This window comes from Microbacterium sp. C448 (assembly GCF_000582705.2).
GTDB classification, from domain to species: domain Bacteria; phylum Actinomycetota; class Actinomycetes; order Actinomycetales; family Microbacteriaceae; genus Microbacterium; species Microbacterium lacus_A.
In genome coordinates this window covers 1-48,110 of the sequence record NZ_HG779690.1, presented here as the reverse complement: position 1 = coordinate 48,110, position 48,110 = coordinate 1, and the positions used below count along the sequence as shown (strand labels likewise).

The window sequence follows — 48,110 nt, the reverse complement described above, 5'->3', positions numbered from 1 at the left end:
GTCGTGATGTACGACTGGGCCCGCCGCTACGCCTAACCGGCGCGTCTAGTGCGCGCCCACGCGCTGCCAGGCCGTGCCGCGCACGCGCCAGCCGAGCGTCAGCAGGCGGGCGCACAGGTAGACGCCGAAGAACGATGCCGCGAGCCAGGCGAGCCCGCCCGCGCCCGTGACCCCGGTCGCCGAGACGATGACCAGCGCAGGCAGGAAGACGACGAGGTTCACAACACCGGCGAGGGCGAGATACGCGGCGTCGCCGGCGCCGATCAGCACGCCGTCGAGCACGAACACCACGCCGGCGATCGGCTGCGCGATGGCCAGGACGAGCAGGGCGGGCAGGATGAGCGCTGCCAGGACGGGCGATCCGGTGAATACCAGACCGATGGCACCCGAGAACACCGCGATCACCGCCCCCACGATCACGCCGAACCAGACGCCCCATGCCACCGTCCGGCCGAGCACGCGGCGCACACCGGCCGCGTCGCCCGCGCCCAGGCCCTTGCCCACGAGCGCCTGCGCCGCGATCGCAAGGGCGTCGAGGGCGAAGGCTGCTGCAGAGAAGATCGTGAACACCACCTGGTATCCGGCGAGCTCTTCGGGGCCCATGGCGGTCGCGACAACAACGGTCGAGAGCAGGGCGACCCGCAGGCTCACGGTGCGCAGGAACAGCCACCAGCCCGAGCGCGCCGAACCCCCGATGCCCTCGCGCTGCGGACGGAGGCGCGCGGAGTGCCGGGACGCGAGCCGTCCGATCACGACGATGTAGGCCGCGACCATCGCCCACTGCGCGATCACGGTGCCGATCGCCGAGCCCGCGATGCCCCAGCCGAATCCGTAGATCAGCAAAAAGTTGAGCCCTGCGTTCGCGGCGAACCCGAGGCCGGCGATCCAGAGCGGCGTGACGGTGTCCTGCATTCCGCGCAGCAGTCCCGTCGCGGCGAACACGATCAACATGGCGGGCAACCCGCCCATCGAGAGCCCCAGGTAGATGCGCGCCTGCTCGGCCACCTCGGGTGTCGGGCCGAAGACGCCCACGAGCGCAGGTGTGGCGAGCCATCCGCCAAGAGCCAGCACGGCGCCGACGCCCAGCGCCAACCACATGCCGTCGATCCCGACCGACACGGCGCGGGACGGATCGCCCGCGCCGAATCGACGGGCCACGGCCGGGGTCGTGGAGTAGGCGAGGAAGATCATCAGCCCGACGATCGTCTGCAGCACGGCCGAGGCGATGCCCAGGCCCGCGAGGGGGTCGACTCCCAGATGCCCGATCATCGCCGCATCGACGATGAGGAACGCGGGTTCGGCGACCAGCGCCCCCAACGCCGGAACCGCGAGGCGCAGGATGTCGCGGTTCAGCCCGGCGGATGACGGCCGTTCGTCGCTGCGCTCGGGATCAGTCACTCCTTGAGCCTAGGAGGCCTACCCCGGCGCGGCGCGCCCGGTCAAGGGGATCGCGCGGGTGTCGTCGCGGCCTATTCTGGTGGTATGGACGACGCGCTCCGGTCCGGTCTCGCGCTCGATGAACTGAGCTCCGAGATCCGCCCCCAGGACGACCTTTTCCGCCACGTCAACGGCGGGTGGCTCGAAAGAACCGAGATCCCCGAAGACAAAGCGCGCTGGGGGTCCTTCCACGCGCTTGCCGAGCAGGCCGAAGAGCACGTGCGCGAGATCATCGAGCAGTCGCAGCTCGCCGAGCCCGGTACCGAGACCCGCAAGATCGGCGACCTCTTCACGAGCTTCATGGACACCGAGCGGATCGCCGAGCTGGGCGCGAGCCCGATCGCCCCGCAGCTCGAGCGCGTCGCCGCGATCGAGGACATGACCGGCCTGCTCACCGTCATCGGCGATCTCGAGCGCGAGGGCGTCGGGGGACTCCTCGGCCTGTATGTCGAGCCCGACCCGGGCTCGCCGGACCGCTACGTCCCGTTCTTCCTGCAGGGCGGCATCACCCTCCCCGACGAGAGCTACTACCGTCTGCCGAACTTCGCCGAACTGCGCCTCGCGTACCGCGCACACATCGAGCGGATGCTGGAGCTCGCCGGTGTTGCGGATGCCTCCGCCACCGCGGACCGCATCTTCGCGCTCGAGACCGAGCTCTCCACACACCACTGGGACAACGTCAAGAGCCGCGATGCGGTCGCGACCTACAACCTGATGTCGTGGGAAGACTTCGCGACACTCGCCGGTGTCGACCTCGCGCCCTGGCTCTCTGCCGTCGCGCCGGGTCACGAAGAGGCCTTCGCCGAGGTCGTCGTGTCGCAGCCGAGCTTCGTGGAGGGTCTCGGACCGCTCCTCACCGAAGAACGGCTCGAGGACTGGCGCGCCTGGCTCGCCTACAAGGTCATCCACGCCGCCGCCGCGTTCCTCTCCGACGAGTTCGTGGCCGAGAACTTCGCCTTCTTCGGGACGCAGATGACCGGTGTTCCCGTGAACCGCGAGCGCTGGAAGCGTGGGGTGAGCCTGACGCAGGCCGCCCTCGGCGAGGCCATCGGCAAGGTCTACGTCGAACGTCACTTCCCGCCGACGGCGAAAGAGGCGATGGACGAACTCGTCGCCAACCTCATCGAGGCCTACCGGCAGAGCATCACGGATCTCGAATGGATGAGTCCCGAGACCCGCGAGCGTGCGCTGGACAAGCTCGACAAGTTCACTCCGAAGATCGGCTACCCCGATGTGTGGCGCGACTACGACGCCCTCGAGATCGACGCCACCGACCTCGTCGGCAACATCCGTCGCGCTCATGTCGCCGAGCATGACCGCCAGCTCGCCAAGGTCGGGGGCCCGATCGACCGCGACGAATGGCACATGACGCCGCAGACGGTCAACGCGTACTACAACCCGCTGATGAACGAGATCGTGTTCCCCGCGGCGATTCTGCAGTACCCGTTCTTCGACGCCGACCGCGACGCCGCCGCGAACTACGGGGGGATCGGCGCGGTCATCGGTCACGAGATCGGGCACGGCTTCGACGACCAGGGCAGCCGCTTCGACGGCGATGGGCGTTTGCACGACTGGTGGACGGACGCCGACCGCGCTGCTTTCGAAGAGCGCACCTCGAGCCTGATCGCCCAGTACGACGCGCTGTCGCCCCTGGGCCTTCCCGAACACCACGTCAACGGGGCGCTGACGATCGGTGAGAACATCGGAGACCTCGGCGGCCTCGGCATCGCGCTGAGGGCGTACGAACTGTCGCTCGGCCCTTCGACAGGCTCAGGGACCGAATCCGCGCCTCGCGCGGAAGCCGGTGGGCCGGTCATCGAGGGTTACACGGGAACCCAGCGCCTGCTCCTGTCGTGGGCGCAGGTCTGGCAGCAGAAGGGACGGGATGCCGAAACCATCCGTCTGCTGACGATCGACCCGCACTCGCCCAATGAGTTCCGCTGTAACCAGATCGTCCGGAACATCGACGCGTTCTACGACGCTTTCGAGGTGACCGCAGACGACGCACTCTGGCTTGAGCCGGCGGAACGTGTCACGATCTGGTGACCCCCTTCTCATAACCCGCATCGGAAGGACGCCCACTCGTGGGTACGCCCCCTGAGCCGCTCCGGGACGCATCGTCCCGGCCTGGGTCGCGCCGTGGCGGACATCGCACGAACCGCCGCGCCGCCGCCGGGCGCCGCTCCTTCGCTTCATCGCTGAAGGCGCTGGACGCGCTCGCCGCCTCGGGTGCCCGGGTTTCGGTGCACGTGGCAGACCTCGATACCGACAAGATCGTGCTGGCGGGGGATGACTTCCTGACGAGCCCGATCGGTGGCCTCGGCATCCTGCCCCTCCTCATCGAGGTTGCCGCTCGCTTCGACGACGGATCGCTCGATCCCCTTGAGATCGTGGAGCGTGCCCGCATCGAGCAGGTGGAGGGTGCCGGGGTGTGGCGGCACCTGCGCGCTCCCGCGCTGCCGCTCTGCGATCTCGCGGTGCTCGCTGCCGCGACGGGCGATTCGCTCGCGGTGAACCTGCTGCTGGACCGGGTGGGTATGGAGAGCGTGCACGCGCGGATCAATTCGCTCGGGTTGGAACGCGTCGCGCTCCTCGACCGCCTGCGCGATCGACGCGGTCCGGATCACGCGCCGCACTTCGCACTGGGTTCGGCACGTGAGCTGGCCGGACTCTTCGCAGCCATGGTCAACACCAGCCTCGTCAACGCGGCCGTGAGTGCGCAGGTCTCGGAGTGGTTGAGCCTGAACGAAGACCTGAGCCTCGTCGCATCCGCTACCGGTCTTGATCCTTTCGCGCACGAGGACGACCACGGGCTGCTCTTCGTGAACAAGACGGGGCGGGACGCCGGGGTGCGCGCCGAGGCGGGAGTGCTGGCCGGCCCCCGTGCGGGCGTTGCCTATGCGCTCATCGTCTGCTTCGACGACCTCTCGATCGCGCACCGCCTGCGCGCGCACGACGCATTCCGGACGCTCGGCGTCGACCTCATGGAGTACGTGTACTGACGGTCAGGCTTCGAGCGCGTCGACCAGGTCGAGGCCGCGACGCGCCCACTCGATCTCGCCCTTGGCGCGCTCGACCAGGCCCTCGTAGGCGAACCGCTTGTACGCCACGGTGCGCTCGCGCTCCGCTTCGGGGGTGACCGCGAGCCGTCGCATCAGCATGGGGTTGTCGCGCGCGTCGATGCGGCGGAGCTCCCCCTCCCACTGCTCGAGCTCGCTCTCCCACTGCACGATATGCGCCCGCAAGAAGGCACGGGCGTCGTCGGGCGCTGCGACCTCGAGGTAGGCGGCGCGCAAGTGCGCGGGATCCCGGACCCGCTGGTAGTCGAGGGGAGCAGCCATCCACGCAACGAACGCCGCGTCGCCCGTGGGAGTCACATGGTAGAGCCGGCGGGTGCCGCGCTCGCCGCGAAGCTGATCTTCGCCCTCGACGAGTCCCTCGGACTCCATCTTTCGCAGCTCGGGGTAGATCTGGGAGTCGGGCGCGTGCCAGACATGGCCGACCGAGAGCGAGAACTGCTTCTGCAGGTCGTAGCCGGATTGCGGGCCCACGCGCAGGAGGGCGAGCAGTGCGTAACGCAGGCTCATCTGTCCTCCTCTTGGACGGTCACCCGAGGTTAGCAATCCCGCAGGGTGGGAATGGTGCGAGGGGGCCCGAGCTGTCGCCCGGACCCCCTCGGGTCAATCAGCTACTCAGTCCGAGTAGCCCGTGCGCCAGCCACCCTGGTAGGTGGCGCGGGCGACGGTGGAGTACGGAATCGGGCTGACCACGGCGCGAACCTCGGTTTGCTCGTGCGGCTCGACGGAGGCCTTCTTGGTGCCACCGTTCGGCTCGCCCCAGACGACCTTGAGTTCGGTACCCTCGGGAACCGACGGGTCGATCGTCGCGAGCGAGAGGCCGCGACGCTCGTTCGAGGAGTACCCGGTGAACATCGAGTAACCGACGACCGTGCCATCCGCGTCCACGACCGAGTCGTAGTTCGCCGAGCCGTAGTTGGCCAGCGGCAGGTCGAAGAACTTGTAGTTCGGGCCGTCGACGTTCAGCAGCGACGTCCAGACCTTGCCGAGGTCCTCGGCGTCCCACGCCAGCGTGACCTTCTTGCGCTGGCCGGCCTGGTCCATCTTCTCGAGCGCGTCGCGACCGATGAAGTCGTGGTCGAACTTCACGAACGAACCGTAACCGAGCTCCCACGGCGTGAGGTAGTAGTCCTCGATGTTGTCCGACACGAACGAACCGGCAAGCGTTCCGGTCGCCTCGTAGCTGTCGGCGGGCAGCCACTCGCGGTAGGCCTGCTCTTCGGCGCCGGTGTAGATGGCGGGGAGCGGCGAGGGGATCCAGCCCGACTCGAGCGTGTTCGAGGGGTAGGCGCGCGATCCGACGGGGAGCAGACCGAACTCCTGGCCGGCCTCGACGATCAGGTCGCGGATCTGGTGGTGCTCGGCGTACGGGCCCCAGATCTCGAGTCCGGGTGCTCCGGCCATACCGTGGCGGAGCGTGCGGACGTTCATGTTGCCGATCTTCATCTCGGACATGTTGAAGAAGCCGAGCTTCTCGAGCGGTCCGCCGTTGAGCTTCTCGATGACGGCCCAGGCGTTCGGGCCCTGGATCTGGAAGCGGTAGTACTTGCGGGCCACCGCGTCGCCGTAGGGACGCGAGGGCGAACGACGGTCGACGACGACCTCGAGGTTCTGATATCCGCCGGTCTCGCCGTGGAACATCAACCAGTTCGACGCGGGCGCGCGGCCGACGTACACGTACTCGTCCTCGGCCTCGCGGAAGAGGATGCCGTCACCGATGACGTGACCCGAGGCCGTGGTCGGAACGTACTGCTTGGCCTTGTTGACCGCGAAGTTCGCGACGGAGTTGATCGCGGTGTCCGAGATCAGCTTGATGGCGTCGGATCCCTTGAGGAACACGTTGTCCATGTGGTGCGACTGGTCGTAGAGCACGGCGGTGTCGCGCCAGGCCTTCTGCTCCTTGATCCAGTTCTGGAAGTCGGCCGGAACGACCGGGTAGATGTACGAGCCGATCTGCGAGTTGCGCAGGAGTTCGACGGGGCTTCCCGCCGCGTCGATGACTTCCTGCAGATTCTTCGGTGCCACGTTGGACCTCTCTCTCGGGATTGCGGACGGATGCCCGCGGGGTGGTTAGTAAACGGTTGGATTAGAAAACGATGGTGTGGTTGCCGTGCCGGATGACGCGGTCGTCGGCGTGCCATTCGACGGCGCGCGAGAGCACGGCGCGCTCGACGTAGGCGCCGCGTGCCTGCAGGTCCGCAGCCGTGTGGGCGTGCGTCACGCGGGCGACATCCTGCTCGATGATCGGGCCCTCATCGAGGTCCTTCGTCACGTAGTGGCTCGTCGCGCCGATCAACTTGACCCCGCGTTCCTTGGCCTTCTTGTAGGGCCCCGCGCCGATGAAGGCGGGCAGGAACGAGTGGTGGATGTTGATCACGGGCACGCCGACGTTCGTGATGAAGTCGTCCGACAGGATCTGCATGTACCGCGCCAGCACCACGAAGTCGACGTTGCCGGCGAGCAGCCGCACGATCTCGGCCTCGGCGGCCGACTTGTCCGGTCCCTGCGAGGGGACGTGGAAGAACGGGATGCCGAACGAGCGCACGTCGTCCGCCGTGTTGGTGTGATTGGAGATCACCATGGGGATCGTCACGTTCAGCTCGCCGCGACGGTGGCGCCACAGCAGCTCCAGCAGGCAGTGATCCGAGGTCGAGGCCAGGATCGCCATCCGCTTCGGGACCGACCGGTCGGTGAGGTTCCACTCGAGCCCGAGCGGCGTGATCGTCTCGGTCAGGTCGGCCGAGATGTCATCGAAGGCCGCGGTCAGGTTGGGGCGGTGGAAGACGACGCGCTGGAAGAACGCACCGCCGTTCGCGTCGTCCGAGTACTGATCCAACGAGACGATGTTTCCCTCGTTGCGGGTGATCAGGGCCGATACGGCCGAGACGATCCCCGGCTGATCCGGCCCGTGAAGGACCAGGCAGGCCTGATCCATCCGTGCTGCGATGTGCGTGCTCACAGTGTCCTCAGCTCATTCCGTCGACGTACTGGTGTGCCCAGTCTGCCGTGGCCTTGAGCCCACCGAAGGTGTAGAAGTGCAGTTTCACCTCGCCCGAGGCGGGGTCGGCAGCGAGCAGCGCCGACAGGTCCGTGACGAACTTGTCGGGCCCGGCCGTGCCCATGAGGTTGGTGAGCGAGAAGCCGTACTTCTTCACGATCATCGCGTTCGCACCCACGCCGAAGCGGCGGGCGAAGTTGATCAGGCGCTTGATGCCGGCGGGGCCGGGCGTGCCGATGCGGATCGTGGATTCGATGCCGCGCCCACGAACTCCCTGGACCCAGTCGATGACCGGGTCGGTGTCGAAAGCGAACTGGGTGAGGATCGTGGCGTCGAGGCCCTGTTCCTTGAGGGCGGCCGACTTGTCTTCGAGGTGACGCCAGAGCACGTCCGTCGCGATGTCGGGGTGGCCCTCGGGGTAGCCGGCGATCGAAACTTCTTTGACGCCGTACTTCTGCAGGAGGCCGGTCTGGATGACCGACAGCGAGTCGGGGTACGGGCCCTCGGGCTCGGCCGGGTCGCCGCCGACGGCGAAGACGCTGTCGGTCGCGCCGACTTCCTGCAGGCGGCCGAGGAACTCCTCCAGCTGGTCCTGCGACGACAGACGGCGGGCCGAGATGTGCGGGACCGGGATGAAGCCCATGTCGCGGACGGCCTTCGAGGCGGTGACCCGCATCTCGAGGTCCTCGTTGCCGAGGAACGTGACGTTGATCTTGGTGCCGGCGGGGATGGAATCCTTCGCCTCGATGAGGCCCGGGACATCCTTGCCGGTCATCTCGAGGGAGTAGTTGCTGACCAATTCCAAAGCTGCGGCCTTATTGACCGGCTGAGTAGAACGTGACACTGATCGAGGTCCTTTCCGCTCTCAGTACGGAACGCGTCTTCGCGCTTCCTGTCTGCGACATTACCTATCTGCATAGGGAATGTCCAGAGGGAAATCGGATGCGTCGGCTCAGGCGCGTTCGTTCCGTGCGGCCGATGCGACGCCGGCCTCACTCTCGAGGGTCATGAGCGCGCGGGTTTCTTTCAGCATCGCGAGCAAGAGATCGTTGAGTTGCGTGATCTGTGCGGGCTCGAGGTGGGAGAGGACGATCTCCTGCCCGCGCAGCGAGACGGGCATCATGAGATCGTGCATCTCGGCACCGGCACGCGTCAGGAACATCGGCCGCGACCCGCGGGGACCGTCCGAGAGTTCGATCAGTCGGCGGTCGGTGAGCACACCGACGCTCTTCGAGACGACCGCCTTGTTCATCGAGGTGAATTCTGCGACGTCCGTAGCCGCCATCCCGGGTCGCAGCCCGAGTGACGAGATGACGCGCCAGTCGTTCGTGCCGAGCCCGAAGCGTCGACGAAGCTCGTGGGACTCCCGCCAGACGAGCGCGTTGGAGAGCAACGCAAGCAAGCGCGGGGTGAAGTGATCGGGGTCGATGGAGTTCGGCAATGGCTCAGTGATCAGTCCGGACTCTCGCCCAGCGCCGGTCTGCGGCACATCCGTCATCGCTGTCCTTTCGTGTCATCGGATGGTGCGGAGAGCAGCACTACTCGGGAGATACGCGTCGGCGCGGCATCCGATTTCCTGAGAATCCGGATGCCGCGCCGAAACGATCGCTCAGTGCGCCATCTGTGCGAGAGCCTCGGGGTCGATGACCCCGATCGACCGGGTGTCCTGGAACGCGCGAATGCCCTCGATGCCCTGTTCGCGGCCGATGCCCGACTGCTTCATGCCGCCGAACGGGGCGCGCAGGTCGAGCCGCGTTGCTCCGTGATCGTTGACAAAGACGTATCCGCAGACCAGCTGGTTGCCGATACGCGTCGCGGTGGCCGGGTCGGCCGTCCAGACGCTGCCGCAGAGTCCGCCCCATGTGTCGTTGGCGACGCGGACGGCCTCTTCTTCGGTGTCGAACGGGATGATCGGGATGACCGGACCGAACTGCTCCTGCGTCACGACCCGCAGTTCCGGGTCGGGGTCGACCACGATCGCGGGGCGCAGGAAGTTGCCGCCGGCGAGGTCACCGCCGGGCAGCTCGCCGAACTCCAGCACGGTCGCACCCGAATCCTTGGCCTCTTCGATGATCTCCTCGACGAACGCCTTCTGCACCGGGGAGTGGAGCGGACCCATCGTGGTGCCCTCGTCGAGCCCGTAGCCGATGACGGCCTTCTCGAGTCGTGCCGAGAGGCCGTCCACCACCTCCTGCATCCGCGAACGATGCACATAGATGCGCTTCGCGTTCATGCAGATCTGGCCCGTGGAGTCGAAGATCGCCGCGAACAGGCGGTCCATGTGCACGTCATCGATGATGGCGTCCTCGGCGAAGATCGCCGCGTCGTTGCCACCGAGCTCGAGGGTCACGCGGGTCAGCGACTTCGCCGCCATCTCCATGATCCGCTTGCCGCCGTTGACCGATCCGGTGAAGCAGACCTTGGCGATGTCCGGGTTCTGGATGAGAGCACCCATGTTCTCGTCCTTGCCCGTGACGACGTTCAGCACGCCGGCGGGAAGCTTCTCGGCAACCCGCTGGACGAGGCGCGTCGTCGCCAGCGGCGCCGAGGGCGGTGGCTTGACGATCACGGTGTTTCCCGCGAGGAGAGCGTGCGGGAGGGATGCCGCGAGGATCGCGATCGGCCAGTTGAACGGCACGATGATGGTCACGACCCCGAGCGACTGGTACGACACCTCGGTCGTGACCGGGATGCCGGGAACGACGGGGAGCGTCTTGCCGGCGTCGACATCGTCGGCGATCATGAGCGCGAGATTCCAGCGGATCTCGAACACCAGGGCGTCGACCCAGGCCTCCATGCGGATCTTGCCGTTCTCCTGCGAGAGGATTGCGGCATCGGTGTCGCGATCGTCCGCGATCCCGACGATGGCCTCGGCCATCTGGCGCGCGCGCTCGGCGGTCGACAGGGCCGACCAGGCCGGGTACGCCGCCTTCGCGGCCGCAACGGCATCGGCGACATCGGCGGCGGAAGCTGCGGCAGCCTCGCCCACGACGACTCCGGGCTTCGCCGGGTCGGCGACCGAGATCGTCTCCGCTGTCTGCCGTTCCTGGCCGCCGATGAACAGTCCTGTACGGACGGGGGCTTCAGTACTCAACGTGTCGGACAAGCCGACCACCCACCTCTCTGTGTGTTTGTCGAACAAAAGCGTGCTGCCTTCACCTGCGCCATGATGGCACGGGTTTCGGGTGTCGGTCTCAGGTTTCATGAAGTCGTCTTCGACCTTCCTGAAGTTTACCTCCATTCTTGTTTACCTGTAAATGAGTTCGTGCTAACGTCTCCCAGGTCAGCCCCCCTCGGGCCCGGCTGACACGGTCGATGGCGACGCAGATGTGCTGCACGCATCGACATCCATGTCATCAAAGAGGAGGCAGAGGATGGTTCGAGAGAGCCTTGTTCCCGTGGGCGAACGCCGCGATGTGGCGCAGCTGGAGGATCTCGCATTCGAGCTTCGCCAGAAGCTGCTGCACCTGTGCGGCACGTACGAGGGTGCGGTGCACATCGGCGGGGACCTGTCGTCAGCGGACATCTTCACCGCGCTGTTCGAGTACGGGTTGACGGTCGATCCGACCGATCTCACCAACCCGTCCCGCGACCGCTTCGTGCTCAGCAAGGGGCACGCGGCCGTGGCGATGTACATCGCGATGGCGATCCGCGGGTTCTTCTCGTACGACGGGATCGTCGACACGTACGGCCAGCTCGACAGCGCGTACGGCATGCACCCCTGCAAGGTTCAGCTTCCGGGAGTGGAGGCGTCGACGGGTTCGCTCGGTCACGGCCTGCCGCTCGCGGTCGGGATGGCGCTCAGCGCCCGCGGCCGTGGTGAGAGCCATCGCGTCGTGACCCTGATGGGTGATGGCGAGACCGGTGAAGGCTCCGTCTGGGAGTCCGCGCTCGCCGCCAGCTCGAACAAGCTCGGCAACCTCGTCGCCTTCATCGACCGCAACCGACAGCTCATGACGAGCTTCGACGAAGAGCGCGTCACGCTCGAGCCTTACCCCGAGAAGTGGGCGGCATTCGGATGGAACGTCATCCACATCGACGGTCACGACATGGGTGCGCTCGTCGGCGCTATCGACAGCCTGCCCGCAACCGATACCGACAAGCCGACCGTCGTCATCTGCGAGACGGTCAAGGGCAAGGGCGTCGATTTCATGGAGCGCAACCTCGCGTGGCACGCGGGATCGCTCGGCGCCGCCGACCTCGAGCGGGCCATGGCCTCGCTCTCCGCCAGCCGCGTTAAGGAGTCCGTCTGATGCCCGTCACCTTTACCTTCGGTGAATTCCTCGGTGCCCGTTCCGTCATCGGCACCACGCTCGCCGAGCTCGGCGACGAATACCCGAACCTCTGGGTCCTGACCCCCGACATCGGGGCCACTCTCGTGGAGTTCCGCGACAAGTTCCCCGAGCGCTTCCTCGACGTCGGCCTCGCCGAGCAGGCGTGCGTCGGCATCAGCGCGGGCCTCGCTTATGACGGCAACATCCCCGTGGTCTCGGGCATGCTCCCGTTCCTCTCCATGCGCGCGCTCGAGCAGATCCGCACGGACGTCTGCTACCCGAACCTGCCCGTGAAGATCATCGGCACGCACGGCGGACTGGTCGGCAACGGCGGCTCGACGCACTACGCCGTGGAGGACCTCACGCTCATGGGTGCGCTCACCAACATGACGGTCACGTCCATCGGTGACCCGCTGATGGTGGGCGAGGTGCTGCGTCAGTCCATGACGATGACGGGACCGCTCTACATCCGCCTCGCCGTCGGCAAGAAAGACAAGGTCCTCTACGAACCCGGCACGCAGGACATCCGCATCGGCAAGGGCATCATCGCCCGCGAAGGCACCGACGCGACGATCTTCACGCACGGCACAACCGTCGCCCAGGCTCTGGACGCCGCGGACGAACTGGCCAAGGACGGCCGCTCCATCCGCGTCGTCGACATGTGGACGCTGAAGCCGATCGATGAAGAGCTCATCATCCGGTCGGCCGCCGAGACCGACGGCCGGTTCATCGTGCTCGAGGACCACCTCGCGTACGGTGGGCTCGCCACCCGCATCGCCGACGTCGTCACCGACAACGGCGTTCACCTGACGGCCTTCGAACGCCTGGGCATCCCCCAGGTCTACGCCGGCTTCGGCGAGGACGAGCAGCTGCGCGATAAGCACGGGTATGGCCTCGAGGCGACGATCGCAGCGATCCGACGCGTCATCGCCGCGAAGCGCTGACGGACATCCTCGAATCCACTCAACGGAGAGTCATGAGAACAGTAGCCGTCACCAAGATCGGCAGCCTTCGGGATCCTGACGCGGATGCCCGCGGCCGCATCGGCGTCGTGGATTTTCCCGAGCAGCCGCTCGGACCCGAGGACGTCCGCATCCGCGTCGCGTACGCCGCCATCTGCGGGTCTGACCCGCACCTCGCCGAGGGATTCTTCGGCACCGATGTTCCGATCGGCCTCGGCCATGAGATCTCGGGCGTCATTGAAGAACTGGGCGAGCGCGCGCATCGCAACGGGCTGCGCGTGGGCGACCGGGTCGCGGGAAACTTCCTGCGGTTCTGCGGCACCTGCCGGCCGTGCCAGGAGGGGCGCCAGCAGTTCTGCGAGAACATCCAGGAGTACAACCGACCCGGCATGGCCGAGAGCGTGACGTGGCACGAGTCGCAGGTGTACCGGCTGCCCGACGATGTGTCGCTGCTGCAGGGGTGCATTCTCGAGCCGACCTCGGTCGCCGTGCGGATTGCGGACAAGACGCGGATCCGCGTCGGTGATCGCGTGGCGATCTGCGGCGGCGGACCGATCGGTCAGCTCACGCTCCAGGTCATGAAGATGTACGGTGCCACGTCGCTCACGATGATCGAGCCGATCGAAGGTCGTCGCGACATGGCCCTCCGCCACGGCGCCGAGCACGTCATCGACCCGGTCGGTGAGAACCAGTTCGAGCGCGCCGACGCCATCACCTCCGGCCGAGGATACGACATCGTGATCGATGCTTCGGGGTCGCCGCGCGCTGTGCAGGGTTTGCTCGACATTGCGGCCAAGGGCGGCACGGTGATCTACGGCGCGATGTATCCGGCCGAGTTCGCGATGCCACTCAACCTGTCGGACTACCTGTACCTGAAAGAACTGACGCTCACGGGTATCTTCGTGTCGCCGTACGCGTTCCCACGGGCGCTGCAGGTCCTGCCGCACCTCGATGTCGACGAGCTCACCGCCGCGGTTTTCGACCTCGATGATGCACCCGCCGCGTTCGAGGCGCACATGAGCGGCGCACATCCCAAGGTCGTCATCCGCTGCAACGATCTCGACACCGCCGGGAGTGCGTCATGACGTCGGTCGGGGACGCGGCGGTCGTGACCGACGTGCTGCCCGCTCTCGAGGCGATCGACATCGCCAAGAGCTTCGACGGCGTGCATGCCCTGAAGGGTGTGAGCTTCTCGGTCCAGCCGGGCGAGATCCACGCGCTCCTCGGTGAGAACGGCGCCGGTAAGTCCACGCTCATCAAGGTGGTCACGGGTCTGTACGCGCCGGACTCCGGTCAGATCAGACGAGAAGGTGAAGATGTCGTCTTCGCCAACGTGCGGGCCGCCCACAAGGCCGGCATCGTCGCGCTCTATCAGGAGCTTTCGATCGTTCCGACGACCTCGGTCGCGGAGAACGTCCTTCTGGGGGAGCAGCTGCCGAGCCGCGCCGGCATCGTCAACGGGCGCGCGCTGCGTCGTCAGGCGCGTGAGCAGCTCGACCGACTGAACCAGAAGATCTCGATGCGTAAGCTCGCGGGCGACCTCTCGCCGGTGCAGCAGACGATGGTCGCCGTGGCTCGTGCGCTCGCGACGGACGCGCGCGTGCTCATCCTGGACGAGCCGACGGCGTCGCTCACCGACACCGAGATCCGCGAGGTCTTCACGGTCCTGCGCTCGCTTCGCGACGAGGGCGTCGCGATCGTCTACGTCTCGCACCGCCTCGAAGAGGTCTTCGAGCTGTGCGACCGTCTCACGATCATGCGTAACGGCGAGACGATCACGACGAAGAATGTCGCGGACACCACCATCGGAGAGGTCATCTCGACCATGGTCGGCCGGAACGCCGACTCGCTCTATCCCGAGCGGGGGAAGACCTCGACCGAGGTCACACTCGTTGTCGAGGGGCTGGAAGGCCGGCGCGTCACGGATGTCTCCTTCACCGCGCATAAAGGCGAGGTGCTGGGAATCGGAGGGCTGGCAGGCTCCGGCCGGAGCGAACTGCTGCGGATCCTCGCGGGCGCGCAGGCCTCGAAGGCGGGCACGATCACCGTGGGCGGCCAGGTCATCCCGCGCCGCGCGGGCGTCGGACGAGTCCTCGCCGCCGGCGTCGCGCTCGTGCCGGAAGAACGCCGCAGCCAGGGCGTACTGCTGGGTTCGTCGATTCAGGACAACATCGCGCTCGCCAACATCTCGTCGGTGAGCCGACTCGGATGGGTCTCGCGGGGGCGAATCGCTGAGATCGCCAAGCGCGGCATGGCAGACCTGCAGATCAAGGCGCGGAGCGCCCGCCAGCCGGTCGGCGAACTGTCCGGCGGGAACCAGCAGAAAGTGGTTCTCGCCAAGATGCTCGCGCGCAAACCGCAGGTTCTGCTCATGGATGAGCCCACCCGCGGTATCGATGTCGGCACCAAGGCCGAGATCTATCGCCTCATCCGCGAGCTCGCGGCCACCGGCACGACCGTGATCGCCGTCAGCTCCGAGCTGCCGGAACTCATCGGAATGTGCGATCGAATCCTGATCATGCACGAAGGCGCGATCGCGGGCGACGTGCCCGCTGAGGGCGCCGACGACGAACTCCTCCTCTCATATGCCTACGGAAGGTCCACATCATGACAGTTCAGAAGGAGCCGACGCGGACCGGGACGATCATGGCCCAGCAGTCGCGCACGGCCGGCAGGGTCCTCATCCAGAGCGGCACGGTCGTCGCCCTCATCCTGTTGATCATCTTCTTCTTCGCGATGCGGCCCGAGACGTTCCTGTCGTTCGTGAACATCCGAAACATCCTGTACCAGATCTCGATCCTGGCGATCATCGCCGGGGCGCAGACGATCGTCATGGTGCTCGGTGACTTCGACCTGTCGGTCGGCGCGACATCGAGTCTTGCCGGTGCGGTCACCTCGGTGATGCTTCTCGACGAGAACTCCATGCCCGTGGCGATCGGGGCGGGCCTGGCGGTGGGGATCCTCGTCGGGTTGGTCAACGGAGTGCTCATCGCATATCTCAATCTTTCGGCGTTCGTAGCGACGCTTGCCACAATGACCTCGGTGATCGGCCTCGCGTACCTCGTCACCGGGGGAACGACGGTGTTCGGGATGCCGGCAGAGTTCAACGCGCTCGGGCAGGGACGCTTCCTGAACGTGCCCCTTCCCGTCTACTTCGCGGTGGCGATCTCGATCATCATCTGGGCGCTGCTGCGGTTCACGACACTCGGACGCCGCCTGCACGCCATCGGCGGCAACGTCGAGGTCGCGCGGCTCTCGGGTGTCAACGTGCGGTGGGCGCGCCTGCTCGCGTTCACGATGGCCGGCTTCGTGTCGGCGATCGGCGGAATTCTGCTGGCCGCTCGCCTCGGAAGTGCCGCAGCGGAGCAGGGCGGCGACAACACGCTGTTCTCGGTTGCGGCGGTCTTCCTCGGCATGACCGTGATCCGGTCAGGTGCCGCCAACCTCGGCGGCACGATGATCGGCGTCGGCATCATCGGCGTCATGAGCAACGGCCTGAACATCCTCGGCGTGAACGCCTATGTGCAGCAGGTGGTGACCGGACTCATCATCATCCTCGCCGTCGTCCTGTCCGGCCTCAAGACGCGGGAGCGATAGCAACGCTCCCACGGGCCTCGCGACCCGTTTTTCGCGGGGCCATCAATCCCTCACAACCAGCGCAATCACACAAAGGAGTAGATACGTGCGTACACAATTCAAGGTGGTGGCTGCTTTCGCAGCCGCTGCAGTCCTCGCTCTCACCGGCTGCTCGGGCGGAGGCTCGGGCGACAACACCGGCGGCGGTGGCGAGGACGACCCCTTCAAGGTCATCGCGTTCACCTCGGGCAACCAGACGCCGGTCGGCGCCTGGTGGGTCAAGGCCGTCACGGCCAAGGCCGAAGAGCTCGGCTGGGATCTCACGATGATCCAGGGCGACTTCGACTTCCAGAAGATGAACCCGGCTGTCGAGAGCGCCATCGGTCAGGGCGCCGACGTCATCCTCGACGGGTACACCGACGTCTCGTCGATCGGGTCGATCGTGACCGCGGCCCAGGATGCCGGCATCCCCATCTTCTCGATGGACGCCGGAACTGAGCCGACCGACGCCTTCGCCACCAACATCACGACGAACCAGCAGCAGATCGTCGACATCACCGTCGATGCAATCGGCGAGGACATCGGCGGTCTGGAAGGCAAGACGGTGATGGTCATCGGCCACGACCCGCACGCCGGCATCCGCCAGCGCTCGGGCTTCGCGGTCGAGGCGTTCGAAGCCGCGGGTGCCACGGTTGTCGGCGGTGAACCGCAGCAGGTGACGAACCCGGCGACGGGTCGTACCGAGGCGCTCAACTTCGTCACGGACTACCTCTCCGCCAACCCCGACGGCCTGGACGCCGTCTGGGCCGGCTGGGACGACGCGGCGCTCGGTGCTGCTCAGGGCCTGTCCGAGTCGGGATCCGATGCACCCGTCACGGGTGTCGACGCTCTGGCCGAGACGCTCGCGGCAATCGAGGCCGGCGGCAACATGCTCGCCACGATCGATCAGCCCTGGCCCGTCGTGCTCGACATGTTGATGGAGGACGTCCTGGCCTACCAGGAGGATGGCACGATGCCCGCCGAGAACTTCGTCGCCGTCGACGTCACGCTCGTCACGGTCGACAACGCGGCCGACACCACCCCGTCCGACCAGCTCTAACGCTCGACCGCTGTGCCCGCGGGGGCGGGTGCTCCGGCATCCGCCCCCGCACCATTCACTTCCGCCGATCCAACGATGACCGGATCTGCGAATCCATACACTCGAAGAAGAGGAATACCCATGCGTCTCGACGGAAAAGTCGCGCTCATCACCGGTGGCGCCAGCGGCATCGGTCTCGCCACGGTTCGGAAGTTCGTCCGTGAGGGCGCGAATGTCATGATCGCCGACATCAACCAGGCGCAGGCGCAGGCCGCCGCGCAAGAGATCGCGAGCGAGGGTTTCGAGGGCAGTGTCGCCGCCGTCGGAGTCGATGTCTCGGTCTTCGCCGAGGTCGAGGCCGCCGTCGCCCGCGCGGTCGAGGTCTTCGGCAAGCTCGATGTGATCTTCAACAACGCCGGCATCGCGGGCGGCAAGCCTCTTCTCGACCATGACCCCGCCGTCGACTACGCACCCATGATCCGTGTCGACCAGGACGGCGTCTACTACGGCATCCTGGCCGCCGGTCGGCAGTTCCGCGACCAGGGCACGGGTGGCGTGATCATCAGCACCTCGTCGATCTATGGCGAGCAGGCCGCCGAGCTCTCGTTCACCTACAGCGCCGCAAAGGCCGCCGTCATCTCGTTCACGCGCTCGGCCGCGTATGAACTGGCCGAGTTCGGCGTGCGTGCCGTCGCGATCACCCCGGGCCGCGTGGGCACGGCCATCATCAACCAGTTCAGCGACGAGCTGAAGGCGACGTTCGCCGCCGAGCAGCTGCGCAACAAGATGACCGAGCCCGAAGAGATCGCGAACGTCGTGGCATTCCTGGCGTCCGACGAGGCGAATGTCATCAACGGCACCGTCGTGAGCGTGGACGACGGGTACTCGGTCTTCAAGCAGCGGCTCGACCTGCCGACCTTCTGAGGCCCGGACCATGAGCCTCGACGCAGAATCCGCGCCCCCTGACCTCGACGTCGCCTGCCACCTCAACGTGGTGCTCGCGGATGTGGCGTCGGACCTGTTGCCCGCGGCGCTCGACGCGCTCGTCGACGCCGGCTACCGCCGGGTGGTCCTGCCACCCCTCGATCCCGAATCGATCGATGTCGCCGGCCTCGCGCGCGTCTTCGCGGCGCGCGGCATCGCTCCGATCACGATCGCGGGACAGCTGCCCGGAGCGGATGTCTCGTCCGACGACGCCGACGAACGTGCCGCGGGCGCCGCAGCCCTGCGCGCTGCCGTTGAGCTGACCGCCGCGCTCGGCGGCGATCAGATGAACGGTGTCCCATACGGGCTGTTCGGGTCGCCGACGGGCCCCACGCCTGAGTCCGCGCTCTCGCGCTCCGCGGTCGAGGTGGGCCGGGTCGCCGACTACGCGCACGAGCGCGGCATCACGATGACGTTCGAGGTGCTCAATCGCTACGAGACGTCGGCGATCAACACCGCCGCCCAGGCGATGCGGTACGTCGAGGCGAGCGGTTCCGAACACCTCGGCATCCATCTCGACACCTTCCACATGGCGGTCGAAGAGGGGGACCTCGCCGAAGCGATCACGCTGGCGCTTCCGCGGCTCGGCTACCTCGAGCTCGGCCAATCCGGGCGCGGCGGGCTCTCCCGCGGCGCGGTCGATGTACCCGAGCTCGTCCGCCACGCTTTCGATAGCGGATACACAGGCCGACTGGGTGTTGAAGCGTTCTCACGCGAGGTACTCTCGCCCGGGGCGAGCGACATGCTCGCGATCTGGCGGGCACCGTACCTCGACGGTGTGGGGCTCGCGCAAGACGCCATGCGGGTCATCCGCCGCGGCTTCGCACTCAGTACCGAGGGGCGACGCGCGGCGCGACTCGCTCGGCTCTCTCACGAATAGATCGACGAAGGCCCGGGCGACGCCGGGCGCACCCACGGAGGAGAACGACATGTCCAGCACGATCACCTCGACCGGCACCCTCATCGACGAGACGGTGTTCGGCGGCAAGATCTTCATCGATGGCGAATGGGTGGACGGTGAAGGCGGAACAGCCGCCTCTCTCGAACCCGCCACCGGCGCGACCCTCGCGACGGTCGGTATCGCCGGGCCCGGTGACGTCACACGCGCCGCCGAAGGCGCTGCGCGGGCGCAGAAGGAATGGGCGGCGACCCCGCACCCCGCACGCGCCGCCGTTCTGCGCCGCGCCGGGCAGCTCTGGGAGCAGTACGCCGAAGAGATCGGCGGGTGGAACACCCGCGAAGTCGGAGCCATCCCCCCGCTCGCTGGGTTCGCGCTGCACGTCACCGCGGCCGAATGCTACGAGGCATCCGCTCTCCCCTCCGCGCCGCTCGGGTCGGTGCTCTCGAGCGAAGAGCCGCGCCTGTCGTTCGCGCAGCAGATGCCCGTCGGTGTCGTGGGCGTCATCTCGCCGTTCAACGTGCCCCTGATCCTCGGCATCCGTGCCGTCGCGCCGGCCCTCGCGCTCGGCAACGCCGTCATCCTCAAGCCCGACCCGCGCACCGTCGTGACCGGCGGGGTCTCGATGGTGCGCATCTTCGAAGAGGCGGGACTGCCGAAGGGACTGCTCCAGCTCGTCCCGGGCGGTGCCGACGTAGGCGAGGCGATGGTCGCCGACCCGCGCGTGCGCGTCATCGCCTTCACGGGATCCACCCGCGCCGGACGGATCGTCGGTGAGCTCGCGGGTCGCCACCTGAAGCGCGCCCACCTCGAGCTCGGCGGCAACTCGGCCTTCATCATCCGGGAGGACGCGGATGTGGCGCAGGCGGTGAACCTCGCCACGTGGGGATCGTTCCTGCACCAGGGCCAGATCTGCATGACGGTCGGCCGGCACATCGTGCACGAATCGCTCTACGAGCAGTACGTCACCGCGCTCGCCGAGAAGGCGGACTCCATGCACGTCGGAGACCCGGCAGCGGGCCCGGTGCACCTCGGGCCCCTCATCGACGAGGTCCAGCGCGATCGTGTGCACACACTCGTGCAGGATGCGGTGGCCCAGGGCGCCGAACTGCGAGCGGGCGGAACGTACGAAGACCTCTTCTACCGTCCGACCGTGCTCGCCAACACGCCGAAGGACGCCGCGGCGTACTGCGACGAGGTCTTCGGGCCCGTGGCATCCGTCGTCTCGTACTCGACCGACGACGAGGCGGTGGCGCTCGCATCCGACACCGAGTACGGCCTGTCGCTCGGCATCGTCACGAAGGACGTGCTCGGGGGACTCGCGATGGCGCAGCGGATCCCGACGGGCATCGTGCACATCAACGACCAGACCGTCAATGACGAGGCGAACGCCCCCTTCGGCGGTACCGGTGCGTCGGGCACGGGCTCACGCCACGGTGGCGCTCAGGCGAGCATCGACGCGTTCACCGAGACGCGCTGGATCACGATGCGCCGGGAGCCCGGGCAGTACCCGCTCTGACCTCACCGCGAGGGTGCCCGTTGTTTGCCGCGAGGGTGCCCGTTCTGACCACGAGGGTGCCCGTTCTGGCGCTCGTGTGGCACCCTCGCGCTGCGGAACGGGCACCCTCGCGCTGCGGGGTCGCGGGCTCTTTCCGGAGCTTATTCAACAATTACGTGACGGGCGTCACGAAAACCTTGACATTGGCACTGTGGTGACTCACGATGACTGAGTCACCACAGTGTTGTGTCCCCCGTTCGAGCAGTGATGCCTGGGCGAGTCTTCCGAAGCTGCGGCGGCGACCCTTGACCGACGACGAGAGGCTTATCAGTGAAGAAGAGTCTTGCCGCGATCGCCATCGCAGCCACGGCTGCCATCGCGCTCAGCGGATGCACCGATTCGGGCGCCAGCCCGTCCACCGCGCCGAGCGAATCGGGTGATGGCGAACTTCGCCAGATCCGCGTCGCCGCGCTCCCCATCGCCGAGACGGGCGCCCTCTGGGCGGCCATCGACGCCGGCATCTTCGAAGAGCACGGCCTGGACGTCGAGGTCGTGCCCGCGCAGGGTGGCGCCCAGGCGATCCCCGCCCTGCTGAGCGAAGACATCCAGTTCGCGATCGGGCAGCCGTTCGGCCCCATCCGTGCCGACCTGCAAGACCTCGGCATCGCGATCATCGGCGACTACGCCAACAGCCTCGCCGACGGCGAGGACGTGAACGCGGTCGTCGCCCTCGGCGATTCGGGCATCGCGAGCCCGAAGGACCTCTCCGGCAAGAAGGTGTCGGTGAACTCCCTCGGCGCCGCGGGCGACCTCACCATTCGCGCGGCAGTCGACGCGGACGGCGGAGACTCGTCGACCATCGAGTTCGTCGAGGTCGCGTTCCCCGAGGCCAAGGCGCAACTGGACGCCGGCACGATCGACGCCGCGTGGGTTCCCGACCCGTTCCGGGGCATCGTCCTCGGCGCAGGTGGCGTGTCGGTCGTGTCGCCCTATCAGGCCGTGATCCCGGGTCTGACCGTGCTGACCAACATCACCACGCAGAAGATGCTCGACGAGGACCCCGAGCTCGTGGCGTCTTACTCGGAGGCGATGGCCGAGGCCCTCGCCTACGCGGCCGACAACGAGGACGCCGTGCGCGAAGCCATCGCCACGGGGCTCGACATCCCGGCAGAGGCAGCGGCCGGCATCGTGCTGCCGACGTTCACCTGGGAGCTCGACACGGAGAGCATCGAGACGCTCGGCGATCTCGCCGTCGAGTACGAGTACATCGACGCGCTGCCCGACTTCGAGCGACTGCTGCAGCAGCAGTAACGGTTCGAGGGGGATGCGTCGATTCCGGCGGCATCCCCCTCGCCCCGCATCCCCAGCCCCGCAAGCATCAGGAGCGCACGTGACCGTCATCGACGCGCCGGCAGACGCCGGCTCGGCGCCGCATCCCGAAACGAGTGCGCGTCTTCGGCGCGGACGTAATCTGCGTTCGGCTCGCAAGGTCGCCCTCGGAGCGCTCGGGGTGGTGGGATTTCTCACGACCTGGCAGCTGGCGTCGACGCTCGGCTGGGTCAACCCCGAACAGCTGCCCTCGGCGACCGACACGTTCGGCCAACTCGGGCTCGAGATGTCCGACCTCGAGTTCTGGCGCAACGTCGGCCGCACCATGACGGCGTGGGCCATCGGTCTCGCCATCGCGACCGTCGCCGGTACGGCGCTCGGCGCGATCGTCGGCATGGTGCCGTTCCTCCGACGGGCGACGCACACCGTGGTGGAGTTCCTACGACCGATCCCGTCGGTCGCGCTCATCCCGCTTGCGATCCTGACCTACGGGCTGCAGATCCAGGCGGCGCTGATCATCATCGTCTACGCCGCCTTTTGGCAGATCTTCGTCCAGGTGCTCTACGGGGTCGCGGACATCGACACCGTCGCGCGCGACACGGCGCGCAGCTTCGGCCTGCCGCGGGCCTCGCGCATCCGGAATCTCGTGCTGCCGACCGCTCTGCCCTACCTGATGACCGGACTGCGTCTCGCGGCCGCGGTCGCGCTGATCCTGGCGATCACGGCCGAGATGACGATCGGCAACCCGGGGCTCGGCCGTGAGCTCGCGGTCGCCGCCGGAATCGGCAACTACACGACGGTTTACGCGATCGTCGTCGTGACGGGCGTTCTCGGCCTGATCATCAACCTCGTCTTCCGGGCCATCGAGCGACGCACGCTGTCGTGGCATCAGTCCGTACGAGGGGACGATGTCCTGTGACTCTGTACACCAGCACCGTACGCACCCCGCGACAGAAGTCCCGCGTGTGGGCCAAGCTCGGCGAGAGCACGCTCTACGCGATCGGGCTCCCGATCCTGCTGCTCGTCGTCTGGGGCATCTGGGGCACACTCGCTCCGGCGCAGTTCTTCCCGAGCCCCTTCACGATCTACGAGGCTTTCGTCGACACCTGGGTGGGCCCCGCCTTCTTCACCGACGTCGTACCGAGTGTGGCGCGACTGGCGATTGCGATCGTGCTCGCGGTCGCCATCGGCATCGCCGCAGGCACGATCATCGGCCTCACGCGCTGGCTGCGCGAGCTGCTCGAACCGATGCTCGAGTTCTTCCGCGCCATTCCGCCGCCCGTCCTGATTCCCGTCATCGCGGCGCTGCTGGGTACGAACCCGACGATGCAGGTCGTGGTGATCGTCGCCGGCTCGCTGTGGCCCGTCCTGTTGAACACGATCGAGGGAGTGCGCTCCACCGACGCGGTCATGACCGAGACGGCCCGCTCGTTCGCGCTCACACGTTCGGAGCGCCTGTTCAATCTTGTTCTGCCGGCCGCGAGCCCCCGCATCATGGCGGGCGTGCGTCAGACCCTGTCGGTCGCGCTGATCATGATGGTCATCTCGGAGCTGTTCTACGCATCGGCTGGTCTCGGCTACCAGATCAAGTTCTTCCAGACGAACTACCTGATCGCCGAGATGTGGAGCGGCATCGTGCTGCTCGGCCTGATCGGTGTTCTGCTCTCTGTCATCTTCACCATCGTCGAACGCCGCGTCCTGCGCTGGTACCACGGAATCAAGGAGGTGGAGCGTGCCTGAAACGCTCCTCGAGGTCACGAACCTCAAGAAGGTCTACGAATCGTCCACCGGCAACGTCGAGGCGATCGGCGACATCAGTTTCTCGATGAGGCGCGGTGAGCTCGTCGTCATCGTCGGCCCGTCCGGATGCGGCAAGACCACGCTGCTGAAGTGCATCGCGGGCCTGCTGGGGCCGACGGCGGGAACCGTGACACTCGACGGCAAGAAGGTCACGGGGCCACCGCCCAACATGGCTCTGGTCTTCCAGGAGTACGGGCGGAGCCTGTACCCGTGGCTCACCGTCCGCGGCAACGTCGAGCTGCCCCTCAAGCACAAGAAGCTGTCCAAGACAGAGCGCACTCAGCTCGTCGACGACGCTCTCCAGGCGGTCGGGCTCGCTCACGCGTCGAAGAGCTACCCCTGGCAGCTGTCGGGCGGCATGCAGCAGCGCGTCGCGATCGCGCGTGCTGTGGCGTACCAGCCGGAGGTCCTCATCATGGACGAACCGTTCGCGGCCGTCGATGCCCAGACGCGCGCGGACCTCGAAGACCTCGTACGCCAGCTCCACCTCGAGCGGGGCATGTCGATCCTGTTCGTCACGCACGACATCGACGAGTCTGTCTATCTGGGCGAGCGCGTCGTCGTACTCTCGAAGTCGCCCACCTGGGTTCAGGAGGATCTCGCGATCGACCTGGCGCCCGAGCGGGACCAGATCACGACGCGTGCGCTGCCGCGGTTCACGGAACTGCGCACGCATGTCTACGAGCAGATCCAGCGCGCCAAGCGCGGGGAGGCGATCCGTCCGACCGCGTGAGCGGACGGAACGGTCGCGGGGAGGAAAGGGTGCGCGCTCGCCAACCCAAGCAACTGCTGTTGTCGCTTCTCGGCGAGTTCGTGCTCGACCGCGTCGACGAGCCGGTTCGGGCGAGCGTGCTCCTCGATGTGCTCGAGGGGGCGGCCGTTGCGCCACCCGCGACCCGGGCCACGTTGGATCGCATGGCACGCCGCGGTCTGCTCGAGCGCGTCAAGGTCGGCCGCGAGATCGCGTTCTGTCTGCTCGAGGACACGCGTGAGGTGCTGCGGGAAGCGGCGGAGCGCGTGCACGCGACGAGACCGTTCGACCCGCAGGGCACCGGGTGGACGCTCGTGACCTTCTCGTTGCCCGAGGGTCAGCGCTCGGATCGATATCGGCTGCGTGCGACCCTGGCCTGGGAGGGCTTCGCCCCGCTTCGGGACGGCCTCTGGCTCGCACCCGGAGAGGTCGACTTGGTGGCCGCCCTCGAACCGTTGCGCGACGTTTTGCCCGCGAACGCCGTGACGGCATTCCGGGCGGAGGACCTGCCGGCGTACCCGGTTTCGCAGTCCGTCCGAGAGGCCTGGGACATCGCTGCGATTCGTGCCGAGCACGAGCGGTTCCTCGAGACGTGGTCCGAGCCCGGAGCGCGTGATGGTGCGGGGGCGGCGCTCCCCGCTCTCGTCTGTCTCGTGACCGACTGGATCGTGTTGCTGCGCACCGATCCCCGGCTGCCCGCAGAGTTCATGGGTCCCGCGTGGCCCGCCGAGCGCACGGTCCGGGCGTATCGGGCGCGCCGCGCCGAGCTGGCGCCCGCGGCGCAACGCGAGTTCGAGGCCATGATCGGTCGTTCCCTCTCGCCGTCCGAGCTGACCGGCTGAGCGCCGGCAGTCGGGACGAGCGTGCGTTCAGCCGCCGAAGCGCTGCCTGAGGTCGGGCTTTCGCACCTTGCCGGAGGCGGTGCGGGGCAGCTCGTCGACGACGACGACGTTCTTCGGGATCTTGTAGCGCGCGATCTTCCCGTCGAGGCTCTCGCGCACGAATGCGACGTCGAGTTCGGCTCCGTCACGCATCGTGACGACCGCCCATGGCACTTCGCCCCAGCGTTCGTCGGGCACGCCGATCACGGCGACTCCCGATACCCCGGGCAGGTCGCTGATCAGGTTCTCGACCTCGGCCGGATAGATGTTCTCGCCCCCCGAGATGATCATGTCCTTCAGGCGGTCGGCGATGTAGAGGTAACCGTCGGCGTCGAGGTATCCCAGATCGCCCGAGCGGAACCATCCATCGCTCGTGAACGCCTCGGCGGTCGCCTCGGGATTGCCGTGGTAACCGAGGAAGACATTGGGGCCGGAGATTTCGATCTCACCGACCGTGCCACGCGGCACCATCGCGCCGTTCTCATCCGCGATCCGGACGTCGGTGAAGAAGTGGGGCAGGCCGACGCTGCCCTGCTTCTCGCGCGTCATCGCGGGCGACAGCGAGGTCGCACCGGGCGAGGTCTCGGTCATGCCATACCCCTGCGAGAACGACAGACCGCGTTGTTCATAGGCGTTCAGGATGCGGGTCGGCACCGCGGAACCGCCGCACGTGAGCTTGGCGAGCGTCGAGAGGTCGGTGGCATCCCAATCCGGGTGATCGGCCAGCAGTTGGTAGGTCGTGGGTACACCGCTCAGCATCGTCACGCCGTGCTCGGCGATGAGACGGAGAACGCGACCCGCGTCGAAGCCCTTCTCCAGGACGATTGTCCCGCCCTTCATGAGCACGGGGAGGGCCCCCATGCCGAGCGACGCGACGTGGAAGAGCGGCGAGATGAGCAGGTTCACGTCGGATGAGACGACGTCGTAGTCGACGATGCAGTTGAGCGATACCCAGGTGAGGTTGCCGTGCGACAGGACGGCTCCCTTCGGTTTGCCCGTCGTGCCCGAGGTGTAGATGATCGCGGCGGGGTCATCAAGCGTCACCGCCGTGTCGGCATGCCCACCCGATGCGTGATGTAACAGGGTGCTCAGACCCGGTGACGCGCCCTCGCCCTCGCCGGTCATGATCACGTGCACCACATTCGCCGCCTCGACGCCCGGTGCGACGCGCTCGGCGAACTCGGGATCGTGGATGAGCACCCGCGCCGCCGAGTCCGTCAGCATGTACGCGAACTCGGGCGCGGCGAGCCGTGTGTTGAGCGGCACGAAGATCGCACCGAGCTGGGCGGCACCGAAGAGCACCCGCATGAAGTCCGGGCTGTTCTCGCCCAGGTACGCCACGGTGTCGCCCTTGCGGATGCCGCGATGCCAGAGCAGCGCCGACACGCGATCCGCGTCGTCCGCGAGCTCGCGATAGGTGAGGCGCTCGCCCTCACCGTGAATCAGCGCCACCGTGTCGGGGCTCTTCAGGCGGCGCGTGGACATCCACGCGCCCAGTCCGTGGTTGTGCATCGTTGAACGACGGAGGGATCAGGCGTAGAAGCGCTGCAGGCTGCGTGCCACGACAGCGGGCTTGGTGCCACCCTCGATCTCGATGGTGGCGTCGACCGTCATCTGGATGCCGCCGCCGGCCTCGCTGACCTCGGCCACGGTAGCGGTCAGGCGGATGCGCGAACCCGCGGGAACCGGTGAGACGAAGCGGACCTTGTCGAGTCCGTAGTTGACCTTCGTCGTGGCTCCCTGCACGTCGAGAAGGTCGACCCAGAGCGGGATGAACAGGGCCAGGGTGAGGAATCCGTGGGCGATAGGTGCACCGAAGGGACCTTCTTTGGCGCGCTCGGGGTCGACGTGGATCCACTGGTGGTCATCGGTGGCGTCGGCGAACGTGTTGATGCGCTCCTGCGTGACGTCGAACCAGTCGGAGTACCCGAGGTTCTGTCCGACGAGGGTCTGCAGGTCGGCGAAGGCGACGGTCGTGGTCATGGTGTTCTCTCTTTCGCGATGGCGGATAGACCGCGGATCAGGTGAATGCGGCCTCGCCCGTGAGGGCGCGACCGACGATGAGGGCGTTGATCTCGTGCGTGCCCTCGTACGAATAGACGGCCTCGGCGTCGGCGAAGAACCGAGCGGCGTCGTGCTCGAGAAGGATGCCGTTCCCCCCGAGCACCTCGCGCGCGAGGGCGACCGTCTCGCGGGCCAGCAGGGCCGTCTGCATCTTCGCCAGGGCCGAGTTCTCGTCGACGAAGTCGCCCTCGTCCTGACGGATCGAGAGCCGCGTGACGAGCGTCAGTGAGGCGGTGAGGTTGCCGAGCATCCGGGCGAGCTTCTCTTGGATGAGTTGGAACCCGCCGATCGGGCGCCCGAACTGCTCGCGTTCGCGGACGTAGCGGACGGCGGCCTCGAGGGCACCGGCCTGCAGTCCGGCTGCGATCCAGGAGACGTCCGAACGCATCACCCGGAGGATCCGTGCGACGTCGCGCCACGAGTCGACCCGCTGCAGCCGCGACGACTCGGCGACCCGCACGCCGTCGAACGTGATCGTGTAGTTCTGCATCGGGCGGAGTGACACCTTGCCCTCGATGCGGGTCAGGGTGACCCCCGGCGCATCGCGGGGGACGAGGAAGGCCTTGACGTGTCCGTCGGCGACGTCGCGTGCGAAGACCGCGAGCAGATCTGCGTCGCCCGCGCCTCCGATCCACCGTTTGGCGCCGTCGATGACCCAGTCCTCGCCGTCGCGCCGGGCCGCTGTCGCGAGTCCGCCCGCGATGTCGGAACCGTGGCCGGGCTCGGTCAGCGCGAACGTCCCGCGAACGTCGAACGAGGCGATCCGGGCGTCGAGCGCGGCGACCTGTTGCGGCGACCCGCCGAACGCGACGGTCGAGCGGAAGAGCCCCGACTGGGCGTTGTAGAGCGTCGCGACCGAGACATCCGTGCGCGCGAGCACGAAGTTGCGGAATCCGGAGAACAGGGACGAGTCGGCCTCTTCGGGTTCGACGCCCTCGGGATGCATGAGGTCGAGCGGGATGAGCGCGTCCAGGATCGCCGCGGGCATCGTTGCGGTCTCCCACGCGTTCGCGAGAAGCGGTCGGACCTCACGGTCGAGCACGTCGCCGAGCCGGGCGAGCGTGCCACGCGCGGCCTCGCTCAGGTGGGATTCGGCGAGCCCGAGCGGGTCGAAGCCGAACGGCTCGGTGCTGCGGAGGGTTACGAGACTCATCAGCCGAGCCCCAGAAGGCGCACCGCGTTCTCCTTCATGATGCCGGGCATGACCTCGGGCTTGAGCGGGGTCTGTTCGACATCGCGCATCCATCGATCCGGCGTCAGCAGCGGGAAGTCGGAGCCGAAGAGGACGCGGTTCTTCAAATAGGAGTTCGCGGCGCGGACGAGCTCGGCGGGGAAGTACTTCGGGCTCCACCCCGACAGATCGATCCACGTGTTGTGTTTGTGCGTGGCTACCGAAAGAGCCTCGTCCTGCCAGGGGACGGAGGGGTGCGCCATGATGATCTGCAGTTCGGGGAACTCGGCCGCGACCGTGTCGAGCAGCATCGGGTTCGACAGGGCGAGCCGGAATCCGCGACCGCCGGGCATGCCCGCGCCGATCCCGGTCTGCCCCGTGTGGAACAGCGCAACGACACCGGCATCCTGCAGCGCGCCGTAAAGCGGGAACCACGCGGTGTCGCTCGGGTCGAACCCCTGCACCGTGGGGTGGAACTTGAACCCTCGCACCCCGTACTCCTCCACGAGGTACCGCACCCGGTCGACCGCGGCCGCGCCCTTGTTCGGGTCGACGGAGCCGAAAGGGATGAGCACATCGTTGTTGCGAGCGGCGCCGTCGGCGACCTCTTCGGTGAGGATCGGGGGATGATCCAGGGCCGTCTCGGAGTCGACCGAGAACACGACGGCCGCCATGTTCCGCTCCCGGTAGTAGCTCGCGACCGAGTCGAGGTCGGGGCGACCGATCTCGGCGCTGAAGTACTTCGCGGCGGCTTCGGCGAGGTCGGGGGGCAGCGAGCCGTGACCGTGCTCGCCGATCTCGATGTGCACGTGCATGTCGATCGCCTGGATCGCCTCGATGTCGAGTGCGGGTTCGTAGCGGGTCATGTGCGGTGGTGCTCGATTCGGCTGGGCGGATATGACGTGTCCGGATGCGGCGGGCTCTGCGCGGAGCGACGTTGCGACGTCGTGGTCAGGGCTGCGCGGGCCGCTGGAACTCGTCGGGAAGGGGCGGGAAGGTCTCGCCGACGCTCTGGCCGTGCTCGGCGATCAACGCGGGGAACTTGGCGGCGAGATCGTCCGCCGACCAGCCACCGTCGTGGTACGCCGTCGCGACGGCCTCGGGGTGCGACCAGATCTGCACACGGTCGCCGCCGATGCCGATGACCTGACCGGTGATGTCGGCCGAGGCATCCGAGGCGAGATAAGAGATCAGACCCGCGACATCGTCGGAAGTGCCGAAGCCGAGATCGTGACGGAAGAAGGCGGGCATCGGCTCACCGGCGCGATCGGCCTCGACGGCCGCGGCGAAGTACGGGACGGTTGCCGTCATGCCGGTCGCGGCGACGGGAACGACGGCGTTCGCCGTGATGCCCGCGCGCTTCAGCTCGAGGGCCCAGGTGCGGACCATGCCGACGATGCCGGCCTTGGCAGCCGCGTAGTTCGTCTGGCCGAAGGTACCGCGCTGTCCGGTGGGCGATCCGATGCAGATGATGCGACCGCCCTCGGCCTGCTCGCGCATGCGGATCGCGGCCTCGCGAACGCAGGTGAACGTGCCCCGCAGGTGGACGCCGATGACGGTGTCGAAGTCGTCGTCACTCATCTTCCAGAGCACGGTGTCGCGCAGGACGCCCGCGTTGGTGACCAGGATGTCGAGACGCCCGAATTTCTCGATCGCCGTGTCGACGAGGCGCTTGGCGGTCTCGGTCGGACCGACGGGTGCCACGACGGCGACGGCTGTTCCGCCTGCCGCTTCGATGGCCGCGACCGCGTCGGCGGCGATCTGCTCATCGACATCATTGACGACGACCGATGCGCCCTGTCGGGCGAGTTCGGTGGCGTAGGCCAGTCCGAGGCCGCGCCCCGATCCGGTCACAATGGCTACTTTGCCTTCCAGCGACATGGATGACTCCTTCGTATCTCTGCGTCCATTAGAGACCCGACAGTTGAGATTGTCAATTATTGAATGCGACCACCTTTGCTAGGATCGCTCCCATGAGCGCCGAGCAGCCCGCCGTGACCCGGAAGGGAAGGCTCAGCGCTGCCCTCGGGGATGACCTGAGCTTTCTGCTAGCCCGTGCGAACGCCTACTCGCTCGCGGCGGGCAACGCCGCGCTCGCAACGATCGGGTTGCGTGCTCGCTCCTACTCGGTTCTCGCCCTGGCCGCCGACGGCTCACGTCCCTCTCAGCGTGATCTGGCCGATTTTCTGCGGCTCGATCCCAGCCAGGTCGTGGCGCTCGTCGACGACCTGCAAACGCGCGGGCTCGTTGCCCGAGAAGCCGATCCGGCCGACCGGCGGACGAACGTGGTCGTCACGACCGCCGCGGGGAGAGCGCTGTACGAGCAGGCCCGGGTGCAGGCCCGGCGCGCCGAAGAGCAGGTCTTCGCACGTCTCTCGCCAAGCGAGCGCGAGCGGCTGGCGATCCTGCTGCAGCTCGTCGCCTTCCCCGACTGACGCCTTGCGGTGGGCTTCCCGTCACGGAGGGTGATCCATAGTGCCGCCGTGCGCGTACCGTGGAGGGGTGAAGATCACCGGCTCGTCGGACTGGCGCGAAGAACTCCCCTTCGACGTTCCCGTGCTCGTCGCGGACGTCGTGCCCGGCGATCCGACGCGGTGCTCGGAGTGCGGGATCGACTCGGCTCCGCACGAGCGCGACGCGCTCTGGGCGGTCAGGCGGCGGAACCCGAAGAGCCATGCGGGCGTCGTCCGGTTTCACTGCGCGGCGCATCTGCCGCCACCGCCGGCCCCCGTCGAGTCGGAGGAAGTCGTCCGCCTGCGCCGCACCGCTGCGCGCGCCGTGAGAGCCGCCGCACCCCGGCGCCCCACCGTGCCCGAACGAGTCGCGCCGGTGTGCCCCACGTGTTTCGTGGAAGTGCCGCCGACCGGGGTGTGCGGCATGTGCGGCGAACGCGTCGCCTGACGGTTGGTCTGGTCAGCCCAGCGGCTGCCGGTGCTCGAGGACGAATCTGGGCCGTCCGGCGAAGACGCCCGTCACCGACTGTGCGACGAGCACGAGTATGAGGAGCGCAAGCGAGAAGTTCCAGCCGCCGAGCCCCGCGTGCAGCCAGCCGAACAGCACGGGCCCCGCGGCGGCGATCAGATAGCCGACGGACTGCGCCATACCCGAGAGGGCGGCGGATGCGTCCGACGTGCGAGCGCGCTGGGCCATCAGGGTCAGGGCCATGCTGAGTGAAGCGCCCGACGACAGCCCCGCGATCAGGACCCACACGACGATGCCCTCCGGCGCGAGCATCAGGCCGGCGATCCCCGCGATCCCGACGATCGGAATCGCCGCAGGTACGTATCGCTCGGCGGGCCCGCGGAGCAGGAGCGGCACGATGATCGAGCCGACGATGGTCGTGAGCTGGTAGATCATCACGTCGAATCCGGCGACGACCTCGGATCGCCCGATCGACGTCGAGATCGCGGCCAACCAGGTCAGCATCATGTAGAAGGTCGCCGCCTGAAAGCCCATATACGCCGCGACCTGCCAGGCCAGAGCATCGCGCCAGATTCCTGTGCGGGAGCGTGCTGTGACGGGGCGGGCCAGGTGCACCGCGTGGTGGCCGCGCGTGGCCCACGCCCAGACGCCGATGGCGGGAATCAGCAGGCCGGCACCCGTGACCAGCAGTGCGATGCGCCATCCGGACTGTTCGTCGCCGAGGAACGACAGGGGTACGGCGACTCCCGACGAGATGGCGCCGACGCCCCCGAGCAATCCGGTGTACGCCGCCATCACGACCGGCACGCGCGTCGAGAAGTCCCGCTTGATCACCGCGGGCATCAGCACGTTGGCGATCGCGAGGGCGAGGCCGATCAGCACGGTCCCGATCCACAGGCTGACGGTCGGACCGGGCAGCGAGCGCACGATCGTGCCGGCGAGCAACACGAGCAGCGAGCCCAGCACGACCCGGGACATCCCGAACCGAAGGCTGAGCGCGAGGGCGAACGGGGACACCGCGGCCCACGCGACGAGCGGTACGGCCGCGATCAGGCCGAGCGTGCCGACCGAGAGTCCGGTGTCCGTGCCGATCTGATCGAGCAGGGGCCCGACGGCCGTGATGCTCAGGCGCATGTTCGCAGCGACCAGGCAGACGGCAACGAGCAGAGCCGCTCCCGCGCCGCGTGAACTGACGCTTCGCATCCCCGTCGTGTCCGGACCCGCGGAGCCGGATGCCGTCGAGCTCGTCATCCCCGACGCATCCGTGCGTGATTCGTCGTCGGAGCCCATGATCACCGGACTCTAGCCGAACTGTGGCGGCATCCGGGTGTCCGCTCCCGATCGTTGAGCGAGCGCAGCGAGTCGAACCGACGTCCGCTCAGTGGCCGGCGGAAGCGAGTGGCCACCCCGTGTACGCCTCTGCCAGGTACGTCCGTCCGGCCTCGGACTCCACAACGCTTCGCAGCTCGCCGACCTGGCGCAGACGGTCGAAGTCCGAGGCATCCGGTGCGACGTGCAGCATGCTCGTCATCCACCACGAGAAGTGCTGCGCCTTCCAGATGCGCTGCAGTGCCGTTTCGGCGTAGCCGTCGATCAAGCGTTCGTCGTTCTCGAGTAGCAGCGCCCGGAGGGCACGTTCGAGAAGGAGCACGTCGGCCACGGCCAGGTTCATGCCCTTTGCGCCCGTCGGCGGCACCGTGTGGGCGGCATCGCCCACGAGGGCGACGCGGCCCGCGCGCAGTTCATGTGCCACGAAACTCCGGAAGCGCAGGACGTCGCGTTGGAAGATCGGTCCCTGCTGCAGGGTCGTGCCGGGCACGCGGATCTGCAGTTGTTCCCAGATCTCCTCTTCGCTCAGTGCTTCGGGATCGGCTTCGGGGTCGCACTGGAAGTACATGCGCTGCACGGTGGCGCTGCGCTGGCTGATCAGCGCGAATCCTTCGGCGGAGTTGCTGTAGATGAGTTCTTCCGAGCTCGGCGGCGCCTCGCAGAGGATGCCGAACCAGGCGAAGGGGTACTCGCGGAAGTATCCGCCGGTCGACGAGCCCGTGACGGCCGCGCGAGCGACGCTGCGGGAGCCGTCGGCGCCGACCACGAACTCGGCGTCGATCTCGAAGGCCTTGCCCTCGGCATCCTCGGCGAACACTCGCGGGCGATCGGTATTGGCACCCTCGACGCGGAGCGCCGTGACGCCGAAACGCAGGTCCTGGCCGCCCGCCAGGCGAGCCGCGATCAGATCCTTCAGCACTTCGTGCTGGGGGTAGAGCCAGACGTTCCGGCCGGTCAGGCTGGGGAAGTCGATGCGGTGCCCCTGGCCCTCGAAGCGCAGTTCGATGCCGTCGTGGCGGTGCCCGACGGTCAGAACGCGGTCTGAGGCGCCCGACGAGGTGAGCACGTCGACGGTGCCGTGCTCGAGGATGCCGGCACGGATCGTGCTCTCGATCTCGTCGCGCGTGCGCTGGTCGATCACGACCGACTCGATGCCCGCCGCAGCGAGGAGGTGGGAGAGGAGCAGACCCGCGGGTCCCGCTCCGACGATCGCGACCCGGGTGCGGACGGTCTCGGTCATGGTGGCGTCTCCTTCGACGTGGTGTTCCCCTCAGCATCCCGCCCCCCTGACCATCGCGCACGTGCCTTCCCATTGAATGGGCACCGCTGGCTTTCCGGACACGCTCCCCTGGCACTTGTTGCGATCTCGAGGCGCCGCACGTCGCATCTACTGCCGGGGGAGCGGGTCGGGGGTGAGGTCTCAGCGCGGCTCGGCGGACAGGGCCGCGGAGATGCCCGCCGAGGCGCGGCGGAGCTCGTCGAGCGGTCCGGCCGTCGGGGCATCACGGGGGAGAACCATCGACAGGGCCGCGATGACCGCGCCCCCGGCATCCCGGATCGGCACCGCGATGCCCGTCGAGACGCTCTCGATCGACCCGGGCGCGACGACGTAGCCCACGCGCCGGATGTCGTCGAGCACACGCGCGAGCACGGTCCGATCCGTGATGGTCTCGGTCGAGACGGCCACGAGCGGACCGCCGAGAACCCGCCGGCGCAGGTCCTCGGGTCCGTAGGCCAGCAGCACGAGGCCGGACGACGAGGCGTGCAGGGGCAGTCGCCCGGCGATGCGCGTGATGTTGGCACCGGCCTCGGGGTGCGAGAGGCGCTCGACGAACAGAGCCTCGTCCTGTTCGAGCACCGCGAGTTGAGTGTGCTCGCGCACGCGTGCCTGCACCGTCGTCATGAACGGAAGCGCCGCTTGGCGCAATCGCAGCGCGCTCGATCCGCGCAGCGCGAGCTCCCACAGCCGCATGCCGAGGCGGACACGGTGCTCGTCGTCGCGCTCGAGCAGACCGGCGCGCACCAGCTCGTCGACAATGCGATGCGCCGTGGACGACGGCAACCCCGAACGGCGGCCGATCTGCGCCGCGGTCTGGACCGTGCGGTCGCCGCTGAAGGTATCGAGCACGCGCACGATCCGCTCCGCCATCGTGTCGCCCGTCGGCGAGTTCGCCATCCGCCCAAGATAGCCTCGGTGACGGAGGGGGAGCGACGATGCGCAGCGACGACACGATGCGGAGGGATGAGGGCGCCGACGGCGTTCTCGAGCGTGCCCTCGACGTGCTGCAGTGCTTCTCGGATGACGAGCCGGCCCTCTCGGCGGCGGTCATCGCCGAACGAACGGGCCTCGCGACCTCCACCCTGCATCGCTTGCTGACGCGCTTGACGGCGCTCGGCCTGCTCGCTCGTGCCCCGGGTCATCGCTACACGATCGGGGTGCGCCTCTGGGAGCTCGGCGAACTGTCGCCGCTCTCGGTGCGCCTGCGTGAGACCGCTCTTCCGCTCATGGTGCGGCTCTATGAGGCGACGGCCGAGAACGTCCACCTCGCGGTGCTGGATGCGCCGACCCCCGAGCATGCGACGGCGCTCTACGTGGGTCGGGTGACGGGCCAGACGTCCATTCCCACGCTCAGTCGCATGGGCGGGCGGCACCCGCTCCACACGACCGGGGTCGGCAAGGCGTTGCTGGCTACGCGCGACGAGGACTGGCTTGCGGAGTACTTCTCGACGCCGCTCGTCCGCGAGACGACGCACTCGATCACGACGGAAGAGGTGCTGCGCACCGAACTGGCGATTGCGCGTCGGCGGGGATACGCAACCACGCGTGAAGAGATGACGCTGGGCAACATCTCGGTCGCGGCGCCGCTCGGCAAGGTCGCGGGACTCCCCCCGGCGGCCATCGGGATGGTGGTCCGCATGGAACGGGCTGACGAGCGGCGGCTGGCGGCGCTCGTGACGCAGGCCGCGGCGGATCTGACGAGAATCCTACGCGACGAGCATCCCACTCAGTGAGAATCGGACCCGGACGCGGGGGGTGCGCCTGTCACCCTTTCGATAGGTCTTTGTCGAAGGAGACACCATGACAGACACATCCCCGCAGGCCGCGGCACCCGAGTCGTTGCTCGCCTCGCCGGACATGCCCTCGCAGCGCGAGATCAACGCCGAGATCGCCGAGATCCACGCTGATCACGCGGCCCGTGAAGCTCGCGGTGAGGCGCCCGCACCCACGACGCTGTACGACTTCGCGCCGTACCGCTCGAGCGTGCTGCGCCACCCCACCAAGAACCCGCGCCTGGTCGACCCCGAGACGATCGAGCTGTGGTCGCCGGCGTTCGGCCAGCGCGACGTCGCGGCGATCGAGACCGACCTGACGCTGCAGCACACGGGCGAGCCCCTCGGTGAGCGCATCACGGTGTCGGGCCGCGTGCTCGACAGCTGGGGTCGCCCCCTCGCGAACCAGCTCGTCGAGATCTGGCAGGCGAACTCGGCCGGGCGATACATCCACCAGCGCGACCAGCATCCAGCACCGTTGGATCCGAACTTCACGGGCGCCGGCCGCACGATCACAAACGACTTGGGCGAGTACTTTTTCACCACGATCAAGCCCGGTCCGTACCCGTGGAAGAACCACGTCAACGCGTGGCGTCCGGCGCACATCCACTTCTCGCTGTTCGGCACGGGCTTCACGCAGCGCATCATCACGCAGATGTACTTCCCGGGCGACCCGCTCTTCGCGCTCGACCCGATCTACAACACCATCCGCGATCAGAAGGCCCGCGATCGCCTCGTCGGCGTCTACGACCACGACCTCACGGTGCCCGAGTTCTCGATGGGTTATACGTGGGACATCGTCGTCGACGGCCCGTCCGCGACCTGGTTCGAGCCCGAGGGAGAGCACTGATGACCACCGAAACGCGCCTGGAGCCCACCCCCGGCCAGACCATCGGGCCTTTCTTCGCCTTCGGCCTCAACTACCCGAAGATGCACGAAGTCGCGTTCCCCCACTCGCCGGGGGCCATCGTGCTCGGTGGCACGGTTTATGACGGGTCGGGCGCACCGATCCCCGACGCGATCGTCGAGATCTGGGGAGCCGACAGCGACGGCACCGTCTCGCGCGAGCGGGGCGCACGCCGTCGCGATGACCACTCCTTCACGGGCTTCGGCCGCGCGGCGACGACCGACGACGGCCATTACGAGTTCTGGACCCGCAACCCCGGCGTGGTCGACGGCAAGGCGCCGTTCTTCGCGGTCGTCGTGTTCGCGCGCGGGCTGCCGAACAAGCTGCACACGCGCATCTACCTGCCCGAGGACGAGGCGCTCCTGGCCGCCGACCCGTTGCTGGCCGACCTCTCGGCGGACGAGCGCGCTACGCTCGTGGCAACGCGTACGCCCGACGGCTACCTGCGGCACGACATCCGGCTGCAGGGCGAGAAGGAGACCGTCTTCCTTGCCTTCTGATGCAACCCCCGATCGATCCGGCGCGCGCGAGTCGTCGCCCGCGTTCGATGTGGGGTTGCTCTCGCCCGTGAGTGTCGGACACGACGCTCTTGTCGCGGATCAGGCGGTTCTCGACGCACTTGTGGCGGTCGAGGTTGCCCTCGCCCGGGCGTATGGGTCGCTGGGTGTCGCGCCGGCCGCGGCTGTCGACGACATCTCGACCGCACTCGGTTGGCAGGGCAATGGACGCGGATGCCTCGGGCACCGGGTCGATGCTGTCGTCCTGGCGGCGGCATCGGTCTCGGGCGGCAACCCCGTCATCCCGCTCGTGGCCGAGCTCAAGGCGCGGGTGCCCGAGTCCGCCCGGCGCTGGGTGCATCGCGGGGCGACGAGCCAAGACATCCTGGATTCGGCTCTGATGCTCGTGTCGTACCGCGCGGGTCGTGCGATCCTTGCGCACCTGCGGAGCGTCGAGGTCGAGCTCGCGACGTTCGCTCGCACGCATGCCGAGGATGTCGGGGCTGCGCGCACGCTCACGCAACATGCCGTGCCGACCACCGTGGGTTTGCGCGCCGCCGTGTGGTTGCGCGGCGTGCGCAGGGCAACCGACCGGCTCGAGGCGGCGGTGACGCAACTGCCCGCTCAGCTCGGCGGCGCCGGCGGCACGCTCGCCGCGATCGTCGAGATCGCCGGAGCGGATGTGGCGGCTCGGCTGTCCTCGCCTTTCGCGGGAGCGCTGGGCCTCGCGGTACCGGATGCTCCGTGGCACACCAACAGGTGGCCCGTCACCGAACTGGGCGACGCGCTCGTGCAGGCGATCGACGCGGTCGGCAAGATCGCCACCGACATCGCCATGCTGTCGCGCACCGAGATCGGTGAACTCGCCGAGGGTGCGGCCGGTGGGTCGTCCGCGATGCCGCAGAAGCGCAACCCCTCGGGCTCCGTGCTGATTCGCTCGGCCGCGTTGCGTGCACCTCAGCTCGGCGCCACGCTGCATCTGGCCGCGGCGCTCGCGGCGGACGAGCGTCCGGATGGCTCATGGCACGCCGAATGGCCGACGCTGCGTGAACTGCTGCGGCTGGCGCTCGGGGTCGCGGCGACCTCGGCTCGTGTCGTGGCAGGACTGTCCGTCGACAGCGCGGCGGTCGCCCGCAACCTCGCGCAGACCGGCGCGCTCATCGTCAGCGAGCGCCTCTCGCTTGTGCTCGTGCCCCTCGTCGGGCGCGAGCGCTTCGATCACCTGGTGGCCGAAGCATCCGAGGGAGCAGACCTCGCCGACCTCGTGCGGGCGCTGCCCGAAGCGGCCGACCTCGACGTCGACGCGCTCGTCGACCCCGGCCGATACCTCGGCCTCGCCGATGCGTACCTCGATGGCGCGTTGCGCGAGCGTGGCCCCCATGGCGAAACCCCGGAGGTTCTCTCATGACCGTTCCGCGTATTGCGGTGACCGCACCGGCCGGCCCGGAAGGCGCGCCGTTTGTTGTGCTCGGACCGTCACTCGGCACCTCGACGATCCTCTGGGAGGACGTCGTGCCCGCGCTGGCCGCCGATTACCGCGTCGTTGCGTGGGATCTGCCGGGGCACGGAGCGTCGCCCGTTGCCGACGAGCCGTTCACTGTCGGCGAGCTGGCCGACGCGGTGGCCGAGCACATCCGTGAATGGGGCGGCCGGGCTCTGTATGCGGGGGTGTCACTCGGCGGTGCCGTCGGACTCGAGCTGTGTCTTCGGCATCCCGAGCTCGTGGACCGCGCCGCGATCGTCGCGTCGGGTGCACAGCTCGGCGACCCCGCCGCCTGGCATGAGCGTGCCGCGCAGGCGCGCACCCAGTCGACGTCGAGTCTGATCGTCGGTTCCGCGCAGCGCTGGTTCGCCCCGGACTCCATCGCGCGGCGCCCCGAGCTGACGGGCCGGCTGCTGCATGCCCTTCAGGACGCCGACGACGACAGCTACGCCCGTTGCTGCGAGGCGCTCGCCGCGTACGACGTGCGCGGGCGGATCGCCGAGATCGGCCTGCCCGTGCTCGCGGCGTGGGGCGAGCATGATGCCGTCGCGCCCGAGGCGAAGGCGCTGGAGATCGCGGAAGGAGTCCGCGACGGTCGCGCTGTCCGCATCGACGGGGCCGCGCATCTGCCCCCCGCCGAACAGCGCGAGGCGACCGCCCGGCTGCTGCAGGAGTTCTTCGAAGGGACGAGCCGATGACCAGACCCGCGGGCGAAGGCCTGAGCGACGAAGAACGCTACGACCAGGGCATGGTCGTGCGTCGTGCTGTTCTGTCGGACGAGCACGTCGACCGTTCGATCGCGAACACGACCGACCTGACGGCGGACTTCCAGGACTTCATCACCCGGGTCGCCTGGGGGGATGTCTGGTCGCGTCCGGGACTGCAGCGGCGCGAGCGCTCGATCGCGGTGCTCACGTCGCTCATCGCGCTCGGACATCACGAAGAGCTCGCGATGCACCTGCGCGCCGCTCTCCGGAATGGGCTGACGGTCGACGAGATCCGCGAGGTCATCCTGCAGTCCGCGATCTATGCCGGGGTTCCCGCCGCGAACACGGCGTTCCGCATCGCCGGTGAGGTCTTCGCCGAGGCCTGACCCGCCCGGGTCGCGGTGCCCGCGGCATCCGTCCGTCGCGTCCCATTCGCGCTACTCCGCTGTCGCAGATCGACCTTTATCGACCCCGCGAGCATCGATGTGCGACAGCGGAGCGGTTCAGGGAGGGATGGCGCGGACGCCGGAGCAGCAGTAGAGTGAACGTATAGCGAACGTGCGTTCGCACAGCGAACATGTGCAAGGAGGCGGCATGATCGACAAGACCGTACCGACCGTCGCAGAGGCGGTCGGAGACATCCCGGATGGCGCGACGATCATGATCGGCGGCTTCGGCCGCGCGGGGCAGCCCGTCGAGCTGATCGGCGCGCTGATCGCCCACGGCGCCAAGAACCTGACGATCGTCAACAACAACGCCGGCAACGGTGACACGGGGCTCGCGGCGCTGTTGGCCAACAAGCAGGTGCGGAAGATCATCTGCTCGTTCCCGAGGCAGAGCGACTCGTGGGTCTTCGACGGTCTGTATCGCGCCGGCGAGATCGAGCTCGAGCTGGTGCCGCAGGGCAACCTCGCGGAGCGCATCCGAGCCGCCGGAGCCGGCATCGGCGCGTTCTTCTCGCCCACGGGCGTCGGCACGGAGCTGGCCGCAGGCAAGGAAGAGCGCGAGATCGACGGACGTCGCTACGTGCTCGAATACCCCATCAAGGCGGACTTCGCGCTGATCAGCGCGCTGCGCGCGGATCGCTGGGGAAACCTGGTCTACCGCGAAACTGCTCGCAACTTCGGACCGATCATGGCGGCCGCCGCGACAACGACCGTCGCGCAGGTCGACGAGGTCGTGCCGCTCGGCACCCTCGATCCCGAGACCGTTGTCACGCCCGGCATCTTCACCGATCGCGTCGTGGCCGTCGGCGAGCGCCGATGGGTCCGAGACGGTGAGTTCGTCGGAGGGGTCGACATCGAAGGTCAACCGCTCGAAGAGAAGGAGGATGCCGCATGAGCACCCGCATCACCCGCGACGAGCTCGCGAAGCGCATCGCCGACGACATCCCCGAGGGCGCCTATGTGAACCTCGGTATCGGTGCTCCGACGCTGGTCGCCAACTTCCTGCCTGATGACCTCGAGATCATCCTGCACACCGAGAACGGATTGCTCGGCATGGGCCCCGCACCGGAGCCGGGGCGCATCGATCCCGACCTGATCAACGCCGGCAAGCAGCCCGTCACGGCGCTCGCGGGTGCCGCCTACTTCCATCACGCCGATTCGTTCGGCATGATGCGCGGCGGCCACCTCGACGTGTGCGTCCTCGGGGCTTTCCAGGTCAGCCAGAACGGCGACCTCGCCAACTGGTCGACGGGCGCACCCGGGGCGATTCCCGCGGTCGGTGGCGCGATGGACCTGGCGATCGGGGCCAAGGACGTCTACGTGATGACCGACCTGCTCACCAAGCAGGGCGACTCCAAGCTCGTCGAGGCGTGCACGTACCCGCTGACCGGCGTGGGGTGCGTGAGCCGCGTCTACACCGATCACGCCATCTTCGACGTCACGCCCGACGGCTTCGCCGTCCGCGAGGCGTTCGGCGACAACACCCTCGAGTCCCTCGCCGAGCTGACCGGCCTCAACCTCGTTCGTTGAGCGAGCGAGACGAAACGCAAGGAGAATCAGCATGACCGCCACGTATGTGTACGACGCCGTCCGCACCCCGTTCGGCCGGGCCGGCGGGGCCCTGTCCGGCATTCGTCCCGATGATCTCGCCGCCGTTGTCATGAAGGCCGCCGCCGAGCGGACGGGCCTTGATCCTGCCCGCATCGACGACGTCATCTTCGGCGACGCCAACCAGGCGGGGGAGGACAACCGCAACGTTGCTCGTTTCGGCGCGCTGCTCGCGGGGTTCCCGTCCAGTGTTTCCGGGGTGACGGTCAACCGCCTGTGCGGTTCGGCCGTCGAGGCCGTGATTCAGGGATCTCGCGCCATCGAGTCGGGGGACGCCGAGATCATCCTCGCCGGCGGAGTCGAGTCGATGAGCCGCGCGCCCTTCGTCGTCGAGAAGTCGCCGAAGCCGTGGCCGGCCGTCGGCAACCAGACGATGTGGAACACCTCGATCGGGTGGCGTATGACCAACCCGGCGCTCCGCGAAGACTGGACGATCAGCAACGGCGCTTCGGCCGAGAAGCTCGCCGAGCTCTACGACATCTCGCGCGAAGCTCAGGATGCGTTCACCCTCCGCAGTCACCAGCTGGCAGCCGCGGCCTGGGACGCCGGCGCCTACGCCGGTGAGATCGTTCAGGTGCCCGGCGCCGAGCTCGCCCGCGACGAGGGCATCCGCGCCGACACATCGCTCGAAAAGCTGGCCGGCTTGCGCCCGCTCTTCGCGAAGAACGGTTCGGTGACGGCCGGCAACGCATCCTCGATCAACGACGGAGCTTCTGCCGTTCTGCTCGGTTCCGAGGGCGCACTCGACATCGACCCGCTCGCGCGCATCACCGGGCGCGGCGTGTTCGGCAATGACCCCGACGTGTTCGGTATCGCGCCCGTCGAGGCGGCGAACCGCGCGCTCGCCCGTGCTGGTCGCACCTGGGCGGACGTCGACTTCGTGGAGCTCAATGAGGCATTCGCCTCGCAGTCTCTCGCGTGCCTGAAGCTCTGGCCCGAGCTCGACCCCGACAAGCTCAACATCCACGGGGGCGCGATCGCGATCGGCCACCCCCTCGGCGCATCGGGCGGCCGCATCATCGGCCACGCGGCGCACGAGCTGAAGCGGCGCGGAGGTGGAGTCGCGGTCGCGGCGATCTGCATCGGCGTCGGTCAGGGCCTCGCCGTCGTCCTCGAGCGGTAGACGCATGGACGAGGGCGAAGCGGATGCCTCGGCATCCGGCACGTTCGTGCAGTCGTTCGCTCGCGGGCTCGGGGTGATCCGCGCGTTCGATGCGGAGCACCCGGAACTCTCGCTCAGTGAAGTCGCCCGTCGTGCCGAGCTCACCCGCGCCGCGGCCCGGAGGTTTCTGCTCACGCTCGAGACGCTCGGCTACGTCCGCAGTGACGGTCGGTCGTTCGCCCTGACGCCGCGCGTGCTGGAGCTCGGCTTCAGCTACCTCTCGGCGCTGTCGCTTCCCGAGGTCGTGCAGCCGCACCTCGAGCGGCTCTCGCGTGAGGTCGACGAGAGCGTCTCGGCGGGCGTTCTGGACGGCACCGACATCGTCTACGTCGCCCGAGTACCGACGCGGCGGATCATGAGCGTCCGCATCACGATCGGCACGCGCTTCCCGGCCTACGCGACGAGCATCGGCCGGGCTCTCCTCGCCGGATTGCCGGATGCCGCGGTGGACGCTGTGCTCGAGGCGTCCGATCTGCGGGCCTTCACGGATCACACGTTGGCCGACCGCGGGTCCATCAGGTACGAGCTCGTGCGCGTGCGCGAGCAGGGCTGGGCGTTCGTCGACGGTGAGCTCGAGTCGGGGCTCCGCTCGATCGCCGTGCCACTGCACGATCGGGACGGCGCGGTGACCGCGGCTATCAACGTCTCGTCGAGCACGACCCGCGACAGTGCGGAGCACCAGATCGAGCGCTACGTTCCCGCGCTGCTGCGCACGGGTGCGGCGATCGACGCCGAGCTACGCCTCGTCTGACGCGCGCGCGGGCGGGTCAGCGCACGCCCTTCATCAGCTTCAGCACGGGCCGGACCGCCAGGACCATCCCGAGCCCGACCACGATGGCGATCGCACCCAGGATGGCGAAGTAGGGCGCCTCGTTGTTCACGTCGAAGAACTGCGTGAGCCATCCCGAGATCGCGGTACCGAGCGCGACCGACAGGAAGAACAGCGCCACCATCTGCGTGTGGAACATCTCGGGCGCGAGTTTCGTGCTGACCGAGAGCCCGATCGGCGAGAGCAGCAGCTCGGCGACGGTGAACACGAACAGGATGCCGACGATCGCGAGCAGCGGTGTGGAGTTCGCGCCCCCGCCCGAGAAGGGCAGGAAGAGCAGGAAGGCGACGCCCATGATCGCGACGCCGAGGGCGAACTTGACCGGAGTGGAGGGCTGGCGGCGTCCGAGCTTCAACCAGAGGGCCGAGAAGACGCCCGACAGGATGATGATGAAGACGGGGTTGATCGACTGGACCCACGAGACCGGCATCTCCCAACCGAACAGGTTGCGATTGAGCTTCTCGTCCGAGTAGATCGTCAGGATGGTGAACTGCTGCTGGTACAGCGACCAGAAAGCCACGCTCGTGATCCACAGGGGGATGAACCCCACGACCCGCGAACGCTCGGTGGCCGTGATGCGCTTGCTGGACATGATGACGACGAAGTAGGCGATCGTCGCGACGAGCGTCACGACGATGACGACGAGCGACAGGTTGTCGACCCGCACCACTCCGACCAGCACGGCGACGGCGACGAGGGCGATCCCGGCGAGTGCCGCGCCGATCACGAGCGCCCGACGCGCGCGGGGGAGGGGGTTCGGCACCCGTCGCGCCTCGTCGGGCAGCTGCTTACGGCCGAAGGAATACTGGATCAGGCCGAACGCCATGCCCACGGCCGCGAGACCGAAGCCCCAGTGGAAACCGAGGGTGGTCTGCAGCAGTCCGGTGAGCAGCGGACCGAGGAACGCGCCGAGGTTGATGCCGAGGTAGAAGAGCGAGAAGCCCGAATCCCGGCGGGGGTCGTCGGCCGCGTAGAGCGTGCCGACGACGGAGGTCGCGTTCGCCTTCAGCCCGCCCGACCCGACGGCGACCAGCACGAGGCCCACCGCGACACCGGTGACACCGGGCAGCAGGGCGAGCGCGATGTGCCCGGCCATGATGACGATTGCGCTGTAGAACAGCACGCGCTCCGAGCCGAGCAGGCGGTCCGCGATCCATGCGCCGAGGATCGTGGAGAGGTACACCGCGCCGCCATAGGCCCCGACGATCCCGGCGGCGATCGGCTGCGGGATGGCCAGGCCGCCCTCGGCGACCGAGTAGTACAGGTAGATCAGCAGGATTCCCTGCATGCCGTAGAAGCTGAAGCGCTCCCACATCTCGACGCCGAAGATGTGCGCGAGTTCCCAGGGCTGTCCGAAGAATCGGGTGTCGCGGCTGCCCGTCTGACGGGTGACGGATGCTTCGCCGGTCTGCGTCGACCCGGAGCCGTGTTCGTCGGTCATGGGCGCCAGATTAGTAGCCCTCGTCCCCGGCGGGTCGATCGCCGCGCTCGCTGGCGATGAGCGCGGAGGTCAGCGTCCGTCGGGGATGGACGCGTGGTCGACGGGCGGCCCGTGGCGGGGGATCAGGAGCGACAGCACGAGCGCGATCACCGCGGCGCCGCCGGCGAGCAGGAAACTCGTCTGGAACGCCGCGGCCGTGGGAACCGCGACGCCCTCGTACGGCTGGGACATCGCCGCGAGCACGGCGCCGAGCACCGCGGCCGCTGTGCTCGTTCCCACCGAACGGAAAAGGGCGTTCAGGCCGTTCGATGCGCCGGTCTCGTTCGCGGGCACGGCGCGCATGATCAGCATCGGCATCCCGGCGAATCCGAGTCCGATGCCCACCCCGACGAGAATGTTGGCGAACAGGATGTGCCAGACCTCGCTCGAGAAGAAATACACGAACGCGTAGGCGATGACGAGTGCGATGGCGCCACCGGTCAGCAGGGCGCGCGGCCCGATCGTCCGCTCCAGTCGCCCGGCGAGGGGCGAGATCAACATCATCACGAGACCCGCGGGCATGACCACGAGGGCGGCGCCGATCAGCGAGAGCCCCAGGCCGGCGCCCGATCCGACGGGCAGTTCGAGCAGCTGCGGAAAGATGATGTTCGATCCGAAGAGTGCGAAGCCCATGCCGATCGAGGCGAGGTTGGTCAACAAGACGGGGCGACGGGCGGCCACTCGCAGATCCAGGAGTGGCTCGGCGGCGCGCAGCTGGTACCAGCCCCACACGAGCAGCACGACGATACCGCCGAGCCCGCACCCGAGAGTCGGGGCACTCGTCCAGCCCCACTCGCTCCCCCGCGAGATGGCGAGCAGGATGCCGGTGAGGCCGACGGCGAGTCCGAGGGCCCCGATGTAGTCGAAGCGGCCGGGGGTGCGCAGCACGCTCACCGGAACGATCCAGACGACCAGCACCAACACGATCGCGCCGAGCGCGGCGGCGACCCAGAAGAGCACGTGCCAGTCGGTCCGCTCGGTCACGAGGGCGCTGAGCGGCAGCCCGAGTGCTCCGCCGACGCCCATGGTCGCGCTGATCAGGGCGACGGATGTGCCGAGCCGGTCGCGGTGGACGACATCGCGCAGGATCGAGATGCCGAGCGGCACGACTCCCGTCACGGCGCCCTGCAGCGCGCGCCCGATGATGACCCCGACGATGTTGCTTGACAGGCCCGCGATCACCGAGCCGAGGATCAGGCACGCCAGGAGCGCGATGATGATCCGCCGTTTGCCGTACATGTCGCCCAGGCGTCCGGCGATCGGGGTGATCACCGCCGCGGTCAGCAACGTCGCGGTGACGACCCACGCGGTGTCCTCGCGGGACGCGTCGAGCAACTCGGGGAGCTTGGCCTGGATGGGCACGACGAGCGTGTACATGAACGACGCGCAGAGCCCGGCGAGGGCCAGAACGGCGACGATGGCGCCCTGCGGGGGGATACGTGTCAGGCGATTTCTGTCGCCTGCTTCACGTGAACCCACCGACTCAGGCTATCGGCGGGTCGGCGGGGTGCGGGGCGCCAGTGCCCACTGAGAGGGATTGGGCGCGCGCATCGTGGTCACAGAACCGCGCCTGTGCGCTCATACAACGTCGCGCAGACCCGCTTCGATCATGTCGAGCCACCCGCCCACGTTCGCGCGCGCCTCGGGAGTATCGGGGTAGCGGCAGCGCAGATGCAGGCCGTCGTCGTTGACGATGAACCAGATCATGACGCCGTCCGTCTCGATGACGGCAGAGACGTACTGGATCCCCAGTGCCCCCTCGACGGGAGGCAGGCGCCGGGTGTCGAGCCAGGAGATCGCGAACATGCCGGGCCCCGCAGGCATACCGCCGTACGGCGCGAATATGGGTGCGAGCGGATACGAGCCGAGCGCGAGCGCGTCTTTGACGGCGGCGGCGGATGCGATGGGGTCGGTCGCGGCGAACTGGATGACGGAGTTGGTGATGAACCAGCCGACCGAGTCATGCCAGCGCGGCTCGTTTCGGCTGTGCACCGGAAAAACGGCGCGGAGCGGGGCGCCGCTCACGCGTGCCGTCGTCTCGGCGAGAACCGAGAGCGCAAGCGCGGTCATGCGGACGCCCCGGTCGGTTGCCCGTGCCTCGAAAACTCGGGTTTCTTCGGCGGAGAGGACGTCGCGCACCTCGACCACCTCGCGGCGCGGGCACGAGAGATCGCCGAGGGGAAGGGGGAAGGCGGGCATGGCGCCGTCCTCGATTGCCAGGATGTCGCTCCAGCGCTGTCGGACATCTGCCGGAGCCGGAGGCATCCGTTCGAGGACGTCGGAATGTTCGGCGAAGGATGCCGCGGGCACGGGTTCGGCGCCCGGATGGCCCGACAGGCGGGTCACCATGTCGCGCACGAGCACGAGCAGCGACCACATGTCGACGTGGGCGTGGTCCGAGCCGATCACCGCCGTGGGACGGGGGTCGAGCGGGTCGGGGGCGTCGGGAATCACGACGCACACCCGGTGCGAGGGTCGCTCGAACGGCGAACACGCGGCATCGAACACATCGCGCAGCGCATCGCGGGTGAGTTCGTCGTCGCCGACCGGATGCCGCAGCCACTCGCCGCCCTCGATGTCGACCTCGTGCAGCGCGAGCTCGCCCGCGTCGTTATACGAGAAGGCGCTTCGGAGGGTCCCGTGTCGGGCGATAACCGCCATCCACGCCGCCGCCACATCGTCGAGCGTTGCCCCGACCGGGAGGCGGAAGGCGACCGCCATCCACGAGCCCGGGCGGGTGCCCTCGCCGACGTGCCGACGCTGGTCGAACGAGATCGGCAGCCGCTTGCCGGGTCGCTCGCTCGCGCGCGTCGCGAAGCTCTGCAGGGTGCCCCGGGGCAGGGACATCTGGGCGACATTCGTCAGGCGCATGGCGCCGTAGTCTAGGTGCGCGGGTCAGAATCGGGTGGCG

General features: G+C 68.1%; 46 protein-coding genes. 28 read left to right on the top strand and 18 right to left on the bottom strand.

All coding sequences use genetic code 11. The features are described from left to right. Nucleotides 1-45 precede the first annotated feature (45 nt). A complete protein-coding gene (locus tag MIC448_RS09370; RefSeq protein WP_081766314.1) occupies nt 46-1,398 on the bottom strand; it encodes an MATE family efflux transporter in 1,353 nt (450 codons plus the stop codon). Nucleotides 1,399-1,482: 84 nt separating this feature from the next. Here MIC448_RS09370 and MIC448_RS09365 point away from each other — a divergent pair, with 84 nt between their 5' ends. After that, nucleotides 1,483-3,483, top strand: coding sequence for a M13 family metallopeptidase (locus MIC448_RS09365; RefSeq protein WP_036298661.1), 2,001 nt, complete (start codon nt 1,483-1,485; stop codon nt 3,481-3,483). Between the two features lie 38 nt (nt 3,484-3,521). After that, nucleotides 3,522-4,439, top strand: a complete 918-nt coding sequence (locus MIC448_RS09360; RefSeq protein ID WP_051513508.1) for a serine hydrolase — start codon at nt 3,522-3,524, stop codon at nt 4,437-4,439. A 3-nt stretch (nt 4,440-4,442) separates the two neighbouring features. On the opposite strand, the gene MIC448_RS09355 is transcribed toward MIC448_RS09360, so the two are convergent. The 6 genes from MIC448_RS09355 to MIC448_RS09330 all read right to left on the bottom strand — a co-directional run bounded on the left by MIC448_RS09355 (nt 4,443) and on the right by MIC448_RS09330 (nt 10,606). Next, complete coding sequence (locus MIC448_RS09355; RefSeq protein WP_036298660.1) at nt 4,443-5,024, bottom strand: PadR family transcriptional regulator; 582 nt, start codon at nt 5,022-5,024, stop codon at nt 4,443-4,445. A 105-nt stretch (nt 5,025-5,129) separates the two neighbouring features. Beyond that, on the bottom strand, nt 5,130-6,539 hold the full coding sequence (locus MIC448_RS09350; protein ID WP_036298653.1) for an aminomethyltransferase family protein: 1,410 nt from the start codon (nt 6,537-6,539) through the stop codon (nt 5,130-5,132). Nucleotides 6,540-6,600: 61 nt separating this feature from the next. Continuing rightward, nucleotides 6,601-7,449, bottom strand: coding sequence for a formyltetrahydrofolate deformylase (gene purU / locus MIC448_RS09345; RefSeq protein WP_051513506.1), 849 nt, complete (start codon nt 7,447-7,449; stop codon nt 6,601-6,603). A 31-nt stretch (nt 7,450-7,480) separates the two neighbouring features. Further along, nucleotides 7,481-8,287, bottom strand: coding sequence for a methylenetetrahydrofolate reductase (locus MIC448_RS09340; protein WP_081766313.1), 807 nt, complete (start codon nt 8,285-8,287; stop codon nt 7,481-7,483). Between the two features lie 177 nt (nt 8,288-8,464). After that, the gene (locus MIC448_RS09335) at nt 8,465-9,010 is read right to left on the bottom strand and encodes a MarR family winged helix-turn-helix transcriptional regulator (RefSeq protein ID WP_036298647.1); all 546 of its coding nucleotides are present in this window, start codon (nt 9,008-9,010) and stop codon (nt 8,465-8,467) included. A 111-nt stretch (nt 9,011-9,121) separates the two neighbouring features. After that, the gene (locus MIC448_RS09330; protein ID WP_243419942.1) at nt 9,122-10,606 is read right to left on the bottom strand and encodes an aldehyde dehydrogenase family protein; all 1,485 of its coding nucleotides are present in this window, start codon (nt 10,604-10,606) and stop codon (nt 9,122-9,124) included. A 280-nt stretch (nt 10,607-10,886) separates the two neighbouring features. Between MIC448_RS09330 and MIC448_RS09325 the strand changes: the two genes are divergently transcribed. The 14 genes from MIC448_RS09325 (at nt 10,887) to MIC448_RS09260 (ending at nt 25,504) form a co-directional block, all read left to right on the top strand. Further along, nucleotides 10,887-11,765, top strand: coding sequence for a transketolase (locus tag MIC448_RS09325; protein ID WP_036298646.1), 879 nt, complete (start codon nt 10,887-10,889; stop codon nt 11,763-11,765). Next, nucleotides 11,765-12,730 carry a transketolase family protein gene (locus MIC448_RS09320; protein ID WP_051513503.1) on the top strand — a complete coding sequence of 322 codons (966 nt, stop codon included), beginning with the start codon at nt 11,765-11,767 and terminating at the stop codon, nt 12,728-12,730. The genes MIC448_RS09325 and MIC448_RS09320 overlap by 1 nt, the downstream gene beginning before the upstream one ends. 32 nt (nt 12,731-12,762) lie before the next feature. After that, nucleotides 12,763-13,833, top strand: a complete 1,071-nt coding sequence (locus MIC448_RS09315) for a zinc-binding dehydrogenase (RefSeq protein WP_036298645.1) — start codon at nt 12,763-12,765, stop codon at nt 13,831-13,833. Then, a complete protein-coding gene (locus tag MIC448_RS09310; protein WP_051513500.1) occupies nt 13,830-15,359 on the top strand; it encodes a sugar ABC transporter ATP-binding protein in 1,530 nt (509 codons plus the stop codon). The genes MIC448_RS09315 and MIC448_RS09310 overlap by 4 nt, the downstream gene beginning before the upstream one ends. Beyond that, a complete protein-coding gene (locus tag MIC448_RS09305; RefSeq protein ID WP_051513498.1) occupies nt 15,356-16,345 on the top strand; it encodes an ABC transporter permease in 990 nt (329 codons plus the stop codon). Before MIC448_RS09310 ends, MIC448_RS09305 begins: the two co-directional genes overlap by 4 nt. 85 nt (nt 16,346-16,430) lie before the next feature. Then, nucleotides 16,431-17,423 (top strand): sugar ABC transporter substrate-binding protein, encoded by a 993-nt coding sequence (locus tag MIC448_RS09300; RefSeq protein ID WP_157811359.1) that lies wholly within the window; start codon nt 16,431-16,433, stop codon nt 17,421-17,423. 120 nt (nt 17,424-17,543) lie between these two features. Beyond that, complete coding sequence (locus MIC448_RS09295) at nt 17,544-18,326, top strand: SDR family NAD(P)-dependent oxidoreductase (protein WP_036298639.1); 783 nt, start codon at nt 17,544-17,546, stop codon at nt 18,324-18,326. 10 nt (nt 18,327-18,336) lie between these two features. Beyond that, a complete protein-coding gene (locus MIC448_RS09290; protein ID WP_036298637.1) occupies nt 18,337-19,266 on the top strand; it encodes a sugar phosphate isomerase/epimerase in 930 nt (309 codons plus the stop codon). A 49-nt stretch (nt 19,267-19,315) separates the two neighbouring features. After that, complete coding sequence (locus tag MIC448_RS09285) at nt 19,316-20,803, top strand: benzaldehyde dehydrogenase (RefSeq protein WP_036298635.1); 1,488 nt, start codon at nt 19,316-19,318, stop codon at nt 20,801-20,803. Nucleotides 20,804-21,112: 309 nt separating this feature from the next. Then, on the top strand, nt 21,113-22,093 hold the full coding sequence (locus MIC448_RS09280; RefSeq protein WP_036298634.1) for an ABC transporter substrate-binding protein: 981 nt from the start codon (nt 21,113-21,115) through the stop codon (nt 22,091-22,093). 79 nt (nt 22,094-22,172) lie between these two features. Then, entirely contained in the window at nt 22,173-23,030 is an 858-nt protein-coding gene (locus tag MIC448_RS09275; protein ID WP_232711716.1) for an ABC transporter permease, read from the top strand. Further along, nucleotides 23,027-23,851 carry an ABC transporter permease gene (locus MIC448_RS09270; RefSeq protein ID WP_036298632.1) on the top strand — a complete coding sequence of 275 codons (825 nt, stop codon included), beginning with the start codon at nt 23,027-23,029 and terminating at the stop codon, nt 23,849-23,851. The genes MIC448_RS09275 and MIC448_RS09270 overlap by 4 nt, the downstream gene beginning before the upstream one ends. After that, a complete protein-coding gene (locus MIC448_RS09265; protein ID WP_036298628.1) occupies nt 23,844-24,644 on the top strand; it encodes an ABC transporter ATP-binding protein in 801 nt (266 codons plus the stop codon). Before MIC448_RS09270 ends, MIC448_RS09265 begins: the two co-directional genes overlap by 8 nt. A gap of 29 nt (nt 24,645-24,673) precedes the next feature. Further along, nucleotides 24,674-25,504, top strand: a complete 831-nt coding sequence (locus MIC448_RS09260; RefSeq protein WP_051513496.1) for a PaaX family transcriptional regulator C-terminal domain-containing protein — start codon at nt 24,674-24,676, stop codon at nt 25,502-25,504. Between the two features lie 27 nt (nt 25,505-25,531). Here MIC448_RS09260 and menE read toward each other — a convergent pair whose 3' ends face one another. From menE to MIC448_RS09235, 5 genes are all read right to left on the bottom strand, one after another. Continuing rightward, complete coding sequence (gene menE / locus MIC448_RS09255; protein WP_036298623.1) at nt 25,532-27,055, bottom strand: o-succinylbenzoate--CoA ligase; 1,524 nt, start codon at nt 27,053-27,055, stop codon at nt 25,532-25,534. Between the two features lie 18 nt (nt 27,056-27,073). Next, a complete protein-coding gene (locus MIC448_RS09250; RefSeq protein ID WP_036298621.1) occupies nt 27,074-27,526 on the bottom strand; it encodes a MaoC family dehydratase in 453 nt (150 codons plus the stop codon). Nucleotides 27,527-27,563: 37 nt separating this feature from the next. Continuing rightward, entirely contained in the window at nt 27,564-28,760 is a 1,197-nt protein-coding gene (locus MIC448_RS09245) for an acyl-CoA dehydrogenase family protein (RefSeq protein WP_036298619.1), read from the bottom strand. Continuing rightward, nucleotides 28,760-29,644: an amidohydrolase family protein gene (locus MIC448_RS09240; protein ID WP_036298616.1), complete on the bottom strand. Its 885-nt coding sequence runs from the start codon at nt 29,642-29,644 to the stop codon at nt 28,760-28,762. The genes MIC448_RS09245 and MIC448_RS09240 overlap by 1 nt, the downstream gene beginning before the upstream one ends. Before the next feature lie 85 nt (nt 29,645-29,729). Then, the gene (locus MIC448_RS09235; protein ID WP_036298615.1) at nt 29,730-30,659 is read right to left on the bottom strand and encodes an SDR family NAD(P)-dependent oxidoreductase; all 930 of its coding nucleotides are present in this window, start codon (nt 30,657-30,659) and stop codon (nt 29,730-29,732) included. A 92-nt stretch (nt 30,660-30,751) separates the two neighbouring features. Between MIC448_RS09235 and MIC448_RS09230 the strand changes: the two genes are divergently transcribed. Both MIC448_RS09230 and MIC448_RS09225 read left to right on the top strand, forming a co-directional pair. Further along, nucleotides 30,752-31,213: a MarR family winged helix-turn-helix transcriptional regulator gene (locus MIC448_RS09230; RefSeq protein WP_081766310.1), complete on the top strand. Its 462-nt coding sequence runs from the start codon at nt 30,752-30,754 to the stop codon at nt 31,211-31,213. Nucleotides 31,214-31,280: 67 nt separating this feature from the next. Then, complete coding sequence (locus MIC448_RS09225; protein WP_036298613.1) at nt 31,281-31,679, top strand: hypothetical protein; 399 nt, start codon at nt 31,281-31,283, stop codon at nt 31,677-31,679. A 12-nt stretch (nt 31,680-31,691) separates the two neighbouring features. On the opposite strand, the gene MIC448_RS09220 is transcribed toward MIC448_RS09225, so the two are convergent. From MIC448_RS09220 to MIC448_RS09210, 3 genes are all read right to left on the bottom strand, one after another. Continuing rightward, the gene (locus tag MIC448_RS09220) at nt 31,692-32,990 is read right to left on the bottom strand and encodes an MFS transporter (RefSeq protein ID WP_243419941.1); all 1,299 of its coding nucleotides are present in this window, start codon (nt 32,988-32,990) and stop codon (nt 31,692-31,694) included. An 88-nt stretch (nt 32,991-33,078) separates the two neighbouring features. After that, the gene (locus MIC448_RS09215) at nt 33,079-34,269 is read right to left on the bottom strand and encodes a 4-hydroxybenzoate 3-monooxygenase (protein WP_036298610.1); all 1,191 of its coding nucleotides are present in this window, start codon (nt 34,267-34,269) and stop codon (nt 33,079-33,081) included. Nucleotides 34,270-34,449: 180 nt separating this feature from the next. Further along, nucleotides 34,450-35,205, bottom strand: a complete 756-nt coding sequence (locus tag MIC448_RS09210; RefSeq protein ID WP_036298607.1) for an IclR family transcriptional regulator — start codon at nt 35,203-35,205, stop codon at nt 34,450-34,452. 38 nt (nt 35,206-35,243) lie between these two features. Here MIC448_RS09210 and MIC448_RS09205 point away from each other — a divergent pair, with 38 nt between their 5' ends. From MIC448_RS09205 to MIC448_RS09160, 10 genes are all read left to right on the top strand, one after another. Then, nucleotides 35,244-36,041, top strand: a complete 798-nt coding sequence (locus tag MIC448_RS09205) for an IclR family transcriptional regulator (protein ID WP_232711718.1) — start codon at nt 35,244-35,246, stop codon at nt 36,039-36,041. Nucleotides 36,042-36,108: 67 nt separating this feature from the next. Beyond that, entirely contained in the window at nt 36,109-36,930 is an 822-nt protein-coding gene (gene pcaH / locus MIC448_RS09200; RefSeq protein ID WP_036298603.1) for a protocatechuate 3,4-dioxygenase subunit beta, read from the top strand. Then, the gene (pcaG, locus tag MIC448_RS09195; RefSeq protein ID WP_036298602.1) at nt 36,930-37,487 is read left to right on the top strand and encodes a protocatechuate 3,4-dioxygenase subunit alpha; all 558 of its coding nucleotides are present in this window, start codon (nt 36,930-36,932) and stop codon (nt 37,485-37,487) included. Before pcaH ends, pcaG begins: the two co-directional genes overlap by 1 nt. Continuing rightward, a complete protein-coding gene (locus MIC448_RS09190; RefSeq protein WP_051513494.1) occupies nt 37,477-38,892 on the top strand; it encodes a lyase family protein in 1,416 nt (471 codons plus the stop codon). The genes pcaG and MIC448_RS09190 overlap by 11 nt, the downstream gene beginning before the upstream one ends. Then, nucleotides 38,889-39,665: an alpha/beta fold hydrolase gene (locus MIC448_RS09185; protein ID WP_036298600.1), complete on the top strand. Its 777-nt coding sequence runs from the start codon at nt 38,889-38,891 to the stop codon at nt 39,663-39,665. The genes MIC448_RS09190 and MIC448_RS09185 overlap by 4 nt, the downstream gene beginning before the upstream one ends. Beyond that, entirely contained in the window at nt 39,662-40,060 is a 399-nt protein-coding gene (gene pcaC / locus MIC448_RS09180) for a 4-carboxymuconolactone decarboxylase (protein WP_036298598.1), read from the top strand. The genes MIC448_RS09185 and pcaC overlap by 4 nt, the downstream gene beginning before the upstream one ends. A 208-nt stretch (nt 40,061-40,268) precedes the next feature. Beyond that, nucleotides 40,269-41,015 carry a 3-oxoacid CoA-transferase subunit A gene (locus MIC448_RS09175; RefSeq protein WP_036298595.1) on the top strand — a complete coding sequence of 249 codons (747 nt, stop codon included), beginning with the start codon at nt 40,269-40,271 and terminating at the stop codon, nt 41,013-41,015. Further along, complete coding sequence (locus MIC448_RS09170) at nt 41,012-41,650, top strand: 3-oxoacid CoA-transferase subunit B (RefSeq protein WP_036298592.1); 639 nt, start codon at nt 41,012-41,014, stop codon at nt 41,648-41,650. The genes MIC448_RS09175 and MIC448_RS09170 overlap by 4 nt, the downstream gene beginning before the upstream one ends. A 31-nt stretch (nt 41,651-41,681) precedes the next feature. Continuing rightward, the gene (locus MIC448_RS09165; RefSeq protein ID WP_036298590.1) at nt 41,682-42,851 is read left to right on the top strand and encodes a thiolase family protein; all 1,170 of its coding nucleotides are present in this window, start codon (nt 41,682-41,684) and stop codon (nt 42,849-42,851) included. A 4-nt stretch (nt 42,852-42,855) separates the two neighbouring features. Continuing rightward, complete coding sequence (locus MIC448_RS09160; RefSeq protein ID WP_051513493.1) at nt 42,856-43,641, top strand: IclR family transcriptional regulator C-terminal domain-containing protein; 786 nt, start codon at nt 42,856-42,858, stop codon at nt 43,639-43,641. Nucleotides 43,642-43,657: 16 nt separating this feature from the next. Here the strand turns inward: MIC448_RS09160 and MIC448_RS09155 are convergent, their stop codons facing one another. The 3 genes from MIC448_RS09155 to MIC448_RS09145 form a co-directional block, all read right to left on the bottom strand. Then, nucleotides 43,658-45,160: a peptide MFS transporter gene (locus MIC448_RS09155; RefSeq protein ID WP_051513492.1), complete on the bottom strand. Its 1,503-nt coding sequence runs from the start codon at nt 45,158-45,160 to the stop codon at nt 43,658-43,660. 69 nt (nt 45,161-45,229) lie between these two features. Beyond that, nucleotides 45,230-46,636 carry an MFS transporter gene (locus MIC448_RS09150; protein WP_036298668.1) on the bottom strand — a complete coding sequence of 469 codons (1,407 nt, stop codon included), beginning with the start codon at nt 46,634-46,636 and terminating at the stop codon, nt 45,230-45,232. A gap of 141 nt (nt 46,637-46,777) precedes the next feature. Further along, nucleotides 46,778-48,070, bottom strand: a complete 1,293-nt coding sequence (locus tag MIC448_RS09145) for a peptide synthetase (protein WP_036298663.1) — start codon at nt 48,068-48,070, stop codon at nt 46,778-46,780. Nucleotides 48,071-48,110: the final 40 nt, after the last annotated feature.

What these genes read in the sequence shown, in the direction of transcription:
- MIC448_RS09365 (WP_036298661.1), top strand. Translation starts at nt 1,483, where the DNA reads ATGGACGACGCGCTCCGGTCCGGTCTCGCGCTCGATGAACTGAGCTCC.
- MIC448_RS09355 (WP_036298660.1), bottom strand. Translation starts at nt 5,024, where the DNA reads ATGAGCCTGCGTTACGCACTGCTCGCCCTCCTGCGCGTGGGCCCGCAA.
- purU (WP_051513506.1), bottom strand. Translation starts at nt 7,449, where the DNA reads ATGGATCAGGCCTGCCTGGTCCTTCACGGGCCGGATCAGCCGGGGATC.
- MIC448_RS09340 (WP_081766313.1), bottom strand. Translation starts at nt 8,287, where the DNA reads ATGACCGGCAAGGATGTCCCGGGCCTCATCGAGGCGAAGGATTCCATC.
- MIC448_RS09335 (WP_036298647.1), bottom strand. Translation starts at nt 9,010, where the DNA reads ATGACGGATGTGCCGCAGACCGGCGCTGGGCGAGAGTCCGGACTGATC.
- MIC448_RS09325 (WP_036298646.1), top strand. Translation starts at nt 10,887, where the DNA reads ATGGTTCGAGAGAGCCTTGTTCCCGTGGGCGAACGCCGCGATGTGGCG.
- MIC448_RS09320 (WP_051513503.1), top strand. Translation starts at nt 11,765, where the DNA reads ATGCCCGTCACCTTTACCTTCGGTGAATTCCTCGGTGCCCGTTCCGTC.
- MIC448_RS09315 (WP_036298645.1), top strand. Translation starts at nt 12,763, where the DNA reads ATGAGAACAGTAGCCGTCACCAAGATCGGCAGCCTTCGGGATCCTGAC.
- MIC448_RS09310 (WP_051513500.1), top strand. Translation starts at nt 13,830, where the DNA reads ATGACGTCGGTCGGGGACGCGGCGGTCGTGACCGACGTGCTGCCCGCT.
- MIC448_RS09305 (WP_051513498.1), top strand. Translation starts at nt 15,356, where the DNA reads ATGACAGTTCAGAAGGAGCCGACGCGGACCGGGACGATCATGGCCCAG.
- MIC448_RS09295 (WP_036298639.1), top strand. Translation starts at nt 17,544, where the DNA reads ATGCGTCTCGACGGAAAAGTCGCGCTCATCACCGGTGGCGCCAGCGGC.
- MIC448_RS09290 (WP_036298637.1), top strand. Translation starts at nt 18,337, where the DNA reads ATGAGCCTCGACGCAGAATCCGCGCCCCCTGACCTCGACGTCGCCTGC.
- MIC448_RS09285 (WP_036298635.1), top strand. Translation starts at nt 19,316, where the DNA reads ATGTCCAGCACGATCACCTCGACCGGCACCCTCATCGACGAGACGGTG.
- menE (WP_036298623.1), bottom strand. Translation starts at nt 27,055, where the DNA reads ATGCACAACCACGGACTGGGCGCGTGGATGTCCACGCGCCGCCTGAAG.
- MIC448_RS09250 (WP_036298621.1), bottom strand. Translation starts at nt 27,526, where the DNA reads ATGACCACGACCGTCGCCTTCGCCGACCTGCAGACCCTCGTCGGACAG.
- MIC448_RS09245 (WP_036298619.1), bottom strand. Translation starts at nt 28,760, where the DNA reads ATGAGTCTCGTAACCCTCCGCAGCACCGAGCCGTTCGGCTTCGACCCG.
- MIC448_RS09240 (WP_036298616.1), bottom strand. Translation starts at nt 29,644, where the DNA reads ATGACCCGCTACGAACCCGCACTCGACATCGAGGCGATCCAGGCGATC.
- MIC448_RS09235 (WP_036298615.1), bottom strand. Translation starts at nt 30,659, where the DNA reads ATGTCGCTGGAAGGCAAAGTAGCCATTGTGACCGGATCGGGGCGCGGC.
- MIC448_RS09230 (WP_081766310.1), top strand. Translation starts at nt 30,752, where the DNA reads ATGAGCGCCGAGCAGCCCGCCGTGACCCGGAAGGGAAGGCTCAGCGCT.
- MIC448_RS09220 (WP_243419941.1), bottom strand. Translation starts at nt 32,990, where the DNA reads ATGGGCTCCGACGACGAATCACGCACGGATGCGTCGGGGATGACGAGC.
- MIC448_RS09215 (WP_036298610.1), bottom strand. Translation starts at nt 34,269, where the DNA reads ATGACCGAGACCGTCCGCACCCGGGTCGCGATCGTCGGAGCGGGACCC.
- MIC448_RS09210 (WP_036298607.1), bottom strand. Translation starts at nt 35,205, where the DNA reads ATGGCGAACTCGCCGACGGGCGACACGATGGCGGAGCGGATCGTGCGC.
- MIC448_RS09205 (WP_232711718.1), top strand. Translation starts at nt 35,244, where the DNA reads ATGCGCAGCGACGACACGATGCGGAGGGATGAGGGCGCCGACGGCGTT.
- pcaH (WP_036298603.1), top strand. Translation starts at nt 36,109, where the DNA reads ATGACAGACACATCCCCGCAGGCCGCGGCACCCGAGTCGTTGCTCGCC.
- pcaG (WP_036298602.1), top strand. Translation starts at nt 36,930, where the DNA reads ATGACCACCGAAACGCGCCTGGAGCCCACCCCCGGCCAGACCATCGGG.
- MIC448_RS09185 (WP_036298600.1), top strand. Translation starts at nt 38,889, where the DNA reads ATGACCGTTCCGCGTATTGCGGTGACCGCACCGGCCGGCCCGGAAGGC.
- pcaC (WP_036298598.1), top strand. Translation starts at nt 39,662, where the DNA reads ATGACCAGACCCGCGGGCGAAGGCCTGAGCGACGAAGAACGCTACGAC.
- MIC448_RS09175 (WP_036298595.1), top strand. Translation starts at nt 40,269, where the DNA reads ATGATCGACAAGACCGTACCGACCGTCGCAGAGGCGGTCGGAGACATC.
- MIC448_RS09170 (WP_036298592.1), top strand. Translation starts at nt 41,012, where the DNA reads ATGAGCACCCGCATCACCCGCGACGAGCTCGCGAAGCGCATCGCCGAC.
- MIC448_RS09165 (WP_036298590.1), top strand. Translation starts at nt 41,682, where the DNA reads ATGACCGCCACGTATGTGTACGACGCCGTCCGCACCCCGTTCGGCCGG.
- MIC448_RS09160 (WP_051513493.1), top strand. Translation starts at nt 42,856, where the DNA reads ATGGACGAGGGCGAAGCGGATGCCTCGGCATCCGGCACGTTCGTGCAG.
- MIC448_RS09155 (WP_051513492.1), bottom strand. Translation starts at nt 45,160, where the DNA reads ATGACCGACGAACACGGCTCCGGGTCGACGCAGACCGGCGAAGCATCC.
- MIC448_RS09145 (WP_036298663.1), bottom strand. Translation starts at nt 48,070, where the DNA reads ATGCGCCTGACGAATGTCGCCCAGATGTCCCTGCCCCGGGGCACCCTG.